43 protein-coding genes (1 of these 43 cut by a window edge) are annotated in these 43767 nt (G+C 32.1%); 24 read left to right on the top strand and 19 right to left on the bottom strand.

Annotated elements, in window-relative coordinates:
- Positions 1-160 precede the first annotated feature (160 nt).
- Positions 161-613, top strand: coding sequence for a DUF1569 domain-containing protein (locus tag ACODSB_RS14215; RefSeq protein ID WP_488937536.1), 453 nt, complete (start codon positions 161-163; stop codon positions 611-613).
- A gap of 14 nt (positions 614-627) precedes the next feature.
- Entirely contained in the window at positions 628-1062 is a 435-nt protein-coding gene (locus tag ACODSB_RS14210; protein ID WP_488937535.1) for a nuclear transport factor 2 family protein, read from the top strand.
- Position 1063: 1 nt separating this feature from the next.
- Here the strand turns inward: ACODSB_RS14210 and ACODSB_RS14205 are convergent, their stop codons facing one another.
- Together ACODSB_RS14205 and ACODSB_RS14200 are read right to left on the bottom strand one after the other, a co-directional pair.
- The gene (locus tag ACODSB_RS14205) at positions 1064-1714 is read right to left on the bottom strand and encodes an endonuclease III domain-containing protein (protein WP_488937534.1); all 651 of its coding nucleotides are present in this window, start codon (positions 1712-1714) and stop codon (positions 1064-1066) included.
- 46 nt (positions 1715-1760) lie between these two features.
- On the bottom strand, positions 1761-2627 hold the full coding sequence (locus tag ACODSB_RS14200) for an alpha/beta hydrolase (RefSeq protein ID WP_488937533.1): 867 nt from the start codon (positions 2625-2627) through the stop codon (positions 1761-1763).
- A gap of 118 nt (positions 2628-2745) precedes the next feature.
- Here ACODSB_RS14200 and ACODSB_RS14195 point away from each other — a divergent pair, with 118 nt between their 5' ends.
- The 6 genes from ACODSB_RS14195 (at position 2746) to ACODSB_RS14170 (ending at position 12636) form a co-directional block, all read left to right on the top strand.
- Positions 2746-4173 (top strand): glycogen synthase, encoded by a 1428-nt coding sequence (locus ACODSB_RS14195; RefSeq protein ID WP_488937532.1) that lies wholly within the window; start codon positions 2746-2748, stop codon positions 4171-4173.
- A complete protein-coding gene (locus ACODSB_RS14190) occupies positions 4163-5443 on the top strand; it encodes a glucose-1-phosphate adenylyltransferase (RefSeq protein ID WP_053474210.1) in 1281 nt (426 codons plus the stop codon). Before ACODSB_RS14195 ends, ACODSB_RS14190 begins: the two co-directional genes overlap by 11 nt.
- 66 nt (positions 5444-5509) lie before the next feature.
- On the top strand, positions 5510-7414 hold the full coding sequence (gene glgB, locus ACODSB_RS14185; protein ID WP_488937531.1) for a 1,4-alpha-glucan branching protein GlgB: 1905 nt from the start codon (positions 5510-5512) through the stop codon (positions 7412-7414).
- Positions 7415-7617: 203 nt separating this feature from the next.
- Complete coding sequence (locus ACODSB_RS14180; protein WP_488937530.1) at positions 7618-10017, top strand: glycoside hydrolase family 31 protein; 2400 nt, start codon at positions 7618-7620, stop codon at positions 10015-10017.
- Positions 10018-10104: 87 nt separating this feature from the next.
- Positions 10105-10917, top strand: a complete 813-nt coding sequence (locus ACODSB_RS14175) for a M48 family metallopeptidase (RefSeq protein ID WP_488937529.1) — start codon at positions 10105-10107, stop codon at positions 10915-10917.
- Between the two features lie 405 nt (positions 10918-11322).
- Positions 11323-12636 carry an MFS transporter gene (locus tag ACODSB_RS14170; protein WP_256635011.1) on the top strand — a complete coding sequence of 438 codons (1314 nt, stop codon included), beginning with the start codon at positions 11323-11325 and terminating at the stop codon, positions 12634-12636.
- A gap of 178 nt (positions 12637-12814) precedes the next feature.
- Here the strand turns inward: ACODSB_RS14170 and ACODSB_RS14165 are convergent, their stop codons facing one another.
- Genes ACODSB_RS14165 through ACODSB_RS14150 form a run of 4 tightly spaced genes read right to left on the bottom strand, consistent with a single transcriptional unit; the run spans position 12815 to position 15688 of the window.
- Positions 12815-13537, bottom strand: a complete 723-nt coding sequence (locus ACODSB_RS14165; RefSeq protein ID WP_488937528.1) for a head GIN domain-containing protein — start codon at positions 13535-13537, stop codon at positions 12815-12817.
- 21 nt (positions 13538-13558) lie between these two features.
- Positions 13559-14617, bottom strand: a complete 1059-nt coding sequence (locus ACODSB_RS14160; RefSeq protein ID WP_488937527.1) for a DUF4097 family beta strand repeat-containing protein — start codon at positions 14615-14617, stop codon at positions 13559-13561.
- A complete protein-coding gene (locus tag ACODSB_RS14155; protein WP_488937526.1) occupies positions 14601-15137 on the bottom strand; it encodes an anti-sigma factor in 537 nt (178 codons plus the stop codon). The genes ACODSB_RS14160 and ACODSB_RS14155 overlap by 17 nt, the downstream gene beginning before the upstream one ends.
- Positions 15134-15688, bottom strand: coding sequence for an RNA polymerase sigma factor (locus ACODSB_RS14150; protein ID WP_053474199.1), 555 nt, complete (start codon positions 15686-15688; stop codon positions 15134-15136). The genes ACODSB_RS14155 and ACODSB_RS14150 overlap by 4 nt, the downstream gene beginning before the upstream one ends.
- A 263-nt stretch (positions 15689-15951) precedes the next feature.
- Here ACODSB_RS14150 and lon point away from each other — a divergent pair, with 263 nt between their 5' ends.
- The 8 genes from lon (at position 15952) to rpsA (ending at position 26859) form a co-directional block, all read left to right on the top strand.
- Positions 15952-18405, top strand: a complete 2454-nt coding sequence (lon, locus tag ACODSB_RS14145; protein WP_488937525.1) for an endopeptidase La — start codon at positions 15952-15954, stop codon at positions 18403-18405.
- A 177-nt stretch (positions 18406-18582) separates the two neighbouring features.
- Entirely contained in the window at positions 18583-19602 is a 1020-nt protein-coding gene (porQ, locus tag ACODSB_RS14140) for a type IX secretion system protein PorQ (protein WP_488937524.1), read from the top strand.
- A gap of 5 nt (positions 19603-19607) precedes the next feature.
- Positions 19608-20210, top strand: coding sequence for a murein L,D-transpeptidase catalytic domain-containing protein (locus ACODSB_RS14135; RefSeq protein ID WP_256635007.1), 603 nt, complete (start codon positions 19608-19610; stop codon positions 20208-20210).
- Between the two features lie 245 nt (positions 20211-20455).
- Complete coding sequence (gene cmk, locus ACODSB_RS14130; RefSeq protein ID WP_256635006.1) at positions 20456-21148, top strand: (d)CMP kinase; 693 nt, start codon at positions 20456-20458, stop codon at positions 21146-21148.
- Between the two features lie 69 nt (positions 21149-21217).
- Positions 21218-22594, top strand: a complete 1377-nt coding sequence (locus ACODSB_RS14125; protein ID WP_053474194.1) for a nucleoside permease — start codon at positions 21218-21220, stop codon at positions 22592-22594.
- Between the two features lie 67 nt (positions 22595-22661).
- Positions 22662-23192, top strand: coding sequence for a hypothetical protein (locus ACODSB_RS14120; RefSeq protein ID WP_488937523.1), 531 nt, complete (start codon positions 22662-22664; stop codon positions 23190-23192).
- Between the two features lie 181 nt (positions 23193-23373).
- Positions 23374-24609 carry a TPR end-of-group domain-containing protein gene (locus tag ACODSB_RS14115; RefSeq protein WP_488937522.1) on the top strand — a complete coding sequence of 412 codons (1236 nt, stop codon included), beginning with the start codon at positions 23374-23376 and terminating at the stop codon, positions 24607-24609.
- 471 nt (positions 24610-25080) lie between these two features.
- Positions 25081-26859: a 30S ribosomal protein S1 gene (gene rpsA / locus ACODSB_RS14110; RefSeq protein ID WP_256635003.1), complete on the top strand. Its 1779-nt coding sequence runs from the start codon at positions 25081-25083 to the stop codon at positions 26857-26859.
- Positions 26860-26968: 109 nt separating this feature from the next.
- Here the strand turns inward: rpsA and ACODSB_RS14105 are convergent, their stop codons facing one another.
- From ACODSB_RS14105 to ACODSB_RS14095, 3 genes are read right to left on the bottom strand one after another with little or no spacing between them, the layout of a single operon-like run.
- Positions 26969-27502, bottom strand: a complete 534-nt coding sequence (locus ACODSB_RS14105) for an ExbD/TolR family protein (RefSeq protein ID WP_488937521.1) — start codon at positions 27500-27502, stop codon at positions 26969-26971.
- 27 nt (positions 27503-27529) lie between these two features.
- Positions 27530-28054, bottom strand: coding sequence for an ExbD/TolR family protein (locus ACODSB_RS14100; RefSeq protein ID WP_256635001.1), 525 nt, complete (start codon positions 28052-28054; stop codon positions 27530-27532).
- 24 nt (positions 28055-28078) lie between these two features.
- A complete protein-coding gene (locus ACODSB_RS14095) occupies positions 28079-28606 on the bottom strand; it encodes an ExbD/TolR family protein (RefSeq protein ID WP_488937520.1) in 528 nt (175 codons plus the stop codon).
- 210 nt (positions 28607-28816) lie between these two features.
- Between ACODSB_RS14095 and ACODSB_RS14090 the strand changes: the two genes are divergently transcribed.
- Positions 28817-29371: a fasciclin domain-containing protein gene (locus ACODSB_RS14090; RefSeq protein ID WP_488937519.1), complete on the top strand. Its 555-nt coding sequence runs from the start codon at positions 28817-28819 to the stop codon at positions 29369-29371.
- A 64-nt stretch (positions 29372-29435) separates the two neighbouring features.
- Here the strand turns inward: ACODSB_RS14090 and ACODSB_RS14085 are convergent, their stop codons facing one another.
- From ACODSB_RS14085 to ACODSB_RS14055, 7 genes are all read right to left on the bottom strand, one after another.
- The gene (locus tag ACODSB_RS14085) at positions 29436-30281 is read right to left on the bottom strand and encodes an EamA family transporter (RefSeq protein WP_256634998.1); all 846 of its coding nucleotides are present in this window, start codon (positions 30279-30281) and stop codon (positions 29436-29438) included.
- 67 nt (positions 30282-30348) lie between these two features.
- Positions 30349-30489 carry a hypothetical protein gene (locus ACODSB_RS14080; protein ID WP_053474185.1) on the bottom strand — a complete coding sequence of 47 codons (141 nt, stop codon included), beginning with the start codon at positions 30487-30489 and terminating at the stop codon, positions 30349-30351.
- A gap of 100 nt (positions 30490-30589) precedes the next feature.
- Positions 30590-32416 carry a M56 family metallopeptidase gene (locus ACODSB_RS14075; protein ID WP_488937518.1) on the bottom strand — a complete coding sequence of 609 codons (1827 nt, stop codon included), beginning with the start codon at positions 32414-32416 and terminating at the stop codon, positions 30590-30592.
- Positions 32417-32435: 19 nt separating this feature from the next.
- The gene (locus tag ACODSB_RS14070; protein ID WP_256634996.1) at positions 32436-32804 is read right to left on the bottom strand and encodes a BlaI/MecI/CopY family transcriptional regulator; all 369 of its coding nucleotides are present in this window, start codon (positions 32802-32804) and stop codon (positions 32436-32438) included.
- A gap of 27 nt (positions 32805-32831) precedes the next feature.
- Positions 32832-34469 carry a M56 family metallopeptidase gene (locus tag ACODSB_RS14065; RefSeq protein ID WP_488937517.1) on the bottom strand — a complete coding sequence of 546 codons (1638 nt, stop codon included), beginning with the start codon at positions 34467-34469 and terminating at the stop codon, positions 32832-32834.
- A 30-nt stretch (positions 34470-34499) separates the two neighbouring features.
- The gene (locus tag ACODSB_RS14060; RefSeq protein ID WP_053474181.1) at positions 34500-34868 is read right to left on the bottom strand and encodes a BlaI/MecI/CopY family transcriptional regulator; all 369 of its coding nucleotides are present in this window, start codon (positions 34866-34868) and stop codon (positions 34500-34502) included.
- A 167-nt stretch (positions 34869-35035) separates the two neighbouring features.
- Positions 35036-36253 (bottom strand): MDR family MFS transporter, encoded by a 1218-nt coding sequence (locus ACODSB_RS14055; RefSeq protein ID WP_488937516.1) that lies wholly within the window; start codon positions 36251-36253, stop codon positions 35036-35038.
- Between the two features lie 98 nt (positions 36254-36351).
- Between ACODSB_RS14055 and ACODSB_RS14050 the strand changes: the two genes are divergently transcribed.
- From ACODSB_RS14050 to ACODSB_RS14020, 7 genes are all read left to right on the top strand, one after another.
- Positions 36352-36951 (top strand): DUF1684 domain-containing protein, encoded by a 600-nt coding sequence (locus tag ACODSB_RS14050; protein WP_488937515.1) that lies wholly within the window; start codon positions 36352-36354, stop codon positions 36949-36951.
- Entirely contained in the window at positions 36951-37601 is a 651-nt protein-coding gene (locus ACODSB_RS14045) for a TatD family hydrolase (protein WP_488937514.1), read from the top strand. The genes ACODSB_RS14050 and ACODSB_RS14045 overlap by 1 nt, the downstream gene beginning before the upstream one ends.
- 176 nt (positions 37602-37777) lie before the next feature.
- Entirely contained in the window at positions 37778-38494 is a 717-nt protein-coding gene (locus ACODSB_RS14040) for a tRNA threonylcarbamoyladenosine dehydratase (protein WP_488937513.1), read from the top strand.
- A gap of 149 nt (positions 38495-38643) precedes the next feature.
- Positions 38644-39306, top strand: coding sequence for an HAD family hydrolase (locus tag ACODSB_RS14035; RefSeq protein WP_488937512.1), 663 nt, complete (start codon positions 38644-38646; stop codon positions 39304-39306).
- A 71-nt stretch (positions 39307-39377) separates the two neighbouring features.
- Positions 39378-40220, top strand: a complete 843-nt coding sequence (locus tag ACODSB_RS14030) for a DUF2911 domain-containing protein (protein WP_488937511.1) — start codon at positions 39378-39380, stop codon at positions 40218-40220.
- A gap of 137 nt (positions 40221-40357) precedes the next feature.
- On the top strand, positions 40358-40885 hold the full coding sequence (locus ACODSB_RS14025) for a TetR/AcrR family transcriptional regulator (RefSeq protein ID WP_488937510.1): 528 nt from the start codon (positions 40358-40360) through the stop codon (positions 40883-40885).
- Entirely contained in the window at positions 40885-41298 is a 414-nt protein-coding gene (locus ACODSB_RS14020; RefSeq protein WP_488937509.1) for a nuclear transport factor 2 family protein, read from the top strand. The genes ACODSB_RS14025 and ACODSB_RS14020 overlap by 1 nt, the downstream gene beginning before the upstream one ends.
- Position 41299: 1 nt before the next feature.
- Here ACODSB_RS14020 and ACODSB_RS14015 read toward each other — a convergent pair whose 3' ends face one another.
- From ACODSB_RS14015 to ACODSB_RS14005, 3 genes are all read right to left on the bottom strand, one after another.
- The gene (locus ACODSB_RS14015) at positions 41300-41929 is read right to left on the bottom strand and encodes an MCP four helix bundle domain-containing protein (RefSeq protein ID WP_256634988.1); all 630 of its coding nucleotides are present in this window, start codon (positions 41927-41929) and stop codon (positions 41300-41302) included.
- A 216-nt stretch (positions 41930-42145) separates the two neighbouring features.
- Positions 42146-42490 (bottom strand): DUF805 domain-containing protein, encoded by a 345-nt coding sequence (locus ACODSB_RS14010; protein ID WP_488937508.1) that lies wholly within the window; start codon positions 42488-42490, stop codon positions 42146-42148.
- Between the two features lie 3 nt (positions 42491-42493).
- Positions 42494-43767, bottom strand: partial view of a sodium:solute symporter family protein gene (locus ACODSB_RS14005; protein ID WP_488937507.1) — the 3' portion only. 457 nt of this gene lie beyond the right edge of the window; only the last 1274 of its 1731 coding nucleotides appear in the window; the start codon falls outside the window, past its right edge; it ends in the stop codon at positions 42494-42496.

Genomic DNA, 43767 nt, shown 5'->3' with positions numbered 1-43767 from the left:
AAATCCAGTGAACAGCAATGTTCGTGCGGGTTCAAGTCCCGCTCTGAGTACTAAAAACTTCAATTGGCTTTGCTAATTGAAGTTTTTTTTTTTGCCATAAAACTAATTTTAATAGTAAATTTTATACTTTTACTTTAATGTTTTACCTTATAATTAAACTATGCAAAATATTTTTCAAAGAGAAGACTGTGATCAATTTATAAACCGCATTAATCAACTTGAAATAGATTCACAACCACTTTGGGGTAAAATGTCTGTTGATCAAATGCTGGCGCATTGCAATGTAACGTATGAAATGGTCTATGATAATATTCATGCTAAACCAAATGTCTTTATAAAATTGATGCTTAAGTTATTAGCTAAAAATGCAATTGTAAGTGAAAAGCCTTATGCAAGAAATATTCATACAGCTCCACAATTTATTATTGCCGGAGATCGTGATTTTGAACTGGAAAAAAGCAGATTGATTTCCTATATTCTAAAAACACAAGAATTAGGAGAAAATGAATTTGAGGGAAAAGAGTCTCTTTCTTTGGGTAAATTAACTACAAAAGAATGGAATAATATGTTTGCGAAACATTTAGATCATCATTTATCACAGTTTAACGTTTAATTTAAATTTACAATATGAGAGTTTATTTTATTCTATTTTTTCTGCTTTTAGGATTATCATCCAATGCACAGAAGCAAGAAGTTCAAAAAGCTATTGAAATATTCTTTGAAGGATTTCATCAAAAAGATTCGGTGAAAATAAAAACTGTTTGTGCAGATAAAATGATTTTACAGTCGATTAGTGAAAGTTCAGTAAAAGGAAACAAATTATCGAATGAAAGTACAGCTGAATTCTATAAATCTATTGCTACGATTCCGTTAACAATGAAATTTCACGAGAAAATATTGAGTTATAATATTCAAATTGATGGAACTATGGCTCATGTTTGGGCACCATATGAGTTTTATTTAAATGATAAATTAAGTCATACCGGAGTAAATACTTTCACATTGTTTAAAGAAAAAGATTCCTGGAAAATCATTTACTTAATTGATACACGTAGAAAATAATCTAATTTTTAAGAACTACAGTGTTGTAATATAGACAGATATCTGTTAAAAGGCATTCTTCACATTTAGGTTTTGGTCTGCAGATTTCCCGTCCTAAAAAGGAAATCGCCATTCCAATTTCTGACCATATACTTTTTGGTAATGCTTCCATCAAGTCTTTTTCTGCTTTATTACCGTCTTTAGCTTCTTTTATTATACCAATTCGGGGTGCAACTCTTATAACGTGTAAATCGGCAATAATTCCTTCTGGAGGTTTATTGGTTTCTCTTAAGATCACATTTGCAGATTTTCTTCCAATGCCTTTCAAAGCAGTCAATTCAGACATCGTTAAGGGAATATCTTTGTCATTTTTAATTGTTTTTGCAATTTCCAAAAGCCAATTAGCTTTGGTCGCATGATTACGAACTTTACTTATATAAGGAATGAAAGTTTCGAAATCAGTTTTTGATAAACTTGTAAGAGTTGGAAATTTTTCAAACAAAGCTGGAGCTATGTTATTAATATTGGCATCTGAATCCTGAGCAGATAAAACTACCATCACTAAAAGCTGATAGGTGTTTTGATAATCCAGAGGATGTTTTTTGCCTTTATATTTTTTTAAAATTGGTTTTAATTCAGTTTCCCAATCTATTGTTTCTCCAAATAAATCCATTTTTAATTTTCTTTAGTATTTGATATTGAAATAGTTATATATAAAGTTAATTATTTTTAATGAATTCTAAAGTTTTTTTAATAACAGTTTGATTTCCAAGTATTTTTCTGTGGCCTAATCCATCAGTTAAAAATAATGATCCGTTTTGAAGATTTTCATGAATATGAATTCCTGCTTTTACAGGAACTTCAGGATCATCGTTATCATGAATTACCAATACAGGAATTTTTATTTTTTGTGCAGCTTTATAAGCCGAAAAATCATCCATTTTTAATTGATATTTATCTTCAAAATGTAATCTTAAACGATCGCTAAATTCTCTTTTTAGTTTCAATTTAAAAATAAAATCATCTAAAATATCCTGTACAATATCTCCGCTTCCAATTATTACAGCTTTGTTTACTTGTAATCCGTCTTTAATTGCATTTAATACCGACATTCCACCTAATGAATGTCCAATTGCAAATTCAAAAGGGCCAAATTCTTTTTCAATTTCCAGAATAGAAGCAATAAACTCAGACATTATGGTTGTTTTTCCTTCAGATTTTCCATGTGCAGGCGCATCAAAACTTACAGTAGAAAAACCATTTTGCAAAAGTTCATCGGCTATTTTAAACAATTGGGTCCCTCTGCCTGACCAGCCATGAACAAGTAAAACTTTACGCTCACTTTGGCCATATTGATAAGTTACAACATTTTTATTTATGGTTGGAACATGAACAATTTTTTGAATGCTTTTGTTGTCCATTTCAAGTTCACGTTTGGGAACCTTATGTTTTATAGGCGTTGTAAACAGTCGCGCTGCAAATTTAGTTGCTAGTTTGGTGGATACAAATGCGCAAATTTTGGCAGATAGTATAATTATCTGTGGAATTTTTAATGATTTAGTAGGATTAATTGCCTTTTTTGCCATTTCAATAAATCTGATTTAAAGGCAGTACTTTGCCTATTTTTTTGCTAAATTTAAAAAAAGATAAAAATAGCATATTAATGATTGTTTCTTTAAAAATAACCACAAATTAATTTCTGAAATGGAGATATTTCATATTAGTGCAGAATGTTATCCAATGGCAAAAGTCGGCGGTTTGGCTGATGTAGTTGGTGCTTTACCAAAGTATCAGGAAAACGCAGGACACAATGTTAGAGTTGTTGTTCCGGCTTATGATACAAAATTTAGAAATGAAAATAATTTTGACTGTGTACATTGGGGTACCGTTAAATTAGGAAATTTTAATTTCCCTTTTAGTGTTTTAAAAGAAAGTACAGATAAATTAGGTTACGAATTATATCTAATTGAAATTAATGAATTATTTAATCGTCCGAATGTATATGGTTATGAGGACGATATTGAACGTTTCTTATCTTTTCAAATCGCAGTTTTAGATTGGATTATTGCCCGAAATAAAATTCCGGATATAATTAATTGTCATGATCATCATACTGGATTAATTCCGTTTCTGCTGCAATTTGCTTATAAATATGAAGTACTGAAAGATGTAAAAACGGTTATAACAATTCATAATGGCTTATATCAGGGCTGGTTTGGTTTTGATAAATTGTATTATCTGCCAGAATTCGATTTAAGACATGTGGGATTTTTAGAATGGAGTAATTCGATTAATTCATTGTCAGTTGCTGTAAAATGTGCCAATGCTGTAACAACAGTTTCTCCGAGCTATTTAAATGAAATCAATTATAGTGCGAATGGTTTAGAATCCTTGTTTCAATCCGTTAGAAATAAATCTAAAGGAATTTTAAACGGAATTGACATTGAAGTCTGGAATCCGTTAAAAGATCAAATGATTGGTGAAAATTATTCGATAGAAAGCTTTGAAATTGGAAAACAGAAAAATAAAGAAAAATTATGCGACCAATTTGATTTAGATCCTTCAAAGCCTTTGTTTAGTTTTATAGGACGTTTGTTTGAAGAAAAAGGCGGTGATTTACTGCCACAGGCTTCGGCACTTGCATTATCAGAACATTTTGAAGAGATCAATATTTTAATTCTAGGTTCGGGAAATGCTGAAATCGAATCGCAATTAACCCAATTGCGTAATGATTATAAAGGAAATTACAATGTTTTTATTGGTTATAATGAAGAATTAGCACATTTGATTTACGCAGGTTCAGATTATATTTTAATGCCTTCAAGAGTAGAACCTTGCGGTTTAAATCAAATGTATGCGATGCGTTATGGAACAATTCCAATTGTTAGAAGAACTGGAGGGTTACGTGATACTGTTATTGATTTTGGAGATGAAGGAAACGGAATCTGTCACGATCAGGCTTCGGTTGGAGATATTTGTTATTCAATAAATCGTGCAGTTAAATTGTACGATGACAAAATAAATTTTAATACCGTTTTAAGACGAGGAATGGCTGCAGACCATTCCTGGGAAAGTGTTTGCCAAGAATATATCGAGATATACAACCTAATAATTGAGAAAAATGAAATTTAAAAAGAAAAATGTAGTTGCTATTATTTTAGGAGGAGGACAAGGATCACGTTTGTTTCCATTAACAGAAACGAGATCAAAACCAGCAGTTCCAATTGGAGGAAAATATCGTTTGGTCGATATTCCAATTTCTAATTGTATCAATTCTGATATTTTTAAAATATTTGTTTTGACACAGTTCAACTCCGCATCTTTAAATGCCCATATCAAAAACACTTTCAATTTTAGTATATTCAGCCAGTCATTTGTTGATATTCTGGCGGCAGAACAAACACCGGATAATCCAACCTGGTTTCAGGGAACGGCAGATGCTGTTAGACAATGTATGTCGCATTTTTTAAAACACGATTTTGATCACGCTTTAATTCTTTCAGGTGATCAATTGTACCAAATGGATTTTAACGAAATGCTTGAAGCACACATTGCTGCCGACGCTGAAATTTCGATTGCAACTTTACCTGTAAATGCTAAAGACGCGCCAGAATTCGGAATTCTTAAAACGGATCATGAAAATAATATTCATGCTTTTATCGAAAAACCAAACGCTTCACTTTTGCCTGAATGGGAATCTGAAGTGAGTGAGCATATGCAGGAAAAAGGTAAAAAATACCTTGCTTCAATGGGGATTTACATTTTTAATAAACCCTTGTTAGAAGAATTAATGGCGAATCAGGAAACAAAAGATTTCGGTAAAGAAATCATTCCACAAGCCGTTGGAAAACATAAAATTCTAAGTTATCAATACGAAGGATATTGGACAGATATCGGAAATATTGAATCATTTTTTGAAGCGAATATTGGTTTAACGGCTGATATTCCGGAGTTTAATTTGTTTGATAACGAAAACAAAATCTTTACAAGACCAAGATTATTACCGCCATCAAAATTTAGAAATTCAATTATTAATCAATCTTTAATTTCTGAAGGCTGTATTATAAACGCTAAAGAAATTAAAAGTTCTGTTATTGGAATTCGTTCAAGAGTAGGCGTAGGAACCGTGTTGGAAAACTGTTATGTTATGGGGAACGATTTTTATCAGGATCTTGACGAAATGAATCATGAAAGCAGTATCAATAAAATCCATGTTGGTATTGGTGAAAATTGTTTTATCAAAAATGCCCTAGTTGATAAAAATGTTCGAATTGGAAATAATGTTCATATCAACGGCGGAAAACATTTAGACAATTTTACGAATGAATTGTACAGTATAAAAGACGGAATTGTTGTGATTAAAAAAGGAGTTACATTATCGGATAATTTCAGAATTGAATAAAATTTGAAAAATTCCAATAATAAAACTCCAAATTCCAATTTTAAATTATTGCCTTAAAAACCAAATATGACTAAAGTAATCACACATTCTCTATTTACTGATTTTGATATAGATTTATTCAAAGCGGGAAAACACTTCAAATTATATGAAAAATTAGGAGCGCATTTAATTGAAGTTAATGGAGTTAAAGGTGTTTATTTTGCCGTTTGGGCACCTACAGCACATTCTGTTTCGGTTGTTGGCGATTTTAATTATTGGAATCAGGGAGAACACCTTTTAAATGTTCGCTGGGATTCTTCTGGAATTTGGGAAGGATTTATTCCTGATATTTCAAAAGGAGCACTTTATAAATATAAAATTCAATCGAATATTGATGGTATAGTAACTGAAAAAGCAGATCCTTTTGCATTGTATTGCGAAAAACCTCCGCATACAGCTTCTGTAGTATGGGATTTAGATTATAAATGGAAAGACGAAAACTGGATGCAGAATCGTAAAGAGAAAAACGCTTTAGATAAACCTTATTCTGTTTACGAAGTTCATTTAGGTTCTTGGAAACGAGCAGAACATAATCGCTTTTTAAGTTATTTAGAACTGGCAGATGATTTGGTGAAATACGTTAAAGAAACCGGTTTTACACACGTAGAATTTATGCCTATTATGGAATATCCTTATGATCCTTCATGGGGTTATCAGTTAACAGGATATTTTGCGCCGACTTCACGTTTTGGGAAACCTCAGGATTTTATGGTTTTGGTCGATAGACTGCATCAGGAAGGAATTGGCGTAATTTTAGACTGGGTTCCGTCGCATTTTCCAGACGATGCACATGGTTTAGGTTATTTTGATGGTTCACATTTATACGAACATCCGGATCGCAGAAAAGGTTATCATCCAGATTGGAAAAGCTTGGTTTTTAATTATGGAAGAAATGAAGTCCGCGCTTTTTTAATTAGTAACGCTGTTTTTTGGCTCCAAAATTATCATGTTGACGGATTAAGAGTTGATGCTGTAGCTTCGATGTTATATCTTGATTATTCCAGAAAGGAAGGCGAGTGGGAAGCTAATATTTTTGGCGGAAGAGAAAATTTAGACAGTATAAGTTTTCTTAAAGAATTTAATGAAGTTATCTATGCTAATTTTGATGGAGTTCAAACTATTGCAGAAGAAAGTACTTCATTCCCGATGGTTTCAAGACCAACATTTACAGGCGGATTAGGTTTCGGAATGAAATGGATGATGGGCTGGATGCACGATACTTTAAAGTATTTTCAAAAAGAAACGGTTTATCGAAAATACCATCAAAATGATTTGACATTTTCGATGACGTATGCTTTTACGGAGAACTTTATGCTTCCGTTTTCTCATGACGAAGTGGTTTACGGCAAAAAATCTCTTATTTATAAAATGCCGGGCGATGAATGGCAGCGATTTGCCAATTTGAGATTGTTATACGGTTATATGTTTACGCATCCCGGAACTAAATTATTGTTTCAGGGAGCTGAATTTGGTCAAACCGGCGAATGGAATTTTGAACAAAGCTTAGACTGGCATTTGTTACAATATGATTTTCATTCGGGCATAAAAAGATTAATTACAGATTTAAATCATTTGTATAAATCTCGTCCAGCATTGTATGAAAAGCAATTTACGGGAGAAGGTTTTGAATGGATTAATTATTCAGATCATCAAAATGCGGTTTTATCTTATATCCGAAAAGGAAATAATGCAGATGAAAATGTAATTATAGTCTGTAATTTCACGCAAGTAGTACGAGAAAATTATAGAATTGGAATTCCGAAGAAAGGTCAGTTAGAAGAGATTTTTAATAGCGATGCTGTAATTTATGGCGGCGGCGGCGTTGGAAACGGAAAATCAATAAAAATTGAATCAACGCCTTATGATGGAAGGGATTTTTCTGTCGAATTAATTTTGCCGCCATTAAGCGTAACCGTTTATTCTTTCGTTTAAATAAAATCTGACAAATATTTTTAGCGGTATTATTTTGTCATTTTATCGTTTTTAAATTATCGAATTGTTGATTTTTCGTGCTGTAATTTAATTCTCAGACAGAAAAAACGTTTTCGTGAATAAACCTTTTATTCATAGCCCTTTACTAACTTTTTTTGTATGTTTGAAATAGAGATTATTGTTATAATTAATTCATTGGCGATATGATTACAAACACATCATTAGAATACAAAGGCGATTTATATCCATCAAAGATTGTTTCGTACGAGCATGAAGGAGATTCTATTTTTTTCAATACAGATAATAAAGTAATCTTAAAAGTTACTGTTCTTAGAGACAGTTTAATTCGATTTCGCTTTACTACAAAAGGGTATTTTAGCAATGATTTTTCGTATGCAATTGACAAAAGCCAGCTTCATGGGTATAATTTTTTGGAACTTACCGAAGAAGAAACCTATTTCCAGATCAGAACCAGCAAAGTAAAATGTAAAATTCAAAAGGCAGATCTGCGGGTTTGGATTTACGATTTAAATGATTTCCTGATTTTGGAAGATGAACTTGGTTTTCATTGGGAAGAAAGCTACGAATATGGCGGAAATATTGTAAAAATGAGTAAATCTTCTAAAGACGGTGAATGTTTTTATGGTCTTGGAGATAAAGCCACTCAAATGAATTTAAAAGGCAAAAGAGTAGAAAATTTTGCTACAGATCAATATGCCTATCAAAAAGAACAAGATCCTCTTTATAAAGTAGTTCCATTTTATATTGGTTTACATAACAAACAATCTTACGGTATTTTCTTTGACAATACCTTTAGAACTTTCTTTGATTTTTGTCAGGAAAGAAGAAATGTAACGAGTTATTGGGCAGAAGGAGGAGAAATGAATTATTATTTCATTTACGGCCCTCAAATGCAGGATGTTGTAACAACTTATACCGATTTAACGGGAAAACCGGAATTGCCGCCGCTTTGGGTTTTAGGATATCACCAATGTAAATGGAGTTATTATCCTGAAAGTAAAGTCAAAGAAATCACTTCAAAATTTAGAGAACTTAAAATTCCGTGCGATGCCATTTATTTGGACATTGATTATATGGAAGGCTTTCGATGTTTTACTTGGAATAAAAACTATTTTCCAGACCCAAAAAGAATGGTCGCTGAATTAGCCGAAGATGGTTTTAAAACCGTTGTAATCATCGATCCGGGAATTAAAATAGATAAAGATTACTGGGTTTATAAAGAAGCCTTAGAAAAAGATTATTTCTGCAAAAGAGCCGATGGACCTTATATGAAAGGAAAAGTCTGGCCGGGAGAATGTAATTTTCCAGATTATACAAATCCTGCAGTTAGAGAATGGTGGGCTGGTTTATTTAAAGAATTAGTTTCAGAAATAGGAGTAAAAGGAGTTTGGAACGATATGAATGAACCTGCCGTAATGGAAGTTCCAAATAAAACTTTCCCGATGGATGTTCGTCATTTTTACGATGGAAATCCGTGCAGCCATAGAAAAGCGCACAATATTTACGGGACACAAATGGCAAGGGCAACGTATCATGGTGTAAAACGATTTGCTTATCCAAAACGCCCATTTGTTATTACAAGATCGGCATATTCTGGCGCACAGCGTTATACATCTTCCTGGACAGGAGATAACGTAGCAACTTGGGAACATTTGTGGATTGCGAATATTCAGGTGCAGAGAATGTCAATTTCAGGAATGGGATTTACGGGTTCTGATATTGGAGGATTTGCAGAACAGCCAACAGGCGAATTATACGCACGTTGGATTCAGTTAGGTGTTTTTCATCCGTTTTGCAGAACGCATTCTTCCGGAGATCATGGAAATCAAGAACCTTGGGCTTTTGACGAAGAAGTAATTAATATTACGAGAAAATTTGTCAGCCTTCGTTATCAATTATTACCTTATTTGTATACCATGTTTTGGCAGTATATTGAAGAAGGACTTCCGATGTTGAAACCTTTGGTTTATTACGATCAGGAAGATACACAAACGCATTATCGTAATGATGAATTCATCTTTGGAAATCAAATTTTAGTTTGTCCAATACTTGAACCTAATGCTGTAGGTAGACGTATGTATATTCCAAGAGGTGAGTGGTATAACTATTGGACAAATGAACTTCTTGTTGGAGGACGAGAAATCTGGGTTGATACTAAATTTGATGAAATTCCGGTTTTCGTAAAAGCTGGAGCGATCATTCCAAAATATCCGGTACAGCAATATGTTGGTGAATTAGAATTTGACGAATTAACACTCGATGTTTATTATAAAAATGGTAAAGAACAATCCGGAGTTTATGAAGATGCTCAGGATGGTTACGATTATAAAAAAGGCCGTTACAGCCATTTATCATTAAGATCAATTGGAAAAGAAAAAGAATTAATTATTCAGCTTCATAAAGAAGGAAAATACGATACGCCATACAGCAAGTATAAAATTAATTTAATTGGACTTCCATTTAAAGTAACGGAGATTGAAATTGACAACGAAAGAATCGAATTTGATAAAATTAGCTTTGAATCAAACAATTTCTTACTGGTTGATAAAGAATTTAATGAGCTTCATATTATAGGTGAATAAGTAAAATTCTGATAGCAATTGAAATAATTGTGTAAGATTTTAAGTAATATTAATTGTATTTTTGTGTGTGTTTAAATCTTTAAAATCATGAAAAAACATTTAATTTCAGGCCTTTTTGCAGTTGTTTTAGTATGCAGCTGTGCAACGAATCCTATAACTGGAAAACAAAATTTAAATTTTGTTTCAAATAGTGAATTATTTCCATCTTCTTTTCAGCAATACAGCCAGTTTTTATCTGAAAATAAAGTAATAACAGGAACTGCAGATGCAAAACGCGTAGAAACTGTTGGATTTAAAATAAAAGCTGCAGCCGAAAAATATTTAGCCTATTTAGGACAATCACAATATCTAAAAGATTATCGCTGGGAATACAAACTTGTTGACAATAAAGGAGTCAATGCCTGGTGTTTACCTGGAGGAAAAATTGTTGTTTATTCAGGAATATTACCAGTGACACAAAATGAATCTGGATTAGCAACGGTAATGGGACATGAAGTTTCACACGCGTTAGCGAATCATGGAGCGCAAAGAATGTCGGCGGCACAATTACAGCAAATTGGCGGCGCGGCTTTAGGAGCAGCAACAAGCGGGAAATCTGAAGCAACACAGCAAATTTTTGCACAAGCTTATGGAATTGGATCTGAAGTGGGGGTAATGCTGCCATTTAGCAGAAGTAACGAAAGTGAAGCAGATAAAATAGGATTAACTTTAATGGCTATTGCCGGATATAATCCAGATGATGCTGTTGCGTTCTGGACCAGAATGTCGGCTAAATCAGGAGGTTCAGGAACACCGGAATTTATGAGCACGCACCCGTCTGATGCTACGAGAATTGCCAATATAAAATCATTAATTCCCGAAGCTAAAGCGATTGCACTTAAAGTTGGTACAATTAAATAAGAGACTATTTCAAAAAATATAAAAAAAGGCTGCTCAAAAGTTGAAGCAGCCTTTTTTATTTTATATATTTCTCTGTTCCATAGGAACATTTCATCGGTAGAGAATTATATTATTATCATTGTTTACGTTCCGTAGGAACGTTTGATTTTGAAATTATTTTTTAATAATCAAATAATCAAATGTTCCAATGGAGCATATATACAGCTGATCATTATTTTTTCTACCAATGAAACATTCCTAACGGAATGGACAAATAATTATAGTAAATCAGTTTCCTTTGACTTTTAAGACAACTTTTTTTATGCTTTAAATTCTTTATAATTTAATAATGCATGAATTCGATAATTTATATTTGATTATCATAAAAATTGGATAAATTCGTAGCGCAATAACAAAACCATTTCTATGAAAAACCTACAAAAAGGAGATAAGAAATTATTAAATGCCTGGGCATTTTATGATTGGGCAAATTCAGTTTATACACTTACAATTGCATCTGCAGTATTTCCAATTTTTTACGAAGCTTTATTTGCAGAGAGAGATCATTATATTGATGTTTTCGGACTTCATTTAAAAAACTCAGCATTAATTAGTTTTATTACGGCGGCTGCTTTTTTAGTAGTTTCTTTTATTTCACCATTATTATCAGGAATTGCTGATTATGTGGGGAATAAAAAATCTTTCATGAAATTTTTCTGCTATTTAGGAGCGCTTTCGTGTATGGGATTGTATTGGTTTGATCTCGCAAATATTTATGTTGGATTGGCTTTTTATTTTCTTGGATTATTAGGGTATTGGGGAAGTTTGGTTTTCTACAATTCCTATCTTCCGGATATTGCTTTTGAAGAACAGCAGGACAGAATTAGCGCAAAAGGATATTCTTTAGGATATATAGGAAGCGTTATTTTGCTGATTATCAATTTAGCAATGATAATGAAACCAGACTGGTTTAATATTTCTGGTCCAGAACCGGCAATGAAAGCAATGCGCTATTCTTTTATAATGGTAGGAGTTTGGTGGATTTTATTTAGCCAATACACGTATTATTATTTGCCAAAAGGAAGTAAAGAAACAACTCAAAAATTAACTAAAGATGTTTTCTTTAATGGATTTAAAGAACTTAAAAAAGTTTGGGCTTCTTTGCAGAATATTATTGCTTTAAAACGTTATTTAGGCGGTTTTTTTGTTTCTAGTATGGCAGTACAGACTGTGATGTTGGTTGCAACTTACTTTGGAGCTCAGGAAATTCAATGGTCATCGCCTGAAGAAAGCCAAAAAGGTTTAATTATTTGTATTTTGCTAATTCAATTAGTTGCTGTTGTTGGTGCAGTTTTAACTTCAAGAGCTTCTGAAAAATATGGAAATATTCCAACATTGATTTTTATTAATGCAATTTGGGCAGTATTTTGTGCTTTGGCTTATTTCATCACATTGCCAGTTCATTTTTATGTTATGGCTACAGTTGCCGGATTTGTAATGGGTGGAATTCAGGCTTTATCACGTTCTACGTATTCAAAATTATTGCCTGAAACAGAAGATACAGCATCATTCTTTAGCTTTTATGATGTTGCAGAAAAAATAGGAATTGTAATAGGAATGTGTGTTTACGGAATTATCGATCAAATTACAGGAAGTCCGCGTGCGGCAATTGTTATTTTGGCAGTATTCTTTGTTACTTCTATTTTTCTATTAAGAAGAGTACCAAAAAAGGCAGTTTAAAAATCTCTTTATAATATATTTTAAAGCCGGACATTGATTTTAAAATCATTTGTCCGGCTTTTTTATTTTATAAGATTAAGTCTAATTTTGATAATAAATAAAAGCTCAATAATAAGAAGCTGTTCTGTTATTTGATTGATGATAAAAGTAAATTTATTATTGAGCTTTTATATAAAAATTAGGCTTTGGTAATGTTTCCAGATCCAGAAACTTTTACATCGCGTTTTTCAGGATTTCCTGCATATTTAATATTTCCAGAACCTGAAACTCTTGCAGTTAATTTTTCATTACAGGTAACTTTACTATTTCCTGAACCCGAAACATTTACATCTACATTTTTAGATTTTAAACTTCCCGCATCAATATCTCCGGAACCTGAAAGTTTTGTTGTAAAATTATCGGCAGTTCCTTTTAGGTTTACATTTCCTGAACCGCTCAAATTAAGTTCGAATTCATTTGAATCAATTGCTAAATTAAAGTTTCCTGACCCAGATAGTTTAGCTTGAAGTTTGTCACTTTTAATAGCATCTTTAGACTGAATATTTCCTGATCCTGACAATGCTATGTTAGAGATTTTTTCAAAAGGAACTGTAATTTGTATGTCTTTTCCGCTGCTTGGTCGAATGTTTTTGAATGATTCAATATAAATTTTTAAGGTATTGTCTTCTACTTCAACTTTAATGGATGACAGTAAGTTTTCTTCTCCTTTAATTGTAATTTTCCCTTCTTTTCCGGCAACAAGATTTACATCAAAAAAGCCTGAAATTTTAATACCGTCATAATCTCCTGTAGTTCTGGTTTCAGTTACAACTTTACCGTTTCCTTTAATTTTATTTTGAGCGTTTGTATTAAAACTCAAAAGAAATACTGCACAAACAAATAATAGAATTGATTTTTTCATAGTCTTGATTTTTTTAGATGATTAATTTTTTAATACTGACACGCTGCCGTAATTTGTAGTGATGTTGATTTTATTTTGTCCTTTTTTCTTGTAAAAACCGCTTATTCTTTTCGTATTGCTTTTAATTTCAGAAACCGAAATATCTAAAGCACTGTCAGGTTTAATATTGCTGTATCGTCCAGATATATCAAAATCAAAGGCATAGTTGGGATCAAAACCAAGTGATACATCTGTATATCCTGAATTTATGCTCACATTTCCCGCTTTTTCACTAATGTTTTTTACACTGATTTTGCTGTAATTAGTATCAAAATTAAAACTGCTTGAAATTTCTCCAATCAAAATGGTTAAATAATTTCCGGAACCTGATAATGAATTGATTTTCTGAAATTTAAAAGTACCGTAATTACAGCTGTATTTAATATTCTGACCATCATTTAAGGTAACATCAGTATAATTGGCATCAAGGTTAAGATTTCCCGAATCATTAATTTTTAGACCCGAATATCTGGCATCAATATTTCCGTTTTTAATATACTCGATACTTGAATTTTGACAGTACGCAATTTCAATTCGGTTGCTTGAACCGTTTAATCTTCCTAATATCGTTTTTCCGTATTTACAGCTAATATCCGTTGTCGATTCTAAATTGAGCGTTGTAATGTTTCCATATTTATTAACCAGTTTTACAGAACCATTTTTAGGAATTTTAATAACATAATTAATTTCAAAACTGTTATTGCTTCCTTTACTTTTAAAAGTCGAGTTTCCAATATTAGTTATCGCAGTTACTAAGCTTTTCAGCGCTGTAATTTCAATGTCAATACTGTTTAATTTTTCATTTACCCAGTTTTCGTTTGTACCGTTAACTTTAATGGTAATGTCAAGATCAATTTTATCTTCATCCCAGGTCGATACTGTGATGTTTCCATATTTGTTATCAATATCAATTCCTGCATTAGAGTTGACGATATAGGTTTTTTTGATACTTTTTTCTTTGGTAATAAAAGTATCATCATTTGAAAATCCTAAAAAAGGAATCAAAAGCAATAAGATTAGTAAATTATAATGTTTTTTCATTAGATGTATTTTTTAAATTTTCGTTTTCTTCAATTCGCTTTAAAACTGTTTGCAAAAAGGAAATTCTCGTTTGCAGGTTGCTAATCATAGCGTAAATAATTTGTTTGTTTTCCCCGTTTTTCTGAACTTCTTTAATGATTTTTTCATAATCAGCATCAAACACTTTCATTTGTTTTAATGCATCATTTATAATCTGTTCATTTTCCGGTGAATTCTTTTCCTTTAATTTAACTAGCTCATTCTCGATCAAAATATTAAAGATAGAATCAGTGCGTTTGGTTTCCTGCGATGCAAATTTAAGTTCCTTTGGTTTTTCATTATTATTGTAAAATAGTGACACACCCAAAAGCACAGCAATTGATGCAGCAGTGGCCCAGCCGGCAAAATTCTTTTTTCGTGGCTTTTTGTTATTCAATTTGTCTAAAAAATCAATTTGATGATCCGGATTCATTTCATGAATATCCCATTGATTTTCAAACTTGTTAAATAATTGATCTAAATCGTCATTTTCCTTTTTCATATCTCCTCTAATTTTTTTCGTAAACTTTCTTTGGCGCGGCTTAAAGTGGTTCTGCAGTTGGCGTAGCTGATATTCAGGATTTCGCAAATTTCTTCCTGATCGTAGCCTTCAATATAAAAGAGCGTCAAAACCATTCTGTAATTGTCTTTCAGGCCCGAAATGGTATCTAAAACCTGTTTCACTTTAAGTGAATTCAGATCAATACTTTCAGACAATATAGAATCGTTTTCTTCTATTTTAAAAAGCGTTTTATTCAGGTCTTCCATCTGGAAAGCATTGTTTTTCTTATAAAAATCGATACTATAATTAATGATGATTTTTTTAAGCCACGCACCAAACGCAACTTCCTGCTTATAATCGTTAATTTTTGTAAAAGCTTTCAAAAAACCTTCCTGCATGACGTCTTGTGCAAAATGCTCGTCTTTTACAATCCTGTAAGCCACGTTGTACATAGCTTTACAATAACGATTGTAAACTTCGAATTGAGCCTTTTGATTGTTGTTTTTACAAAGTGCGATTAATTCTTCGATATTTTGATTTGTTATACTCAAGTAATGGTTGCTAGTTTTTTATAATGACTTTGCTTTTTTTAATATGTTACACTTTTTATAAAATTAATTTTAATTTTTTTAGAAATAGATGAAATTAAGGGCTAAAACTAAATTTCAAACGTCACTATTTTGCATTTGGCATAATGATTGTCTATTTTTATGGCCTATCTTGTAAATGAAACACTTAATTGAAACAGCAGCTTTTAAGGCCGTGTTTACAAATAGTATTAAACTTTTAATGACAAAACGACTTATATATTATTATGTCAAATCATAAAATACTCACTATTGACAATCTGTCACTACAAGAATTTGATTCAGAAGCAGAATTAATTCCATTATTAACTCCAGAGGACGAAGAGGAAATGAACAATGAAGAACTTCCTGTTTCTCTGCCAATTTTACCTTTACGAAATACAGTTTTATTCCCGGGAGTTGTGATTCCAATTTCTGCAGGACGAGATAAATCAATTAAATTAATTAATGATGCCAATGCCGGCGGAAAAATTATTGGAGTTGTTTCTCAAATTAATGAAGAAGACGAAGATCCGTCAAAAGACGATATTCATAAAATAGGAACGGTTGCACGCATTTTACGTGTTTTAAAGATGCCCGACGGAAATGTAACCGTTATATTACAAGGAAAAAAACGTTTTGAAATTGACGAAGTTGTTTCAGAAGATCCTTATATGACGGCTACTATTAAAGAAGTGTCAGAAGAACGTCCTGATGAAAATGACAGTGAATTTACGGCTATTTTAGATTCTGTAAAAGAACTGGCAATCCAAATCATTAAAGAAAGTCCAAACATTCCATCTGAAGCAACATTTGCCATTAAAAATATTGAAAGCCAATCGTTTTTGATCAATTTTGTGTCTTCAAACATGAATTTATCCGTAAAAGAAAAACAAGGTCTTTTATCGATTAATGGCTTAAAAGAGCGTGCTTTAGAAACTTTGCGTTATATGAATGTTGAACTTCAAAAATTAGAATTGAAGAATGACATTCAGTCAAAAGTTCGTTTTGATTTAGATCAGCAGCAGCGTGAATATTTCCTTCATCAGCAAATGAAAACTATTCAGGAAGAATTGGGAGGCGTTTCGCAGGAAGAGGAAATGGACGAAATGGGAATAAAAGCGAAAACCAAAAAATGGGACGAAAAAACGCAGAAACATTTCGAAAAAGAATTATCTAAAATGCGCAGAATGAATCCGCAGTCGCCAGATTTTGGAATTCAGCGTAATTATTTAGAGTTATTTTTAGAATTGCCTTGGGGCGAATATTCTAAAGATAAATTTGATTTAAAATTTGCTCAAAAAATATTAGATAAAGATCACTTTGGTCTTGATGAAGTTAAGAAAAGAATGATTGAACATTTGGCAGTTTTAAAATTGCGAAATGACATGAAATCACCAATTATATGTTTAACAGGACCTCCGGGAGTTGGTAAAACTTCTATTGGACGTTCTGTAGCCGAAGCTTTAGGTCGTGAATACGTGCGTATTTCTTTAGGAGGATTACGTGATGAGGCAGAGATTCGCGGACACAGAAAAACGTATATTGGAGCTATGCCGGGACGTATCATTCAAAGTTTGAAAAAAGCAGGAACTTCAAATCCGGTTTTTATTTTAGATGAGATTGATAAATTATCAAACGGAAACAGCGGCGATCCATCTTCAGCATTATTAGAAGTTTTAGATCCGGAGCAAAACAATGCTTTTTACGATAATTTCCTTGAAATGGGTTATGATTTATCTAAAGTAATGTTTATTGCGACTTCAAACAATATGGCGGCGATTCAGCCTGCTTTGCGTGACAGAATGGAAGTAATCAAAATGTCAGGTTATACAATTGAAGAAAAAGTAGAAATTGCGAAAAGACACCTTTTTCCAAAACAATTAGAAGCACACGGATTAACTGCCAAAGATTTGACAATTGGAAAAAAACAATTAGAAAAAATTGTTGAAGGATATACAAGAGAATCCGGTGTTCGTAATTTAGAAACTAAAATTGCCCAAGTAATTCGTAATGCGGCAAAAGCCGTTGCGATGGAAGAGGAGTACAACAAAAAAGTTACAGACGAAGATATCGTAAAAGTTTTAGGAGTTCCAAGATTAGAGCGAGATAAATACGAAAACAATGATGTTGCCGGAGTTGTTACAGGTTTAGCCTGGACAAGTGTTGGAGGAGATATCTTATTTATAGAATCATTAATTTCTGAAGGAAAAGGTTCTTTAACCATTACCGGAAACCTTGGAAATGTAATGAAAGAATCGGCTACAATTGCTTTAGAATACATTAAAGCAAATGCTAAAAAGTTAGGTTTAGGAATTGAATTGTTCCAAAAATATAACATTCACCTGCACGTTCCGGAAGGAGCAACACCAAAAGACGGGCCAAGCGCAGGTATTGCAATGCTTACTTCTTTAGTTTCATTATTGACACAAAAGAAGGTTAAGAAAAGCCTTGCCATGACTGGAGAAATCACTTTACGTGGAAAAGTTTTGCCTGTGGGCGGAATTAAAGAAAAAATCCTTGCAGCAAAAAGAGCAGGAATTAAAGAAATCATTCTTTGTCACGAAAACAAAAGCGATATCGACGAAATTAAAGCAGAATATTTAGAAGGTCTTACTTTTCATTATGTAAAAGAAATGAGCGAAGTTCTGGCTTTAGCCTTGACAGATCAAAATGTAAAAAATGCTAAAACGTTGAAATAAACTCACGTTTTAAAGTCGAATTTTTTAAAACCCAAATTCCAAATTTCAAACTATAACAAGGTTTGGAATTTGGAATTTTTTTATTGGAATTTATTTAATGTTTAATTTTATTTTTGGCGTTATATAATTTTATATTTGTATTTGCGTTATTCCCATATAGGAACGCCACAAAAACAAATGCCAAAACACTATGTTTTATTTTTAATGTTACTACTTTGTTCGGTTTCGTTCGGGCAGGTTGGAGGGCGTTACACCTATCAATTTCTAAATTTAACAGCATCTCCGCGTCAGGCAGCGCTGGGAGGAAAAGTGATTACGATATATGACGAAGATGTTAACCAGGCTATGTCCAATCCAGCCGTTTTAAACGCAGATATGGACAACCATTTAGCCTTGAATTATGGAAATTATTACGGAGAAGCTTCTTATGGAAGTGCCTCTTATGCTTATACTTATGACCGCCACGTGCAGACTTTCTATGCCGGAGTTAATTATATAAACTACGGATCTTTTGAAGGTTACGACGAAAACGGTCAGGCTACATCAGATTTTACAGGAAGTGAAGGCGCATTGTCATTTGGATATGCTTATAATGTACCTTTTACAGATCTTCATATTGGAGCTAGTGCGAAGTTAATAACTTCAACACTGGAAAGTTATAATTCGATTGGAGGCGCAGTAGATATAGGTTTATTATATATTGATGAAAAAAATGATTTAAATTATGCGCTGGTATTTCGCAATATAGGTACACAATTTAGAACGTATTCCGGAATACAGGAAAATTTACCTTTTGAAATCACTGCCGGAATTTCGCAGGAATTAGAACATGTCCCTATTCGCTGGCATCTTACTTTAGAGAATTTGCAGCAATGGAATATTTCTTTTTCGAATCCCGTTCGCGGAGAAACCAATATTGATGGTTCAACAAGTAGTGAAAAAGTTTCATTTGTAAATAATGCTTTGAGGCATGTCCTTTTTGGTATTGAACTCTTCCCTAAAAAAGCAGTAAACCTGCGTTTAGGCTATAATTTTAGAAGAGGAGAAGAATTACGTGTAGAAGATCAACGTAATTTTTCAGGAATTTCATTAGGTTTTGGATTAAAGATGAATAAGTTAAAGTTTAACTATTCGTACTCTAGATATACATTGGCAGGAAATACAAGTCTTTTTGGTTTAATTCTAAATCTTCAGTAATTTATATGAAATTATTCAGTTTACTTTTGTTTATGACTGTAGGCGTTTTCACGGGATCAAAACACTACTTCAAAGAAGAAGCTTCTATTACCAGTGTGGAAATCGAAAGAATTAACAACAGGGTAGATGAAATTAGAGACATGATTAACATCGATCACAGATACAATACTAAAATTGCATTTTTGGTTGATATGAAAGTGCCTTCAGGAAAAAATCGTTTTTTTGTTTACGATTTAGAGAAAAATGAAATCATAGACCAAGGTCTCGTTGCGCACGGTTCCGGCTCTGAAACGGGCATTAACGGAATGCTTAAATTTAGTAATGAGCCTAACTCAAATTGCACAGCGCTTGGCAGATATGTAATAGGTAAAAATTACAAAGGCATCTTTGGGAAAGCATATAGATTAATGGGTTTAGATGAATCTAATAATAATGCTTTAAAAAGAGCAATAGTATTACACTCTTATTCTGCAGTTCCTGCTGAAGAACAAAATTATTACATCAGCCGCAGTAAAGGATGCCCAATGGTTAGTGAACAATTTTTTAAACGAATAGAAAAGATAATTGATAGTTCTAAATCGAATATTCTTTTAGATATTTATTATTAAAAAGTATTTATTTAGAAATATCTTAGTAATACACTATTATTACAGAAAGCAGAATAACTTTTTGTAATAATAGTTTTTTTTTTGAACAAGATAACAGATATTGAAAACGTTACAATTTGATATCGTTATTGCTGTTTGAAGCATTCAACTTACAGAGAAAGATGTTACATTTGCAGTTGTATTTTTTGACTGTTTGATAGTCACATATCGTATTACTTAGAGAATAAAAATTAAAACATAAAAAATTGAAAAAAATTACAATTGCTATCGACGGGTTTTCATCAACAGGGAAAAGCACTTTGGCAAAACAATTGGCAAAAGAACTTGAATATGTATATGTTGATACTGGAGCAATGTATCGCGCCGTGGCCTATTTTGCCATGCAGAACAAGTTTATTGGAACTGATTTTTTTGATAAAGAAACTTTGATTCAGGCACTACCAAACATTCAGTTAGAGTTTAGATTTAATGCTGATTTAGGTTTTGCCGAAATGTATTTGAATGGTGAAAACGTTGAAAAACAAATTAGAACTATTGAAGTTTCTAATTTTGTAAGCAAAGTAGCCGAAATTTCAGAAGTGCGTGCCAAATTAGTGGAACAGCAGCAGGAAATGGGAACAAATAAGGCTATTGTAATGGACGGCAGAGATATTGGAACTGTAGTTTTTCCAAATGCCGAACTTAAAATATTCATGACTGCCAGCGCCGAAACCCGTGCACAGAGACGTTTTGATGAATTACAGCAAAAAGGCGATAATGTTTCTTACGAAGATGTTTTAAAAAATGTTATGGAGAGAGATTATATCGATACACACCGCGAAGATTCTCCGCTTGTAATCGCAGATGATGCTATTGAGATCGATAATTCTTACTTAAATAAAGAAGAACAATTTGCAGCTGTTTTAGAATTAGTAAATGATGTTGTTAAAATAGATTAATTTTTTGTAGATATTATTTTAAATGGTAGTTTTACGACTTCATTTTTACTAAAAAGACAATTTCATTATATGGGAATTAAAAACAGGTTAATCTTAATGAGCTTTCTTCAATTTTTTGTTTGGGGAGCCTGGCTTATTACAATTGGAAATTATTGGTTTGGAACCAAAAATTGGGAAGGAACTCAATTTGGTTTAGTATTTGGAACCATGGGAATTGCTTCATTATTCATGCCTACATTAACCGGAATTATTGCCGACAGATGGGTAAATGCTGAAAAACTTTATGGAATTTTACATATTGTTTATGCAGTTGTTTTATTTGGAATTGCTCAAGTAACTACTCCTGATAATTTTATTTTGGTAATGCTTTTAGCAATGTGCTGCTATATGCCAACAATTGCTTTAAGTAACTCTATTTCTTATACTTCATTAAAATTAAATAATAAAAATATCGTAAAAGATTTTCCGCCCATTCGTGTTTGGGGAACTATCGGTTTTATTGTTGCGATGTGGATCACAAATTTAAGTGGAAGTAAAGCGACAGAATATCAGTTTTATATTGCTGGAATTGGAGCTTTAATTCTGGGGATTTATGCCTTTACATTGCCTAAATGTGAGCCGCAGCGTTTAATTAAAGAAAATGCAACCTGGACAGAAACTTTAGGTTTAGAGTCTTTTAAATTATTTGGAAACTATAAAATGGCTTTGTTCTTTGTTTTTTCTATGTTTTTAGGAGGAGCGCTTCAGTTAACAAATGCTTATGGAGATGTGTTTTTAGATGAATTTAAACATTTTCCAAAATATGCAGATTCTTTCGTAATTAAATATTCGACTATTATTATGTCGATTTCTCAAGTTTCTGAAACGTTATTTATTTTAGCAATTCCGTTTTTCTTAAGACGTTTCGGAATCAAGCAAGTTATGCTTATTAGTATGCTGGCTTGGGTATTACGTTTCGGATTATTTGCTTTTGGAGATCCTGTAAATGGTTTATGGATGATTATTCTTTCTTGTATTGTGTACGGAATGGCATTTGATTTCTTTAATATTTCTGGTTCATTATTCGTAGAAAGTAATACCGATTCTAAAATTCGTTCGTCTGCACAAGGATTGTTCATGATGATGACAAACGGAGTTGGAGCAGTTTTAGGAAGTTTAACTTCTGGCTGGGCAATTGATCGTTTCTTTACGAAATCATTTAATACAACTACAGAATTAGCCGGATTTTTACAAACAGATGCATCAAATGAAAAAATGGCTGCATTTGTAAAAAGTCAAGGAAATTCTATTTCTGCTGATGGTGCTTTTTCAAACCCAATTTTAATGAAAGACTGGCATACGATCTGGCTTTCTTTTGCTTTATATGCTTTGGTTATTGCAATTGCTTTTGCATTATTATTTAAACATAAACATGATCCAAAGGAAATTGAAAATTTGAGTCATTAAATAAAATATTATATCAAACCCAGCAGATTTTGTTGGGTTTGTTTTTTAAACCAATGATTTAAATTTTATGAAATTTGAGTTAGAGTTTGATAAAGATATTTACAATAAACAAATGGATTTATTGTTCGATCTTAATTGGAAACAGAAAAAAGATTATTATAAAAATTCGCAATATCTTGGATTAGTTTTAATCATTATTGGAATTGCCTTAATTTACAAGAGACCCAATATATTTGGAATTGGTTACGTTTTTGCGTTTTTCGGGCTGACTAATCTTATACCTTTTATCTATTATTACTTCAAAATAAGATCTTTTTATAAAAGAATGGAAGATGTTAAGGTAAAGGAAATTAATGATTTTCATTATTTAAAATATATGAATTTGGAATTTACAGAAAATGCTTTAATAGCAACTTCTGGGGAACATTTCAATCTTATCCAATGGTCAGAATTGATACACTATATTATCAAAGAAAATAATTTGATACTGATAACTAAAAATTATGAGCCTTTAATTTTAGGTGAAATAGAAGTTGGTTCTGAAAACTTCGAGAAAATAATAGCTTTTGTTAAAGTAAAGTTTGAGGTTAAAGAATAAACAGTTAAACCTTTGTCAAAGTTCAAAACTTTGACAAAGGTGGCTGCACATAGTAAACCCGACAAGTTTTTAAAACCTGTCGGGTTTCTTGCGTTTAAAAAGTACTGCTATTGAAATAAATGCAATAACTTAGTAATTCATTTTTAAGATTTTAATGATGCCGAAACTAAAATTATTTGTTTTGCTTTTGATTAGCACTTTTGGATTTGCTCAAACGAAAGCATTGTATGAGAAAAGTGTAGAAGCTTATAAAAGCAAAGATTATGTTCAGTTTTTAAAATTGACCAAACAATTGGATAGTATTAGGCCGGCACATCCCACTTTTACTTATAATTTGGCATCGGCTTATGCTTTAAATGGTAAAAAAGAGGAAGCCTTATCAGTTTTAAAAAGAATGGTTCTGGCAAATAATACAGTTCCTTTTGAAGATGATTCGGATTTTGAATCTATAAAAAATGATGATGGTTTTAAAGAATTATTGCAGTTGAAAGTTTCTCAATCTAAAACAATTAAAAATTCAGTTGAAAAACTCCGACTTTCTGAGAAAAATCTTCATCCGGAAGGATTGTTTTATTTAGAAAAACAAAAGCTTTGGCTTTCCTCAAGTATTCGGAATAAAAAGATCGTTTCTTTTGATGCGTCTGGAAAATGCTCCGATTGGTTTACAGATTGTTTGTATTCGGTTTTTGCTTTAAAAGCAGATGATGATCAAAAATATCTTTGGGTGGCTTGTTCTGCAATTCCTGAAATGAAGGGTTTTACAAAAGAACTGGATGGAAAAAGTGAGATTTTAAAAATCGAAATTTCCTCTAAAAAACTGATTAAGCGATATACTATTGAAGGAAATCATGTTTTTGGAGATATTGCTGTGGGTAAAAATAATGATGTTTATATTTCAGATAGTGCTGAACCGATTATTTATAAAATTGAAAATGATAATTTAGTTTTGTTGAAGGATTTAAGAAATGAAGCTTTTAATCTGCAGGGAATTACATTTAATAAAAACGAATCAAAATTGTTTGTCGCTGATTATTTAAAAGGCATTTGTGTAATTGATATAAAAACTAAAAAAGAATATTGGCTGGAATTTCCAAATGAGGTTTCTAAAAAAGGAATCGATGGATTGGCTTATTATAAAAATTCATTAATCGCAATTGAAAATGGAGTAGTGCCGATTAGAATAATGCGTTACAACTTAAACCAATCTGAAACTAAAATAACTGATTTTGCAATTTTAGATAATAATAGGGAAGAGTTCAATGAACCTGCCTTAGCGGCTTTAGTTCATGATAAATTATATTTCTTTGCTAATTCGCCCTGGAAATTTTATGACAAAAATTTTCAACTTGACGAAAGTAAGTTTGAAAACCCAAAGCTGTTTGAACTTGATTTAGAAAAACCTTTGTCAAAGTTTTAAACTTTTAGGAAGATAATTGCGTATAGTAAACCCGACAGGTTTTTAAAACCTGTCGGGTTTCTTATTGTGAAAACGATTGTCAGGCTGAGCGAGTCGAAGCCCATTGTTACCGATAAAGGCTTCGATTTCGCTCAGCCTGATATGAAATGGTTCTTAAAAGCTGCTAAACGTCTCATTTAGCCCCGATAGAGCGGTTATCCTTTTATGGTCTCGTTTTTAGAACGAGACCATAAAAGATAAGAGCGAAAGCGGGACTTTTGGTCTTGAAAAGCTTAAAATGTTCTGCTCCTGAACAATTGACTGATAATCATCTGCAATTATTTTGTAAGTACAAATATTTGTAGTAATTTTGCAGTCCTTTTGGCGAAGAAGAGTTTCCTTTAGGTATCAACCATTTATGTAAAACAACTTCTGTATTTTCTACTGCTTTATGAAACTCGAGAAAAACAGAATACAAATTTTTTTATCAGCATGTCTGAACAAACAAAAACACAAGAAGAGTTTTTAGCGAATTTTAACTGGCATAACTTCCAAGAAGGAATTGATGCAGTTGACGAGAAAAACTTACAAGAATTCGAAGAACTAGTATCTAAAACTTTCATCGCTACAGATCAAGAAGAAGTAGTTGAAGGTGTAGTTGTAAGAATTACAGATAGAGACGTTATCGTTGATATCAACGCAAAATCGGAAGGTGTTATTTCTTTAAACGAATTCCGTTACAACCCAAACTTAAAAGTGGGTGACAAAGTAGAAGTATTAATCGACATCCGTGAGGATAAAACAGGTCAATTAGTATTATCTCACAGAAAAGCTCGTACTATTAAATCATGGGATAGAGTTATCGCAGCAAACGAAACAGGTGAAATCGTTAATGGTTTTGTAAAATGCAGAACTAAAGGTGGTATGATCGTTGACGTTTTTGGTATCGAAGCTTTCTTACCTGGTTCTCAAATTGACGTTAAGCCAATTAGAGACTACGATGTATATGTAAACAAAATGATGGAATTCAAAGTGGTAAAAATTAACCACGAATTCAAAAACGTTGTTGTATCTCATAAAGCGCTTATCGAAGCTGATATCGAAGTACAGAAAAAAGAAATCATCGGTCAATTACAAAAAGGACAAGTATTAGAAGGTGTTGTTAAAAACATTACTTCTTATGGTGTGTTCATTGACTTAGGTGGTGTTGACGGATTAATTCACATTACTGACCTTTCTTGGAGCAGAATCAACCACCCAAGTGAAGTTCTTGAATTAGACCAAAAATTAAACGTTGTAATCCTTGATTTCGATGATGAGAAAACAAGAATTCAATTAGGATTGAAACAATTAAACGCTCACCCATGGGATGCTTTAGATGCTAATTTAACAATTGGTGATAAAGTAAAAGGTAAAGTAGTTGTAATCGCTGATTACGGTGCATTTATCGAAGTTGCTGAAGGTGTTGAAGGTTTAATCCACGTTTCTGAAATGTCATGGTCAACTCACTTACGTTCTGCTCAGGACTTCGTGAAAGTTGGAGATGTTGTTGAAGCAGTTATCTTAACTCTTGACAGAGATGATCGTAAGATGTCATTAGGTATCAAACAATTGACTCAAGATCCATGGACTGACATTACTTCTAAATACCCAGTAGGTTCTAAACATACAGGTATCGTTAGAAACTTTACAAACTTTGGTATTTTCGTAGAATTAGAAGAAGGAATTGATGGATTAATTTACATCTCTGACCTTTCTTGGACTAAGAAAATCAAACACCCATCTGAATTTGTAAATGTTGGTGAAAAACTTGATGTAGTTGTATTAGAATTAGATGTTGAAGGACGTAAATTATCTTTAGGTCACAAACAAACTACTGCTAATCCTTGGGATCAATACGAAGATTCTTTCGCTGTAGGAACTATCCACAATGGTGAAATTTCTGAAATCGTTGACAAAGGAGCTACTGTAGAATTCGGAGATGATATCGTTGCTTTCATTCCTACTCGTCACCTTGAAAAAGAAGACGGAAAGAAATTGAAAAAAGGTGATACTGCTGATTTCAAAGTAATCGAATTCAACAAAGAATTCAAAAGAGTAGTTGCTTCTCACACTGCTATCTTCCGTGAAGAAGAAGAGAAAAACGTGAAAGCTGCAACTGAAAATACTTCATCTGCTTCTACTACAAATGCACCAGCTGCAACTTTAGGAGATAACAATGATGTATTAGCTGCATTAAAAGCTAAAATGGAAAAAACTGAGAAAAAATAATTCTTAGTTTTCTTTAAATAGAAAGTCCCACAGAAATGTGGGACTTTTTTTATTCATTTTGTTTTAGGTTTTCTTTGTTTCATGTTTAAAGTTTTTACAGAATTGAACTTTATTTAATTGCTAATAAATTTTCTTCTTTCGGAGTATAATAATCTACAATGGAATAGGAATTTATACCAGTAATTTTCATTTCATCTAAAATATCAACCAAATTACCATAATTAGATTTTTTACTTGGTTTTATAATTACAGTAATTCCTCTGCCAGGTTTTCCTCGTTGTGCTGAATATTCTAAAACTTTTCTATTTCGTTCTAATAGCTCTTTTCTGATTCCATTTTTTCCGTATTGTATTGCTTTTGGTGCTTCAATTGGAAAAAATAATAATCCTGAATAAGTAATTATTTTGTTATTATCATCAAGTAAAAGTGTTAAAACACGGTTTTCATCATGGAGCACACAACCTGTAAAACGCCATTCGTCATCATCATAATTTGGTAAATTGTATTCCATAACTTTTGGCTTAGATAATTCACCAACAAGCATGAAAAATATAATCAACAAAAATGAAACACTGACCATTGCAGTCAAATCAACTCTTGAGCTCAATTTTTTACTTCTTACTTTTTGAGGCAGATTTTTCATAGATTTAGATTTAAGTTAATTAAGAAATTATTTTGAAGCCAATAAATTAGATTCTTCAGTAGTAAATTCATCGACAATTGAAAAAGTATTGATATTTGCTATTCTCATTTCATCTAAAATCTCGACCAAATTTTTAAAATTACTTTTTGGACTTGGTTTTATAACTACGATTACACCATTTCTTGGTTTTCCTACCGATATCATGTAATCACTTACTTCTTTCTTTTTTTGAAATACTTCCTTACGAATTGCATCCTTTCCAAATTCAACTTTTTTCACCGTATTCTGGTCAAATTCTAATATACCCGAATAAGTTATTATTTTATCATTTTGGTCAAGCAAAATTGTATATAAACGATTTCCTCTAATACAGCCAGGACAGCCATGGCCGCCTTCTTTGTCCGGAAGACTTAAATCCATAACTTTTGCTTTTGATAATTCACCAACAAGCATGAAAAATATGATTAGTAAAAACGAAACACTGACCATTGCAGTCAAATCAACTCTTGAACTCAATTTTTTACTTCTTACTCTTTGAGGCAGGTTTTTCATAATTTAGATTTAAGTTAATAAGAATTATTTTGAAGCCAATAAATTAGATTCTTGTGGAGTAAACTCAGGTACTATTGCATAGGTTTCAATATTAGCAATTGCCATTTCATCTAAAATATCAACTAGATTTTTAAAGTTAGATTTTTTACTCGGTTTTATAATTACAGTAAGTCCTCTTCCGGGTTTTCCTAAAGCGGCTGAATATTCAAGCATGCTTTTATTTCTCTTTAACAATTCCTGACGAATTCCCTCTTTACCGTATTTAATTTCTTTCGGTGCAATTATCGGAGAACTTAAAATCCCCATGTAATATATCAATTTATTATTTTCACCTAGCATTACAGTTATTGATCTATTCTCTCCATAATGAGGAGGAGGGCAGTCACAGCAACCTCTATCTCGTCCTGTATCATATACTAAAACTTTTGCTTTTGATAATTCACCAACAAGCATAAAAAATATAATCAATAAAAAGGAAACACTGACCATTGCAGTTAAATCAACTCTTGAGCTCAATTTTTTACTTCTTACTTTTTTAGGTAGATTTTGCATAATGAAGATGTTTTGAATCTAAATTTAGTGATAAAAAGAAAGCAAAATTCATCATGATCTTAAAAAATAATGAAAAATAATTTTAAGATTAAAGGCTTGTTTTTCAGTGGTTATTGCGGATTTTTCAATGATTTTTTAATTATTTTAATTTTTCGTAAAACCAAAACAAATATATCCCCGTAAATGAACATATAACTTAAAATAATAATTATGAAAACTAGAAATTTTTTAGCCGCAGCAATTTTAACATTATCATTCGGATTTACATCATTTGCTCAAAAAACAGTAATGGTTGGTGGAGCAGCAATGTATCCTAACAAAAATATTATTAAGAATGCCGTTAATTCAAAAGATCACACAACGCTTGTTGCCGCAGTAAAAGCTGCCGATTTAGTTGAAACCTTACAAGGCAAAGGACCATTCACTGTTTTTGCTCCAACAAATGCAGCATTTGATAAATTACCAGCAGGAACTGTGGAAACATTATTGAAACCGGAAAATAAAAAAATGCTGCAAACGATCTTGACCTATCATGTTGCTGCAGGAAAATGGAATGCATCTGATATTGCAAAAGCAATAAAAGCAGGTAAAGGAAAAGCTACTATTAAAACAGTTAGCGGTGGAACTCTTACGGCTTGGATGAAAGGAAAAGACTTATATATCAGCGATGAAAATGGTGGTGAAGCAAAAGTAACAATTGCAGATGTTAACCAGTCAAATGGTGTAATTCATGTAGTTGATGCAGTATTATTGCCTAAAAAATAATTAAGACCTCCAAAAATTGAATGCCTACAATGAAGAAGCCTTGCAGTTATATGCAGGGCTTTTTTTATTTCTTTGCGGTCAAAGTACTTCCCGCAGACGCAATTACAACACACAATACAGCCAAAATTTCGTAAAAGCTTAAGTTTTCCTGTAGAAAGATAAATCCGCAAATAGAAGCAGCTGCAGGCTCTAAACTCATTAAAATACTAAACGTACGCGGAGGAAGCTGACCTAAAGCTTTCATTTCTAAAGTAAACGGAATCGCACTAGATAAAAGCGCAAGCGCAATACCCATTCCGAAGAGTTTTGGAGTAAGATTAGCTAATCCGTTTTCAAGGAATCCAAAAGGCAAAATTAATATTGCAGCAAATAGCATTCCGGTTGAGACGGCCTGACCGCCATTCATTATTTTTGAAATTTTTCCGCCTAAAACGATATAAGCTGCCCAAAGTGCACCAGCTAAAAGAGCAAATACAACTCCTAAAATATCCAAGCGATCATTTGTCCACGGTGCTATTAAAACAATTCCCATTGCGGCGAGTAAAACCCAGCAATAATCTATCAAACGTTTTGAGCCTATAATAGCCACTAATAATGGTCCCATAAACTCTAAAGTCACAGCCAGACCAATTGGAATTCGTTCTATAGCAAAATAAAAAATCAAATTCATTGCCCCCAATGACAAACCATACGGAATTACAATTTTCCATTGCGCCGGCGTAATCGCTTTTAAATTTGGCCTGTAAGCCAATAATAAAATTAATGCCGAAACACCAATACGTATAGATGCCGTTCCTGCTGCACCAATTGCAGGGAAAAGTGTTTTTGCAATCGCAGCGCCGCATTGTACACTTATAATTGCTAATAAAACTGCCGGAACAGGAGGAAGGTTGAATTCTTTATTTTTCATAAATATGATATTGCAGAAAATAAATCAATTATTTCTGCTGTCTGAAACAAAAGTATTTTTTAATTGATTATCCTAAAGCTCGTTTAGTAACATATGCACGATAGCCAATGATCGCCATTTGCCATTTTTTTGCTTTAGAAATATCCAGACCTTGTTTAGTAAAACTAGGCAGTAGCATTTTATTTAGTTTGGCTAAAATTTTATACATGGCAGATTTGTTTTTTCAAAGATATAAAAAAAGACTTTGTTACTCACAAAGTCTTTTTTAGCTTCAAAATAAATTGATTATTTATTGATTGAAATAATGTTTAGGATTTTTTACTGTTTTCCTTTTCCCATTTTTTCAATTCCTTTTCACGTTGTTTCATGTCTTTTTCAAACTGCTTCATATCTTTTTCATGTTGTTTCATGTCAAGCTGATGCTGTTTCATGTCATTTTCATATTGCTTTATGCTTCTTTGATATTCTTGAGAATCTCTGCCATATTTGATTTCCACATCCTGACTGAATTTATCCATATCAAAATTGAATTTTTGCATGGCAACTTCATATTTCTCCATTTGTTTTTCAAAAATGGCTTCACGCTGTGCCATCATAGCATCAATTTGTTTTTCGTAAGCAGAAAGATCCGGTTCAAAAGCTTCCATCTTTTTTTCAAATTCAGCCATTTCTTTTTCAAATTTAGCCCAAGCCACTTTATCTTTTGGACTTGCCGGAGCAACTGGTGGTTTTGGCATTTTTGACATGTCAATAACTGGAGCTGGTGGCATTGGTCCAATAGGGAAAACCGGAGCAATTGGCGCAACAAGTGGAGCAGGAGGAACTGGTGAAGAACGATCTTCCGGAGTAACATCATTTTCGAAGTTTCTTACTACAACATCACGATTTTGAGTTAGTGCAGGATTGCCTATTTCATCATCAGTTACTAAGGTTACATTTTTTGTACCGTCTTCATCTTTATCGATTACAATACTGCAGTCTTTTAAGGCTTTAGTACTATTCATATCAATAACATGTACTTTACCGCTTTCCTTAACAACTCTAATTTTAATAGCTATTAGTTCATTATCACTGTTTCTTTTAACATTCGAAATTTCTAAATCAACATTATGTTCTGATTTTAATTTTGCGGTTAAATCTTTTAATTCCTGATCTGTAGTCGATTTTGTGATTTTATAAACTTCTCCATCCTGAATTATAGAGGCCAAAGCAGCTTTTTCAGTTTTTTCTTTAAGTTCTTTTTTCTCCTGTGCAATTGTTTTAATTTGGAACAAGAGAACAAACGCTCCAAGTGCCGGAATTATGGCAGAATATTTCCAGTAATTCCATTTTTTTGATTGATTTTTGTTTAACATAACAATTCGTTTTTTGATTAATGATTGATAAAAATGATTGGTGATGGCAACACATGTTTCATGTGTTGTGATTTTTAAAAGCGTGTATTGATATGCTTTTTTGTCTGATATTTTTTTAGCCGCTTCATTATCTGCAATGAATTCTAAATTTTGAAGAATTGCTTTTTTGTAAAGCCAGATAATTGGGTTAAACCAAAACAGGATACAGAAAATCCTCGAAATAATTACATCAACAGTATGATGTTGATCACTGTGCACTTTTTCATGCTCTAAAATACTTTCTAATTCAGATTCGCTGTACATTGATGAATTGTAAACGATATAATCAAAATAAGAAAATGGAGCAATGTTTTCTTCAACATCTACAAATTTGAAATCGGCCTGTTGTTCTACTTTTTTTCCTTTTAAAACAGAATTCAAACTGTAGAAATCAATTCCGAATTTTATCATAAAAGCAGCAAATCCAAGTGCGTAAATACCTAATGAAACCAGATTCCAGTTTATTTCAAAAGATTCTTCTTCAGCAATTTGCGGATGATAATTTGGAGTGTAGTGATAGTTCACAACTGGCGCATAATCAACCGAAACAGGAACTGGATCAATCCAGACTACTTTTGTGTAAACAACAAACGGTAAAACAATTGATGTTATTAAACCGGCTAGTAAAAACCATCTGCTGCTATTGAAGAAGGTTTCTTTTCGCAGTAAAAAAAAGTATGAAAAATAAAACAAAGCGATTAAACCACTTGATTTGATGATGAAAATGAAAAGTGCTTCCATAATGATTATTTTACTTTGTTTATTTTTTTTCGTTTGGATTTTCAATCATAGCCAGGATTTCGCGTAATTCATCTGCCGAAATTTTTTCTTCTTTGGCAAAAAACGAAACCATATTTTTATAAGAGCTGTTGAAATAATTATCAATGGCCGTATTCATATACTTTTTACTGTAAGCTTCCAGAGTTACAGCCGGATAATATTGATGTGTGTTTCCAAAAGCATTATGCGCCACAAAACCTTTTTCCTCCAGATTTCGAACTATAGTCGAAAGCGTGTTATAATGCGGCTGATCTTCTGTAATTTCTGCCTGAATTTCTTTTACGAATGCCTTTTTGAGCTTCCATAAAATGTGCATTATTTCTTCTTCTTTATTGGTTAGTTTTTGCATTTTCAGATTTTTAAAATTACCAGCTTCTTAATGCTTTGTTTCTATCTCAATTACACCATTTGAGCCTTTGTCTCCATATTTAGTTACTGCATTTATTCCTTTGTAAACATTTACAGATTTAATATCTTTTGCATCAATATCTTCAATATCAAAACCAGCAGGCATTTCCTTTCCGTCAACAATTACAAGACTTTCTAATACTTTACCGTTGACTTTTGTATCATTCGAAATGGCAATAACAGAACCATTCGTGGTCGTAATAACTTTAGTATTAGTCTTATTATCTGTATCAATAGTTACAGTAGTGCTAGTATTTGTGTTAGCATTACTATTAGTTTTTGTACTAGTATTAGTATTATCGTTAACATTGGTATCAATTTTAGTGATTAGTGTTTTGCTGGTTGTAGTCTTCGTATTATCAGGTTCAGATGCATCAATAAGGCTAATTTTTTTACTAATGGCAACTTTAGTTTTCGCATCGTCATCAGTTTGAATACCAACATTTTTTTGACCTTTTTCATCTGTAGTAACAATTACTCCAAAATCTTTAATCGCTTTATCGCCGTTAACCTGAATAGATTGTGCTTGCTGCTTTCCGTTTTTAATAGCAACTTTAAGTGAAGTCAAATAGTTCTCAGCATTTCTTTTTACATCAGAAACTTCAAAATCAACATTGTGAAGTTTTTTTAAATTCTCTTTGATTTTTTCCAAATCCGCATCTGTTGAGTTTTTCTTGATTTTGTAAACATCTACAGATTTAATTTCTCCCGAAACTTCTTTTACAGTTTGTTGTCTTTCTTTTGCAACTACTTCAATTTGAAACAATAATACAAATGCTGCAAGTGCAGGAATTACAACATAATACTTCCAGGAATTTCTTTTTTTTGATTGATTTTTGTTTAACATGACAATTCGTTTTTTGATTAATGATTGATAAAAATGATTGGTAATGGCAACACAGCTTTCGTGTGTTGTTATTTTTAAAAGCGTGTATTGATACGCTTTTTTGTCTGATAATTTTTTAGCGGCTTCTTTATCGGCGATAAATTCTAAATTCTGAATAATTGCCTTTTTATAAAGCCATATAATAGGATTGAACCAAAAAAGCATACAAAAAGCTCGTGATATCAAAACATCAATAGTATGATTTTGATCGCTGTGCACTTTTTCATGTTCAATAATATTTTCTAATTCTGCAGGCGTATACATTGATGAGTTGTATACGATATATTCGAAATAAGAAAAAGGAGGAATATTTTCGTTTGTATCAATAAATTTAAAATCAGCCTGCTGATGTACTTTTTTTCCTTTTAAAATAGAATTCAAACTGTAAAAATCCATTGCAAATTTTATCAGAAAAACTAAAAGACCAATACAATAAATAGATAACATAACGTAGATCCAGTTTATTTCAAAGGCTTTGCTTTCAGTATTTTGAATAAGATTTGTACCAGAAAAATTTAAATTTGGAATAGGAGTAGGGTTTACCCAAACAACTTTAGTATAAACTATTAATGGAAGTACAACCGAAGTAATTAAACCAGTAAGTAAAAACCATCTGTTACTAGTAAAGAAAGTTTCTTTTCGAAGTAAAAAATAATAAGCACAGTAAAATATTGCCACTAAGCCAGCCGATTTTGCGATATAAACAAATATTGATTCCATAACTGTCGTTTTTCTTCGTTTATTTTACTGTTATTTATTGTCTTTTGGATTTTCGATCATTGCCAGAATTTCGCGTAATTCATCTGCCGAAATTTTTTCTTCTTTGGCAAAAAATGAAACCATATTTTTATAGGAACTGTTGAAATAATTATCAATAGCCGTTTTCATATATTTTTTGCTGTACGCTTCAAGAGTTACTGTTGGATAGTATTGATGTGTATTTCCAAAAGCATTGTGTGCCACAAAACCTTTTTCTTCCAGATTTCTAACAATTGTCGAAAGTGTATTATAATGCGGCTGGTCTTCCGTTATCTCTGCCTGAATTTCTTTTACGAATGCTTTTTTAAGCTTCCATAAAATCTGCATTATCTCTTCTTCTTTATTGGTTAACTTTTGCATGTTTTCTAATTTTAATTCAAACCTACAACTATTTTTTTAGTTACGCAACTATAAATATAGTTATTTAACTAAAAATTTCGTTTAAAGCTGAATTAAAAGCATAGAAAAGCTATTCAAAATCAAAGTTAATGATTTGAATTATAAGTATTTACGTGTAAAGGTTAAATTTATTTATTTTTCTCCAGAAGTAAAGCTTTTCTAATCCAAAGGCAGCAAAGCGTAGCCAGGATTCCGATAGAGGCCATAAAAAGCCAGTTTTTTTGATAACCAAAATGATCAGCGATTCCAAAACCTAGCATAGTGCTAAAAATATGTGCTAAACTAAAACTCATGGTATACAAAGCCATATAACGCCCTTCCTGACCACGAGGCGCACGGCTTAAAGCAAATGCATTCGAAAAAGGGAAGGTTAGAATTTCTCCAATCGAAATACAAATCATGCTGATAACCAGGATTCCGGCCCAAACATTAATTAATAATAAAAAGAAACTCAATGCCATTACAAATGATCCTATAATGATGATTTTGATTTTTGGAAAACCTTTTCTTTCCATAAAACCAACCGTTGGCATTTCTAAAGCAAAAATCAAAAGTCCGTTTAAAGTCATTAAAAGTCCGGTTTGAAATTCGTTTAAACCATATTGTTTATGATGATATAAAGGTAAAGTGGTGAAAAGCTGAAAGAAAATAATAGCCGTAATAAAACTCACAAATAAGAAAACCCAGAATATTTTATCATGAAATACTGATTTTACGTTTGTTACACTTTCGGTTTTATCACCATGATCGACTTTTTTCTTTTCTTTAACTAATAATGCAAAAATAGATATGGAAACAATACAAGAAGCTCCGTCAACCCAAAATAAACCTGAATACCCCATTCCTATAATGATTAGACCTCCAAGTGCCGGACCGGCAGCAAAGCCTAAATTTACGGCAAGACGAACTAAAGTCAAGGCACGTGTTCTATTTTCTGGTTTTGCATAAGCACCAAGTGAAACAAACATGGCAGGACGAAACATATCGGCAATTGTCATTAATACAAACATTGCAATGCAAAGTCCCCAGAAAGAAGTGATATATTGAATAAAGAAAAGAGATACTCCGCTCGTAAACAGACTAAAAACCATGATTTTGTAAAAACCAATTTTATCAGAAAGCTTTCCTCCAAGCCAGGAACCCAGCATAGATCCCAAACCAAAAGAAACCATAATCCAGGTTACCTGATCTAAAGAAAATTTTAAATCTTCATTTAAATATTTTGATAAAAAAGGCAGTACCATTGTACCCGCACGATTTATGAAAGTAATTAATGTAAGTATCCAAATTTCTCTTGTAAAACCTCTAAAATTGTTGAAATAATGGTTTGCGGCAGTTTTGAGCATTATAATTATTGTATTTGCCACAAAGTTAGGAAACTTTGTCACGTACAACGGTTGTTGCTTTGTTACTTTTAAACTATTTTTGCATAAAATTTCCAAAGATGAAAAATTCTATTGCCCTTATTCTGCTTCTTGCTTTTAGTTTTGGCTTTAGCCAAAGTAAATTCAGCAAGACTGAAGCTGAAAAATTCCAAAAGCAAATAAACTCAGAATATGCTGATGCTAAGACAAGTCCGTTAATGGAAGAAGATTTAAAGACTTTTAAAACTTTAGATTTTTACCCAATTGATGGAAAGTATTTTGTAAACGCAAAATTTGAAAAAGCAGTCAATGAAAAAGTTTTCGAAATGAAAACTACCGGAACAAGAACGCCTCAATATATAAAATACGGCACTTTATCTTTCACTATAAATGGTGTTGCAATGAAGTTGAACGTTTACAGAAACATTGAACTTTCTAAACAAAAAGAATACAAAGACCATTTATTCCTTCCTTTTTCTGATTTAACATGCGGTAAAGAAAGTTATATTGGCGGAAGATACATCGACTTAAAAATCCCAAAAGGAAAAATAATTGCAATCGATTTCAACCAAGCATACAATCCGTATTGTGCTTACAATCATAAGTATTCATGTCCGCTTGTTCCGCTGGAAAATGATTTAAAAGTAGAAATCAAAGCCGGAGTGAAAACATTTCATTAATGAAATTCTTTAATTTCCATACCCATCAATTTACAAATCAATCTAATATAGTAGAATTGGTCAATCAATATCCGCAGGAGTTTGATTCGGCTATTCCGTTTTATTCTATCGGAATCCATCCGTGGCATATTAAGGAAAGCGAAATTGATTTAGAATTGAAAATTATAGGAGATAAACTGCAAAGTGATAATTGTTTAGCAATAGGCGAATGCGGTTTAGACAAACGAATCGAAATTCCGTTAGAACTGCAGATTCTGGTTTTCGAAAAACAATTGGCCTTAGCCGAAAAATATAAAAAACCAGTCGTGATTCATTGCGTTGCTGCTTTTCAGGAAGTGACAGCAATTAAAAAGAAATTAAAAATTTCTGTTCCGATGATTATTCACGGTTTTTCAAAAAACAAACAATTGGCAGAACAACTAATTAAAGACGGATTTTATATTTCTTTCGGAAAATATTTATTGAGAAATCCCGATTTAAAAACCGTTTTTCAGAATATCCCAAACGATCGTTTTTTTCTGGAAACCGACACAATTGAAGAGGGTATTAAGCAGGTTTACGATTTAGCATCAGAATATAAAAATATTACAATCAAAGAATTACAAGATATTATCTCAAGTAATTTTGCAGAAGTATTTGGAAGAAAGTGATTAGTAATTAGTGAAAAGTAAATAGTAAATAGTAAAAAGTGAAATAAGTTTGTCACCCTGAGCGAAGTCGAAGGGCGCTCCAATAGGATGTTGGGCTTCGACTTCGCTCAGCCAGACAGTAAAGAACTTGAAACATTAAACTTGAAACAAAAATAAAAAACAACAAAAAATATAATATGGCAGAGTGGACAGAAAGAGCCGAGCTTTTATTTACAAAGGAAGGATTAGAAAATTTGCGTAATGCAAATGTATTAGTAGTAGGTTTAGGCGGTGTTGGATCGTTTGCAGCTGAATTTTTAGCAAGAGCAGGAGTAGGAAATATGACAATTGTTGATGGTGACGTTGTGGATATTACAAACATTAACAGACAATTACCTGCTTTGCATTCTACATTGGGAGAAGCAAAAATTAAAATTGTAGGCGATAGATTAATGGATATTAATCCAGAATTGAAATTAACACGAGTTCAGGAATTTTTATCTCCGGAAAGAGCTTTTGAAATCGTTTCTCCAGAATTTGATTATGTTTTAGACTGCATCGATAGTATTACTCCAAAACTAAATTTAATTATTGCAGCAAAACGTAAAAGAGTAAAAATCATTAGTAGTATGGGAGCAGGAGGAAAGATGCTGGCTTCTAAAGTAAAAGTGGGCGATATCTCGAAAACTATAAACTGCTATTTCTCAAAAGCAATTCGTAAGAGATTAAAAGCGGTAAATATCAACAAATTAAAAGTTGTTTTTTCATCTGAAATCCAAAACGAAAAAAGCTTAAAATTAACCGACGGAAAAAACTTCAAAAAATCTTTCTACGGAACAAACAGCTACATGCCGGGATTATTCGGACTTCACGCTGCTGAAACGGTTATTCGATACTTATTAAAGAAAGAGTAGAAGATTTTGTTTCAAGTTTAAAGTTTCAGGTTTCACGTTCTTAACGGAATAAACTTTATAAAAGTTACCCAAGCCCAGTAATTTGAAACATGAAACAAAGAAAACCTAAAACAAAAACTTAGAATCTCAGAAACTTAGAAACTTAAAAAATGATTAAAACAGTAATTTTTGATATGGACGGCGTAATTGTCGATACAGAACCCGTTCATCGTTATGCCTACTACAAACAGTTTTCAGAATTAAATATTGAAGTCCCTGAGGAAATGTACACTTCATTTACCGGATTTTCGACGAGAAATACTTTCCAAAGTTTAAAAGACTTTTTCCCGACAATTGAGCATGAAATAGAAGATTTGATTCAAAGGAAAAGAAATATTTTTAATGATGCTTTTGACACCAAAAAAGATTTGTATCTTTTAGAAGGAGTTGAAGATTTAATTAAAGATATATACGCAAACGGAATTCAGTTGATTTTAGCTTCGTCGGCTTCAAAAGTTACAATTGAACGCGTATTTACAAGATTTAATCTGCATCAGTATTTTTCTCATATTGTGAGTGGTGAAGATTTTCCTCAGTCTAAACCAAATCCTGCTATTTTTAATCACGCCGCTTCATTGTCAATTGCTCCAAAAGAAGAGTGTATTATTATTGAAGACAGTACAAATGGTGTAAAAGCCGCAAAAGCTGCCGGAATTTATTGTGTAGGTTATAACAGTGTTCATTCTAACCTGCAGGATTTATCAGAAGCGGATATCGTTATCAATCATTTTAACGAATTGAACGCTCAAAAAATATCACAGCTTAAGGCCTGAATTATGTAAAATTTAACATTTCTTCGGTAATTGAATTCGTAAATTTGAAAAAAACAAACAAACACTTAATAATGAAAAAAATACTTATTGCATTAGCCATCATTTTGGCACCTTTTGCAGCTGAAGCACAAGTAAGAACGCCGCAAGCGAGTCCAAAAGCTTATATCAAACAAACAGTGGGTTTAACGGATGTTGAAGTTACGTATTCAAGACCGGGAGCGAGAGGAAGAGCTGTTTTTGGAAACTTAGTTCCGTTTGGTAAACTTTGGAGAACCGGAGCAAATGAAAATACTGTTATTAATTTTAGTGACGATGTTGTAATTGACGGTAAAACTTTGAAAAAAGGAAAATATGCAATTTATACCATTCCTAAAATTGAAAGCTGGGAAGTTATTTTTTACCTTTCTACAGACAACTGGGGATTACCTGAAAACTGGAACGAATCTTATGTTGTTTTAAAAACTACAGTTAAAGAAAACGCACTGCCAACTCCGGTTGAAACTTTTACAATTGGAATTAATGGTTTAGATCAAAACTTTGCTTATTTAGAAATGGCTTGGGAAAACTCTCATGTTGCTTTAAAATTTGAAGTTCCAACAGCTAAAAATGCAATTGCAAGTATCGAAAAAACATTGGCTGGACCAACTTGGAATGATTATTATGCAGCATCACAATATTTATTTTCTTCAAACGGAAATTTAGATACTGCAAAAACCTATGTTGATAAAGCATTAGACATGAGTACTGATAAACCTTATTATGTTTCAAGATTAAAATCATTAATCCAGGCAAAACAAGGTGACAAAAAAGGTGCTGTTGAAACAGCTAAACTTTCATTGGCCGCTGCAGAAGCTGCAAACAATCAAGATTACGTAAAAATGAATAAAGACAGTATCGCTGAATGGAGCAGATAATTTCTTGAAAATTTCAATATAAAAATTCTAAAATCCAAAGCTTTATAAGTTTTGGATTTTTTTTTTTGAAACTAATATAGACAGACTTGTCTGTATATTTAAATATTTTTTATATTTGTATATCCAATTTATTGAAGATGCAGCCCAGAGAACGAATTTTAGAAAAGACTTTTATTTTATTCCATAAGCAAGGTTATAATGCTACGGGAATCAATCAGATTATTGAGGAATCGAAAGTGGCGAAAGCTAGTTTTTACCAGCACTTTAAATCTAAAGAAGATTTGTGTGTCGCATTTTTAGAGCAGCGTCATGCCTTTTGGTTTAACGAATTACTAAAATTCACAAATAATGTGGAAGATTCAAATTCTAAAGTTTTAGCTTCTTTTGAGTTTTTGATTTACATGAATGGAAAAGAAAACTTTAGAGGCTGTAGTTTTCTAAATATACTTTCAGAGATTCCGCCAGATAATGTTAAGATTCTGAGTGTTATTCAAAGCCATAAAAGCGACTTACGTAATTTTTTCAGAAATATTTTGAAAGATAAACTAATATCAGATCATGTTTATTTATTATTTGAAAGCTGTATAATTGAAAGCCAAATGTTTAAATCAAACGAGTTAATAGAACAATCAAAAAAAATAATTCAAACTTTAATTTTAAAATAATGGAACAGAAGTTACCGTTGCCTCCTTTCACTTTAGAAACGGCAAAAGAAAAAATACAATTGGCAGAAGATGCATGGAACAGCCAGGATCCAGAAAGAGTTTCAAAAGCGTATACTATTGATAGCGAATGGAGAAACAGAGATAAATTCGTAAACGGACGCGAGGAAATCGTTGCTTTTTTAACGGAAAAATGGAAGAAAGAGAGAAATTACAAACTAAAAAAGGAATATTGGGCACATACTGAAAATAGAATTGCAGTACGTTTTGAGTATGAATATCAGGATCTTAATGGCAATTGGTTTAGAGCCTACGGAAATGAAAACTGGGAATTTGACGTTAATGGTTTAATGCAAAAAAGATATGCCAGCATAAACGATCTTCAAATAAAAGAAGAAGACAGGAAATTTAAATAAACTAATTCATACTAGGCGGTTCTGGAATTTTGATCTTTCTTTTGATTTTCTTTACAATTAAAAGATAAAAAGTAATTCCGCCCAAAATTATAAGTAAAGCAATTTGAAGCTGGCCTAAACTATTGTTTTTGCTGTACATCGCATTTGCATTTGCCAGCTTTGCTTTTCCTTCTTTTATTTGAATTTGAGATAAAGATTCTAAAGTTTTTAAGGCCTGCGCACTCGAATAAGCAATTTTATTCCAGTTTTTGTTTTCAACTTGTTTGTTGATTTCCTTGCAAGAACCCAGAAAAGCATCAAAATGTCTTTTCTCGTTATTGGTTAAAACTGTTTTAGCGTACAAATCATCAATATTGTGAATAATATCTAAAGTATGAATGATTTCATTTTTTTTAATATTATCGCTTAAATCCAGTTTTTCAGCTTCGGATTTTATAAAATGAAGCTGTTTCGAATATTGAAAAATATAATGCGCAACAACTAATCGATCTTTATAAATGGCGTTGATATTGTCGTTGACATTTTTAGAATTTCGAAGCGTATTGAAATTTCCCAATAAAATTATCAGCATTACAATCAGCAATATAAAAGCTGCTTTGGTTTTATTGCTGTATTTTTTATGGTCTTTCATAACGCTCTATTTGAGAAGTGGGTTACTCAAAGATAGAGATTTGTTTAGAATTTTTTCATTGTTTTTCTTTACGTAAAGTTTGTCATTCCGAGGAACGAGGAATTGCACTAGAAATTCCGTAAAGAAAAGAACCAATCTTTGTCGAGTTACGAGTGCGATTCCTCGTTCCTCGGAATGACAAGATTGTGCTTAACCACAATGATAAAGAGATTATTATTAAGTAATAGTTTTTGAAATCTTGGATTTAGCCAACAATAAAAACATTGCAAATGCTATATTCAAAACAGGAATAAAATTAAAAATAATAAAAGTGGGATTTGCATTTAAATCTCGTAATCTTCTTGTTGCAGCAGCTTGCATAGGAACTAAAACAAGTAAAATAATTAAGCAATCATAAAACAGGTAAAGTATTTTCTCATTATCTAAATCAACTTTACTGTTTAAATAAAGTGCAAAGTATCCACATAAAATACTAAATAATAAATAGAATCCATATTCAATTCTTCCGGCCTTTCCTGAAAAAGAAGCAGAGAAGAAGAAGATATTTTTTAAATATCTCATTAATTATTCTTCTAAAATTAAATCTTCATTACCCTTTTTATCTCCTTTAAAAAACAAAAGTTGCAAAATCAAAGCCAAGCCTATAGTTAAAATAGCGCCAATAAAATTCAGCCATAAATAACCTAATTTTTCTTGTTTGTAAACCATAAAATAATAAATAATTACAATTACAAACTGACTTATACAGGCACTAATAAACATAGATTTTGCCTGAACACGTTTTATATAAAAACCAACAAGGAAAATTCCCAAAACAGTTCCGTAAAAGATCGAACCAATTATATTTACAAGCTGAATTAAGTTTTCAAACAAAGTTCCTACGCAGGCAAAAAGGATGGCTATAACTCCCCAAAACAGTGTGAAAAATTTAGTTGCATTAAGATAATGTTTCTCTGATTTTTCGGTTTTGATATTTCTTTTGTAAATATCAATCGCCGTTGTCGAAGCCAAAGCATTTAATCCTGAAGCTGTTGATGACATTGCTGCCGAAAGAATAACCGCAAGCAATAAACCAATTAAACCTTTTGGTAAATAATGAAGGATAAAGTGGAAAAAGACATAATCTTTATCGTTGGTTTCGCTATTACTGTCGGCTCTGGAAATAATTTCTTTGGCACGATCACGTAAATCTTTTTCCTTATTCGATAAATTGACTAATTCTTTACGAAGAATCGGATTGTCATAATCCTGATTCAACTGATCGATATATAGTAAGTTAATTACTTTTTTATCTTCAGATAATTTGTCCAGCTTTTTTTCAAGAACATGATATTCTTCTTTATACGCCGATTTTTCAATTACAATTTTATTATTCGGATTGAAATTTAAAGGAACGGGATTGAATTGAAAAAATACAAAAACCATAACTCCGGTTAACAGAATAAAAAATTGCATTGGCACTTTTAAAAGCCCGTTCATGATTAATCCCATTTGGCTTTCCTTTACCGATTTGCCAGATAAATATCGTCCAACCTGAGACTGATCTGTACCAAAATAGGCGAGAGCTAAAAAGAATCCGCCTGTAATTCCGCTCCAAATCGTATATTTTTCTTCCGGATCAAAAGAAAAATCTACAATATTCATTTTATCATTTGCTCCGGCAATATGCAGCGCGCTTGTAAAAGTCATATCATTTGGAAGATAATGCAAAATCAGGAAAAACGTGATAAACATTCCCGACATAATTACAAACATTTGCTGTTTCTGCGTTACGTTTACAGCTTTTGTTCCTCCTGAAAAAGTATAAATAATTACCAGAACTCCAATTATAATATTCA

The sequence above is a fragment of the Flavobacterium sp. FG68 genome, from assembly GCF_057808895.1.
Note: the sequence above shows the minus strand (reverse complement) of the source record. Positions and strands in the feature narration are given on the sequence as shown.

What these genes read in the sequence shown, in the direction of transcription:
- ACODSB_RS14215 (WP_488937536.1), top strand. Translation starts at nt 161, where the DNA reads ATGCAAAATATTTTTCAAAGAGAAGACTGTGATCAATTTATAAACCGC.
- ACODSB_RS14210 (WP_488937535.1), top strand. Translation starts at nt 628, where the DNA reads ATGAGAGTTTATTTTATTCTATTTTTTCTGCTTTTAGGATTATCATCC.
- ACODSB_RS14205 (WP_488937534.1), bottom strand. Translation starts at nt 1,714, where the DNA reads ATGGATTTATTTGGAGAAACAATAGATTGGGAAACTGAATTAAAACCA.
- ACODSB_RS14200 (WP_488937533.1), bottom strand. Translation starts at nt 2,627, where the DNA reads ATGGCAAAAAAGGCAATTAATCCTACTAAATCATTAAAAATTCCACAG.
- ACODSB_RS14195 (WP_488937532.1), top strand. Translation starts at nt 2,746, where the DNA reads ATGGAGATATTTCATATTAGTGCAGAATGTTATCCAATGGCAAAAGTC.
- ACODSB_RS14190 (WP_053474210.1), top strand. Translation starts at nt 4,163, where the DNA reads ATGAAATTTAAAAAGAAAAATGTAGTTGCTATTATTTTAGGAGGAGGA.
- glgB (WP_488937531.1), top strand. Translation starts at nt 5,510, where the DNA reads ATGACTAAAGTAATCACACATTCTCTATTTACTGATTTTGATATAGAT.
- ACODSB_RS14180 (WP_488937530.1), top strand. Translation starts at nt 7,618, where the DNA reads ATGATTACAAACACATCATTAGAATACAAAGGCGATTTATATCCATCA.
- ACODSB_RS14175 (WP_488937529.1), top strand. Translation starts at nt 10,105, where the DNA reads ATGAAAAAACATTTAATTTCAGGCCTTTTTGCAGTTGTTTTAGTATGC.
- ACODSB_RS14170 (WP_256635011.1), top strand. Translation starts at nt 11,323, where the DNA reads ATGAAAAACCTACAAAAAGGAGATAAGAAATTATTAAATGCCTGGGCA.
- ACODSB_RS14165 (WP_488937528.1), bottom strand. Translation starts at nt 13,537, where the DNA reads ATGAAAAAATCAATTCTATTATTTGTTTGTGCAGTATTTCTTTTGAGT.
- ACODSB_RS14160 (WP_488937527.1), bottom strand. Translation starts at nt 14,617, where the DNA reads ATGAAAAAACATTATAATTTACTAATCTTATTGCTTTTGATTCCTTTT.
- ACODSB_RS14155 (WP_488937526.1), bottom strand. Translation starts at nt 15,137, where the DNA reads ATGAAAAAGGAAAATGACGATTTAGATCAATTATTTAACAAGTTTGAA.
- lon (WP_488937525.1), top strand. Translation starts at nt 15,952, where the DNA reads ATGTCAAATCATAAAATACTCACTATTGACAATCTGTCACTACAAGAA.
- porQ (WP_488937524.1), top strand. Translation starts at nt 18,583, where the DNA reads ATGCCAAAACACTATGTTTTATTTTTAATGTTACTACTTTGTTCGGTT.
- ACODSB_RS14135 (WP_256635007.1), top strand. Translation starts at nt 19,608, where the DNA reads ATGAAATTATTCAGTTTACTTTTGTTTATGACTGTAGGCGTTTTCACG.
- ACODSB_RS14125 (WP_053474194.1), top strand. Translation starts at nt 21,218, where the DNA reads ATGGGAATTAAAAACAGGTTAATCTTAATGAGCTTTCTTCAATTTTTT.
- ACODSB_RS14120 (WP_488937523.1), top strand. Translation starts at nt 22,662, where the DNA reads ATGAAATTTGAGTTAGAGTTTGATAAAGATATTTACAATAAACAAATG.
- rpsA (WP_256635003.1), top strand. Translation starts at nt 25,081, where the DNA reads ATGTCTGAACAAACAAAAACACAAGAAGAGTTTTTAGCGAATTTTAAC.
- ACODSB_RS14105 (WP_488937521.1), bottom strand. Translation starts at nt 27,502, where the DNA reads ATGAAAAATCTGCCTCAAAAAGTAAGAAGTAAAAAATTGAGCTCAAGA.
- ACODSB_RS14100 (WP_256635001.1), bottom strand. Translation starts at nt 28,054, where the DNA reads ATGAAAAACCTGCCTCAAAGAGTAAGAAGTAAAAAATTGAGTTCAAGA.
- ACODSB_RS14095 (WP_488937520.1), bottom strand. Translation starts at nt 28,606, where the DNA reads ATGCAAAATCTACCTAAAAAAGTAAGAAGTAAAAAATTGAGCTCAAGA.
- ACODSB_RS14090 (WP_488937519.1), top strand. Translation starts at nt 28,817, where the DNA reads ATGAAAACTAGAAATTTTTTAGCCGCAGCAATTTTAACATTATCATTC.
- ACODSB_RS14085 (WP_256634998.1), bottom strand. Translation starts at nt 30,281, where the DNA reads ATGAAAAATAAAGAATTCAACCTTCCTCCTGTTCCGGCAGTTTTATTA.
- ACODSB_RS14080 (WP_053474185.1), bottom strand. Translation starts at nt 30,489, where the DNA reads ATGTATAAAATTTTAGCCAAACTAAATAAAATGCTACTGCCTAGTTTT.
- ACODSB_RS14075 (WP_488937518.1), bottom strand. Translation starts at nt 32,416, where the DNA reads ATGGAAGCACTTTTCATTTTCATCATCAAATCAAGTGGTTTAATCGCT.
- ACODSB_RS14070 (WP_256634996.1), bottom strand. Translation starts at nt 32,804, where the DNA reads ATGCAAAAACTAACCAATAAAGAAGAAGAAATAATGCACATTTTATGG.
- ACODSB_RS14065 (WP_488937517.1), bottom strand. Translation starts at nt 34,469, where the DNA reads ATGGAATCAATATTTGTTTATATCGCAAAATCGGCTGGCTTAGTGGCA.
- ACODSB_RS14060 (WP_053474181.1), bottom strand. Translation starts at nt 34,868, where the DNA reads ATGCAAAAGTTAACCAATAAAGAAGAAGAGATAATGCAGATTTTATGG.
- ACODSB_RS14055 (WP_488937516.1), bottom strand. Translation starts at nt 36,253, where the DNA reads ATGCTCAAAACTGCCGCAAACCATTATTTCAACAATTTTAGAGGTTTT.
- ACODSB_RS14050 (WP_488937515.1), top strand. Translation starts at nt 36,352, where the DNA reads ATGAAAAATTCTATTGCCCTTATTCTGCTTCTTGCTTTTAGTTTTGGC.
- ACODSB_RS14045 (WP_488937514.1), top strand. Translation starts at nt 36,951, where the DNA reads ATGAAATTCTTTAATTTCCATACCCATCAATTTACAAATCAATCTAAT.
- ACODSB_RS14040 (WP_488937513.1), top strand. Translation starts at nt 37,778, where the DNA reads ATGGCAGAGTGGACAGAAAGAGCCGAGCTTTTATTTACAAAGGAAGGA.
- ACODSB_RS14035 (WP_488937512.1), top strand. Translation starts at nt 38,644, where the DNA reads ATGATTAAAACAGTAATTTTTGATATGGACGGCGTAATTGTCGATACA.
- ACODSB_RS14030 (WP_488937511.1), top strand. Translation starts at nt 39,378, where the DNA reads ATGAAAAAAATACTTATTGCATTAGCCATCATTTTGGCACCTTTTGCA.
- ACODSB_RS14025 (WP_488937510.1), top strand. Translation starts at nt 40,358, where the DNA reads ATGCAGCCCAGAGAACGAATTTTAGAAAAGACTTTTATTTTATTCCAT.
- ACODSB_RS14020 (WP_488937509.1), top strand. Translation starts at nt 40,885, where the DNA reads ATGGAACAGAAGTTACCGTTGCCTCCTTTCACTTTAGAAACGGCAAAA.
- ACODSB_RS14015 (WP_256634988.1), bottom strand. Translation starts at nt 41,929, where the DNA reads ATGAAAGACCATAAAAAATACAGCAATAAAACCAAAGCAGCTTTTATA.
- ACODSB_RS14010 (WP_488937508.1), bottom strand. Translation starts at nt 42,490, where the DNA reads ATGAGATATTTAAAAAATATCTTCTTCTTCTCTGCTTCTTTTTCAGGA.